The sequence below is a fragment of the Kluyvera genomosp. 2 genome, assembly GCF_036759865.1.
Lineage (GTDB): Bacteria > Pseudomonadota > Gammaproteobacteria > Enterobacterales > Enterobacteriaceae > Kluyvera > Kluyvera ascorbata_B.
On the sequence record NZ_JAPKIA010000021.1, the window covers coordinates 57,672 to 110,936 of the forward strand.

Consider the following 53,265-nt stretch of genomic DNA (forward strand, 5'->3'; position numbering starts at 1 on the left):
TTGCCGTCAGCTTCTCGGTCGATAAAGACGGCGTCACCGTTCACGTGGACGATGACGGCCCGGGCGTTAGCCCGGAAGACCGTGAGCAGATTTTCCGCCCGTTCTACCGTACCGATGAAGCACGTGACCGCGAATCCGGCGGCACGGGACTGGGGCTGGCGATTGTGGAAAGCGCTATGCAGCAGCACCGAGGCTGGGTTAAGGCTGATGACAGCCCGCTCGGCGGATTACGCCTGACGCTGTGGCTCCCGCTCTACAAGCGAACGTAAAAGACAATCGGCCTGCTTATGCAGGCCGATTTTTTTGTAAGCTGAAAGAGGCGAAGCCGTCATCGGACAATGTGCACCTGACGGCCCGATGGCGCTAGGCTTATTCGGCCTTCCCCCACAATCTTCTGCGGTTATCTTCAATTTTGCCGCTCAGCCGACGTTTTTGCATCATTCTGCTCCAGCTTGCCGACAGCCCGGCGGCGCTCAGCAGGCGGTGATACTGGTCGTCATCAAACGGCATATGCCAGGCAATAGCGGCGGCTTCATACACCGAAATATCGCTTAACCGCGATACCAGCTCCAGCGGCGCATCGCTGGAGACTTTGCCTGGTGCGATGACCCGATACAGCCACCCCACCTGACCGCTGTTCTGCATCAGGGAAGCCATGTCGCTAATCGCAAAGTGGAAATTAAGTTTGAAGCACGGCGAGCGCGGCTGAGTGACCTGAATTAACGTCTCGCCCCAGCGGTAAATATCACCGATAAACACGTTGTGCTCGGTCATTCCTTCCGTCGACAGGTTTTCACCAAATGCAGGGGGGCAAAACAGAGCGGCCTGTTCAGGAAATTCACGAATCAGCGTTTCGTAATGTTCGCGGGGGTACTGGCACAGCGCGCGATCGGGCCCACCGTGGATTTTTTTCTCGGCCTGTTCATCGCCGAGCAGTCCCCGCTCGGTCAGCTCCAGCTCACCGTCAATCTGTACTTTGGCAATCGCGCTGGGAGGGCTACCGTCATAATCACGGATTTTGCCAATAAACACGTCAACCGGATAATGCATCTGCTGCTCCTTAGGCGGATACAAAAAAAGCGAGTCATCAGACTCGCTTCTCAGGACGTGCAATGCAAATTATTTTTTAGCGGCGAAACGCGCTGATGCTTCGTCCCAGTTCACCACGTTCCAGAACTCTTTGATGTAGTCCGGGCGGCGGTTCTGGAATTTCAGGTAGTAAGCGTGTTCCCACACGTCCAGACCCACGATAGGGAAGCCGGAAGCGCCAGAAACGGCTTCACCCATCAGCGGGGAATCCTGGTTAGCGGTAGAAACCACGGCCAGTTTGTCGCCTTTCAGCACCAGCCACGCCCAGCCGGAGCCGAAACGGGTCGCTGCTGCTTTTTCAAATTCAGCTTTGAAGTTGTCAACGGAACCGAAATCGCGCTCGATAGCCGCTTTCAGATCACCCTGCAGGGTGGTGCCTTTTTTCAGGCCTTTCCAGAAGAAGCTGTGGTTCGCGTGGCCGCCAGCGTTGTTACGCAGAACGGTTTTCTTGTCGGCCGGCAGCTGATCCAGTTTGGTGATCAGCTCTTCTGCAGACAGAGAAGCGAACTCCGGCAGGCTTTCCAGCGCTGCATTAGCGTTGTTCACGTAGGCCTGGTGGTGCTTGCTGTGATGGATTTCCATCGTCTGTTTGTCGAAGTGCGGTTCCAGGGCATCGTACGCATAAGGCAGTGATGGCAGGGTATAGCTCATAATCATCTCCATTATTGTCGGGCGGCAAACCTGTAAACGCCGCGTAATCAGTTGGTTCATTATAGTTAATTAAATGATATTGAAAATGATTATCAATGCCGTAGTTTTTATATGGATATAACGAATTGTTATGTTCCTGATATTCTGTGTGCTTTCGGTTAATCATCTTGATGAATTCTGAAAATTTCACACTTTGACCTCGCCCAATATAACTACGTCGTTATTGCCACCTGAAGCCAGACGCTGGCAATAACCACAAGGTCTTTCACGTTTTTAACAGGTAATTTCGCCCCGGAACTATCAAACGTTGAGGGCAATATGAAATTACTACGGACAGTCAAAATACTTCTGTTGTGCTGCCTTTCGCTGTCTGGATTTTCGCATGCCGGGACGGTACTCCGCCTCGCTTATGCCGAGAACAGCCAGCCGGTGAAAGATGCGCTGCGATTCCTGGGTGACCAGATCGAGGAGAAAACGCACGGCGATATCAAGGTGATGTATTTCCCGGACGGCCAGTTGGGAGGTGAGCGCGAGCTGGTTGAGCTGACCCAGGTCGGCGTCGTGGACATCACCAAAGTCTCATCCGGACTGATGGAAAGCTTCTCGCCAATGTACGGCGTGTTCTCCCTTCCCTATCTCTTCGCCGACCGCGATGAATACTACAAAGTGATGGATAACCCGGACGTTATGACGCCGGTTTATCAATCAACCCAGGCACAGGGCTTTATCGGTATAGGCTGGTACGACTCGGGGGCCCGTAACTTCTACATGAGTAAAGCGCCGGTACGCAGCATTGACGATCTGAAAGGCAAAAAAATCCGCGTCATGCAGAGCGACACCGCCATCCGTACGCTGAAACTGCTGGGCGCATCGCCTATTGCCATGGGCCAGGCCGAAGTCTATACCTCGCTGCAACAAGGCATTCTGGACGGCGCTGAAAACAACGAATTTGCCCTGACCATCGCACGTCACGGTGAAGTTGCCCGTTTTTACACCTACGACATGCATACCCGCATTCCCGACATTCTGCTGATGAGTTCGCTCACGCTGGAAAAACTCACCGCCGAACAGCAGCGCATCGTCAATGAAGCGATAAAAGCCTCCATTGAATTTGAGAAAGCCGCCTGGGACGCTGAAATCGAAAAAACCAAACAGCAGGCCGTGAAGGACTTCAACGTTGAGTTTTTTGAAATTGATATCAAACCCTTCCAACAGGCCGTGCAGCCCATCTACGCCGATCTGAAAAGCCGACCGGTGCTGGATAATCTCTATCAGAAAATCCAGGCCGCGAAACACTGATACCTAAGGACTCAAAATGGAAATAATCAGAAAAGGACTCGATCGGCTACTGGAAGCCGTCTGCTGCCTGGTGCTGGCAATGATGGTTGCCGTTTCATGCTGGCAGGTCATTAGCCGCTATATCGTTGGCCAACCAAGCACCATTACCGAGGAACTGCTGCGCTTCTCTTTAGTGTGGATCTCGATGCTGGGCATGGCCTACGTTGCCGGTAAACAGCAGCATATCAGCCTGACCATTCTGGTCGATAAGGTCTCCGCGCAGGTGCGTCACGGATGGATGATCGTTCTGCAGCTGACCTTTATGGCGTTTTCTACGTGGATTTTAATCATCGGCGGCCTGAAAATTTCCGCCATCTCCATGCTGCAAATCTCACCTGCACTGGGCATTCCCATGGGCCAGGTTTACTACGCGCTGCCGATTGCCGGCGTGCTGATCATTATCTATAGCGTGCTGAACATCATTGATTCCCTGCGCGCTATGGCGCAACCGTCCCCGCAGCACGTGGAGAAATAACATGATAGATCCGATTACCGCTTCGCTAACGCTGATCGGCGTTTTTGTGGTCCTGCTGGCGATGGGTGCGCCGATTGGGATTTGTATCGTCATCGCCTCATGCAGCACGATGATGCTGGTGCTGCCGTTCGATATTTCGATGTTCGCGACCGCGCAGAAAATGTTCTCCAGCCTGGACAGCTTTGCGCTGTTAGCGGTGCCTTTCTTCGTGCTTTCCGGGGTCATCATGAACAGCGGCGGCATTGCCGCTCGATTGGTTAACTTCGCCAAACTGTTTACCGGCCGCCTGCCGGGCTCGCTGTCTTACACCAACATCGTCGGCAACATGATGTTCGGCGCCATTTCCGGTTCCGCCATCGCCGCCTCCACGTCTATCGGCGGCGTACTCGTGCCGATGAGCGCCAAAGAGGGCTATAACCGTAGTTTTGCCGCAGCGGTCAATATCGCTTCAGCGCCAACCGGTATGCTGATACCGCCAACCACCGCCTTCATTCTGTATGCCTTAGCCAGCGGCGGTACCTCCATTGCGGCGCTGTTTGCCGGCGGCATGGTCGCTGGCGTGCTGTGGGGAATTGGCTGTATGGTGGTGACCTGGGTTGTGGCTAAACGTCATAACTACCGCGTCTTTTTCACCCTGCAAAAAGGCATGGCGCTTAAGGTCACGCTGGAGGCCATACCTAGCCTGCTGCTGATTGTCATCATCGTCGGCGGTATCGTGAAGGGGATTTTTACAGCCATCGAGGCCTCCGCGATAGCGGTGGTTTATACCCTGTTTCTGACTCTGATTTGCTATAAGACATTGAAGCTCAGAGATATGCCGTCGGTGTTCATTCAAACCGTCGTCATGACCGGGGTGATTATGTTCCTGCTGGCGACCTCATCAGCGATGTCTTTCTCGATGTCGATCACCAATATTCCGACCGCGCTAAGCGAGATGATTCTCGGTATTTCAGAAAGCAAGGCAATGATTTTACTGGTCATTACCGTCTTCTTGCTGATCATCGGTGCGTTTATGGATATCGGCCCCGCCATTCTGATCTTCACCCCGATACTGCTACCGATCATGACCAAACTGGGCGTTGATCCGGTGCACTTTGGCATCATCATGATCTACAACCTGGCCATTGGCACCATCACGCCGCCGGTGGGTAGCGGCCTGTACGTCGGGGCTAGCGTAGGTAAAGTGAAGGTGGAAGAGGTGCTGAAGCCGCTGATGCCGTTCTATATCGCGATAATCAGCGTACTGCTGCTGATAACCTATCTGCCGGAGCTGACGCTGTTCCTGCCGCGTCTGTTGGGCGTGATGTAAGACAACCCTCCCGGCCGTGCAGTACGCGGCCGGGAGATAGCGTTACGCGGCTACCCGGCTACGCTGCCGCCACTGGCCCGGCGTCATACCAATCTCACGGTTGAACACCACCGAGAAATAGTTACTATCCTCAAACCCACACTGCATCGCCACTTCGCCAATCAGCAGTTCGGTATGCTGCAACAGATACTGCGCGTGGCAAATGCGCAGCTGACGCAGGTAATGATTGACGGTCATCCCGGTCTGGTTGCGGAACTGCTGGCGCAGCGCGCGCTCGCTGCACGCCTGCTGCTCGCAGAAGGCATCCAGCGCGAATGGGCGATTAAGGCTGCCCGCCAGCGCGGTCAGCAGCTTGTCGAGCAGCGCTTCACTTTGCGTGGCCGCCAGATTGTCGGTGGCGTAGCGATAACGCTTCAGGCAAACCACCAGCTGCGCAAATAGCAGCTCAGACATCTGATTCGCCAGCGCATCATCTTTACGGCTTTCGTGTTCCAGTTGGGTCATGATCTGCCGCGCCTGCGTCATGCCGGTACTGCCAATGCGCCAGTGCGGCGCCCAGTGCGTACCGTGCAGGCCGGGGATGTGGGCAACCCAATCCAGGTTCAGCTTCAGGCGCTCTGGGCAATAAATAATGTTTTGTAAAACCAGATCGTTAACTGAGGCGTAGGAGTGTTTATCCTCGGCGCGGATATAGAAAAGATCGCCGCGGGTGATCCGATAAGGGCGATCGTTGAGGATATGCAGACCATTGCCGCGCCAGACCAAAACCAGCTCGCAAAATTCGTGCGTATGCTCGGCAAACACGTTCTGCGGATAGCGATCCGCCACCGCCACGGCCTGCGTCGGGCTGGCAAAAAAATCGGCTTTTCGGAGAATGAGCTGGCCTGACACGCTAATACCTCAACGACTAACAACCGCTTATTATTCGTCGTTTTGCGGCAAAAAACGGTGACTGCCTTCGCATTACTGAAGCATTGTATCCCGCCCCTGGCGGATATCGCGCGGCGACCAGTTGAACTCCCGGCGAAACAGCGTGGAGAAATGGTTGCTGTCGCCAAAACCGCAGTGATAGGCAATATCGGTCACGCTTTCATCGCTATGGCGCAGCATATGCCGGGCTTTAATCAGACGCAGACGGTTCAGGTAACGCTGTGGCGTCAGGCCAGTGCAGTGTTTCAGCTGGCGGTGCAGCGTACGCAGCGACAGTGAGAATTGCTCCGCCAACCCTTCCCAGCACACATCGTCCGCATAGTGCTCCTCCAGCCACGCCATCAGCTGATTCAGACGGGCATCGTTATCCACGCCCCCCTGCACCTGGCTGCCTTTACGCAGCAATACCAGCAGTTGCATAAACAGAATTTCACGATTCGCCAGCGACATCATATCGGTGCTGTCGCTGACCGCTTCCATCTGGCCGACAATCGCCCGCACCTGCTGTAGCGTGCTCTGGTTGACCCGCCAGTGCGACGGATAGTGGCCGTCTTGTTCCTGCGGCAGCAGTTTGTGAAGACCTGACAAGAACTGGAAAGCATCCGGCGCGCGGTACAGCACGTTGGTCAGACACAGATTGTCGGTATGCTCATACAGATGACGATCGAAGTCGCGGACGAAGCAAACGGTGCCTCCGCAAATAGTATGCGGCTGACCATTAAACACATGAATACCCGAGCCGTGCTCTACGATAACAATCTCATTAAAATCATGATGATGCTCAGGAAATGCAGCCTGAGGAAGCCGGGGTTCGATCGCAACGGGTAACTGACCGGAAGAGAAGAAATCCACGCTGTGTAGTACGGTCATAACGACTCCCGCCAAATGAGAAATGTTATCAGGATAGTAATATCCGCTGAGACATCTGACCTTGACGTTTTGACAGCAAAGCGCGCAAACCCGGTCGTTTTTTCAAGAAACAGCCGGAAAGATCGGGAAATGCGGTCACCATCACACCCCTCGCTAACGCGCAGTATCGCAGGAAACTGTGAACTCTCTCACGTTCATCTTTGCTTTCTTGCCAGCGCCCAATTTCGCCTGTCAGTAACGAGAAGGTAGTGACAATGGGCTTTTTTTAGACTGAGCGGCAATGACTCTCAAAAGGACTCTTGCCATGACTTTTCGCCATTGTGTGGCCGTCGATTTAGGCGCCTCAAGCGGACGCGTAATGCTGGCGCGCTACGACGCCCGGCAGCGTTCGCTTTCACTGCGCGAAATCCACCGCTTCACCAACAGCCTGCACCAGCAGGACGGGTTTGATACCTGGGATATCGACGGTCTGGAAGCCGACATTCGTACCGGTCTTAATAAGGTATGTGAGGAAGGCATCCGCATCGACAGCATCGGCATCGATACCTGGGGCGTTGACTACGTCCTGATCGATAACCTTGGCCAGCGGGTTGGCCTGCCGGTCGCCTACCGCGACAAGCGTACCGACGGCATCATGGCCATGGCGATGGAACAGCTGGGCAAAGGCGATATTTACCGCCGCAGCGGTATCCAGTTTCTGCCGTTCAATACCCTCTATCAGCTGCGGGCGCTGGTTGAACAGCAGCCGGAGCTGGTATCACAGGCCGCACACGCGCTGCTGATACCGGATTATTTCAGCTATCGCCTGACCGGCAACATGAACTGGGAATACACCAACGCCACCACCACTCAGTTGGTCAACATCAACAGCGATAGCTGGGATGAAGACCTGCTCAACTGGACCGGTGCACCCGCATCCTGGTTTGGTACCCCCACGCATCCAGGTAACGTCATTGGCCACTGGATCTGCCCACAAGGCAATGCCATTCCTGTCGTTGCGGTTGCCAGCCACGATACCGCCAGCGCGGTTATCGCTTCGCCGTTGGTCAGTGATGACGCCGCCTATCTCTCCTCCGGCACCTGGTCGCTGATGGGGTTCGAGAGCAAAACGCCCTACACCAGCGAGCGGGCGCAGCGCGCCAATATCACCAACGAAGGCGGTGCCGAAGGGCGCTACCGCGTGCTGAAAAACATCATGGGCCTATGGCTGCTGCAGCGGGTGCTGAAAGAGCAAAACGTCAGCGATCTGACGGCGCTGATTGCCGACACCGCAAAACTGCCCGCCTGCCGCTGGCTGATTAACCCGAATGACGATCGCTTTATCAACCCTCAGAACATGAGCGCGGCGATCCAGGCCGCCTGCCGTGAGGCGGGACAGCCGGTTCCCGTTACCGCCGCCGAGCTGGCCCGCTGCATCTTCGACAGCCTGGCACTGCTGTATGCCGACGTGCTCAATGAACTGGCGCAGCTGCGCGGTAGACCGTTCCGCCAGCTGCACATCGTAGGCGGCGGCTGCCAGAACCAGCTGCTGAACCAGCTGTGCGCCGACGCCTGCGGTATCACCGTTGTGGCTGGCCCGATTGAGGCCTCGACGCTTGGCAATATCGGCATCCAATTAATGACGCTGGACGAACTCGCCAACGTTGACGATTTCCGCAAGGTGGTGAGCCACAACTACGGCCTCACTACGTTCACCCCACATCCTGACCATGAAATTGCCCGCTACGTTGCGCAGTTTCAGCAACAACGACAGACAAAGGAGCTTTGCGCATGACCACTCAACTTGACCAGGCCTGGGAACTCGCGAAACAGCGCTACGCCACCGTCGGTATCGACGTCGAAGAGGCCTTGCGCCAGCTGGATCGCCTACCGGTATCCATGCACTGCTGGCAGGGCGACGATGTCGCTGGTTTTGAAAACCCAGAAGGCAATTTAACGGGTGGGATTCAGGCAACCGGCAATTATCCGGGGAAAGCGCGTAACGCCAGCGAACTGCGTGCCGATCTGGAGCAGGCGTTGAGCCTGATACCAGGACCAAAGCGCCTGAACCTGCACGCTATTTATCTGGAGTCTGATACCCCAGTTGCGCGTGACGAGATTAAGCCAGAACACTTCAAAAACTGGGTTGAGTGGGCAAAAAAACATCATCTTGGCCTCGATTTTAACCCATCCTGCTTCTCGCATCCGCTGAGCGCTGACGGCTTCACGCTGTCGCACGCCGACCCGAAAATCCGCCAGTTCTGGATCGACCATTGCAAAGCCAGCCGTCGCATTTCCGCCTATTTCGGTGAGCAGTTGGGCACGCCGTCGGTCATGAACATCTGGATCCCTGACGGGATGAAAGATGTGACCGTTGACCGCCTGGCACCGCGCCAACGTCTGGCCGCCGCACTGGATGAAGTCATCAGCGAGAAGCTCGATCCGGCACACCATATTGACGCCGTTGAAAGCAAGCTGTTCGGCATTGGCGCAGAAAGCTACACCGTCGGCTCCAACGAGTTCTATATGGGCTATGCCACCAGCCGTCAGACCGCGCTATGCCTTGACGCCGGCCACTTCCACCCAACGGAAGTGATCTCCGACAAAATTTCCGCCGCCATGCTGTACGTGCCGCGTTTGCTGCTGCACGTGAGCCGTCCGGTACGTTGGGACAGCGACCACGTGGTGCTGCTGGATGACGAAACGCAGGCTATCGCCAGCGAAATCATCCGTCATGACCTCTTCGACCGCGTACATATCGGCCTCGATTTCTTCGACGCCTCCATCAACCGCATCGCCGCGTGGGTTATTGGTACCCGCAACATGAAGAAAGCCCTGCTGCGCGCGCTGCTGGAGCCAACCGCCGAGCTGCGCCAGCTGGAAGCATCCGGCGACTACACCGCCCGTCTGGCGCTGCTGGAAGAGCAGAAGTGCCTGCCGTGGCAGGCGGTGTGGGAAATGTACTGCCAGCGTAACGATACGCCAGCGGGCAGCCAGTGGCTGGAGAGCGTGCGCAGCTACGAGAAAGAGATTTTGAATCAGCGTAAATAATCGAATGCGATTGCCGGGTAGCGGCGTTGCCTTATCCGGCTTACGAAACAACGGCCATTATAGGCCCGATAAGCGCAGCGCCATCGGGCAGCAAAGTACACAGGATAACAAGACTATGCAGACCATTACCGATTCCTGGTTCGTCCAGGGCATGATTAAAGCCACCTCAGACGCGTGGTTAAAAGGTTGGGATGAACGCAACGGCGGCAACCTGACGCTGCGTCTGGACGAAGCAGATATCGCGCCGTTCGCCGCTGACTTCCACGCAAAACCGCGCTATATCGCCCTGAGCCAACCGATGCCGATGCTGGCCAACACGCCGTTTATCGTCACGGGCTCCGGCAAATTCTTCCGTAACGTACAGCTCGATCCGTCCGCCAACCTGGGCGTGGTGAAAGTCGATAGCGACGGTGCTGGCTACCATATTCTGTGGGGGCTGACTCACGAAGCCGTCCCCACATCCGAGCTGCCGGCACATTTCCTGTCGCATTGTGAACGTATCAAACTAACCAACGGCAAAGACCGCGTCATCATGCACTGTCACGCGACCAACCTGATCGCACTGACCTACGTGCTGGAAAATGACAGCGCGCTGATCACCCGCAAGCTGTGGGAAGGCAGCACCGAGTGTCTGGTGGTCTTCCCGGACGGCGTTGGCATCCTGCCGTGGATGGTACCGGGTACCGATGAAATCGGCCAGGCAACCGCCGTTGAAATGCGTCAGCATTCTCTGGTGCTGTGGCCGTTCCACGGGGTTTTCGGCAGCGGCCCTACGCTCGACGAAACGTTTGGTCTGATTGATACCGCCGAAAAATCCGCCGAAGTGCTGGTTAAGGTGTACTCAATGGGCGGCATGAAGCAAACCATCACGCAGCAAGAACTGATAGCCCTCGGCCAGCGCTTTGGCGTCACCCCGATGGCCAGCGCGTTGAATCTGTATAAATAAGCACATCGCCTGACCTCCCGCTACAGGGGTCAGGCGCCAGAGCTCATCCCATTAGAAATGGCTTTCATGCTGAGCTAATGGGATAGGTTTTCATCCCCAGTGGCATGACTCTTACTTATTTTCTCCGCCAGAAAGACAACGCCAATCATGCTGAAGGGACGCTGAATTTAACAAAATAGGTATCAAGGAGAAACACCATGAGTTTTATGTTAGCACTGCCAAAAATCAGCCTGCACGGTGCGGGCGCGATTGCCGATATGGTTAATCTGGTCGCGGGTAAACAGTGGGGCAAGGCGCTGATCGTCACGGACGGCCAGTTGGTTAAGCTGGGCCTGCTGGACAGCCTGTTTGCCGCGCTGGACGGCCATAAAATGTCTTATCACCTGTTTGACGAGGTTTTTCCAAACCCCACGGAAGAACTGGTGCAGAAAGGTTATGCAGCCTATCAGGCCGAAGGCTGTGATTACATCATCGCCTTTGGCGGCGGCAGCCCGATCGACACCGCGAAAGCGATTAAAATTCTTACCGCCAACCCGGGCCCGTCTACCGCTTACTCCGGCGTGGGCAAAGTGCTGAACGCGGGCGTACATCTGGTAGCCATCAACACCACCGCCGGTACCGCCGCCGAGATGACCAGCAATGCGGTGATCATCGACACCGTGCGCCAGGTGAAAGAAGTCATTATCGATTCCAATATCATTCCGGACATCGCCGTGGATGACGCCAGCGTGATGCTTGATATCCCCGCCTCTGTTACCGCAGCAACCGGCATGGATGCGCTGACCCACGCGGTTGAAGCGTACGTTTCCGTTGGCGCGCACCCGCTGACCGACGCCAATGCGCTGGAGGCTATCCGCCTGATTACGCTGTGGCTGCCGAAAGCCGTTGATGACGGGCATAACCTGGAAGCGCGCGAGCAAATGGCCTTTGGTCAGTACCTGGCGGGCATGGCGTTCAACAGCGCCGGTCTGGGCCTGGTGCATGCGCTGGCACACCAGCCTGGCGCGACCCACAACCTGCCGCACGGCGTGTGTAACGCCATCCTGCTGCCGATCATCGAAAACTTTAACCGCCCGAACGCGGTAGCGCGTTTTGCGCGCGTCGCGCAGGCGATGGGCGTCGATACCCGCAACATGAGCGACGAAGCGGCCAGTATGGAAGCCATTAACGCTATCCGGCAGCTCAGCGCCCGCGTAGGTATTCCGCAGGGCTTCAGCGCATTAGGCGTGACCAAAGACGACATCGAAGGATGGCTGGATAAAGCGCTGGCCGACCCGTGCGCACCATGCAACCCGCGTACCGCCAGCCGCGAAGAGGTTCGTGAGCTGTATCTGGAGGCATTATGATTCGCAAAGCCTTTGTGATGCAGGTAAACGCCAACGCACACGAAGAGTATCAGCGTCGCCATAACCCAATCTGGCCGGAACTGGAAGCCGTGTTGAAATCACACGGCGCACACCATTACGCCATTTATCTCGATGAAACGCGCAGCCTGCTGTTCGCGACTGTGGAAATCGAGTCTGAAGAGCGCTGGAATGCGGTAGCGAATACCGACGTGTGCCAGCGTTGGTGGAAATACATGACCGATGTCATGCCGTCGAACCCGGATAATAGCCCGGTCAGCGCAGAGCTGAAGGACGTGTTTTACCTGGCGTAAGTTAGCGCTATTTGTAGGCCGGATAAGGCGCTAGCCGCCCTCCGGCAATGTGCGCTAAAGAGCCTGATGGCGCCAGGCTTATCAGGCCTACCGAAGAAAAAGGCCTCTGCTTGCAGAGGCCTTTGTTTTTTAGAAGTAGTATTTGAAGCGAACGCGCGCGCCGTAGCGATCGTCGTCGGTGGAGATTTCCTGGTCACTCTGAATTTTAGAGTAATAGGTCCCCAGGTAAATGTTGAAGTTCTGCATATTCATGACGTTTTTAATCCAGTAGGAGGCATGCACGGTATGAATATCGTAAGTGCCTTCCTCCTGAATAATGCAGCTATTCTCACAAACTACGCCTGCAAAATCGCTAATCTTGTTATGTGCGTAGATATAACCCACTTCGAAGTTTTTCCACCAGATGTTGGTGGCGGCAGTAAAGTCATCTTCGTTGTTCGCGTCTAAGTAAGCGGTGTTCAGGTTAAAGATAACGCCGTTATCCGGATCGCCTTTGGTATTATCCCAGGTCATGGTTAAACCATAGCCGGTACGGTCGGACTGATCGACAAACTCACCCTTACTGTTGGTATAGCCGTAGGCGTTGTTCACAACGTTTGCTTCCATCGCCGCAGAGAAGGAAAGTTCAGACGTCGGCTTCCAGTTCACTACCGGACGCAGATAAACAACGTTTTTCTCCTGTTCCATCTTACGACCGTGGTAGGTACGACCATCGACTTTCACATTGTCGCCATCAGCAAACAGTGTGGTGCCGTCTTCAATCAGCGAGTTCAGTTCGAAGTACCAGTCGTCAACCTGCTTACTCATCAGGAAGTTACCGCCCGCATCGGAACGACCGCGGCCTTCTTTCATCATATAGATGTAACCCTGGCCATCGGTGTACAGGTCGTTGGCGGTGTTCCCGGAGTGCTCAACGAAGGTATCCTGATTAAGCGGGAACATATCGGCGGCTTCGAAGCGACCGATTTCAATTTTCCAGTCATTTTCCTGACCGAAGTTAAAGCGCGCATCATCAAGATTCATGCTGCCGTACATATCCGCCAGCGGCTGGATAGAGAAGCCCGCGAACTGGCCGTTATCCATCTTACGCTTACCGTCGAAGCCAATCAGGATACGACCGTCCATATCCCACGTTCCGATGGATTTATCTTCATTCAGCTTGGTGAGCGTGCCGCGGCGGCTTTCACCGTCCATGTTAAATTCCACGTCGCCATAGATTTTCAGATCGCCATAACCCGTTAACTGAAGGTTAGGCATTGCGGCATTTTTCTTGGTTTCATCAGCTGACGTTTGACCATTAACCGGCGTATTGCCTTGAGCGTCCTTAATTTCTTTGATTTCAGCCGCCTGCTGAACCTGCATATCCTGCACTTTCTGCTCGGCCTGGTCAGCGCGGCTCTCCGCCGCTTCCAGGCGAGATTCTAACTGCTCCAGCCGCTGTTCCAACGTCACTTTCGTTGTTTTAGCAAAACCGGTATTGGCCACTAATAATAATCCAATAGCAATTGCTAATGTTGATTTCTTCATTATTTACTTTCCTTGAAATAAAGACTCACTCCAAAACCCCAGAAGAGATTTCGTGCGCACTTGTATTACTGCGATGAATGTTTTTTATAATTTAATTACCAAAGGAAATGCTTCACAAATAAAACACATTCCATGACAAGCACGAGAACACTAGCTAATAAAGTTTAGTCCGTAAATAACGGGCATTAAAAGATCGTGAGCGAGATAACACTGAAAATGAAGAAAATAAACAAGACGGAAAGAAATATAATAGAAAATTATTTATTAAACTTAAAAATAAAAACAATGCATTATTTTCACAATGTATTTATTTAATATCTATGCAGTAACATGTATTACTGCATAGAGACGACATCAGTTCTGCTCAGCGACCAGAATAGCCATCGTATCGGGCTCCAGCGCCTTAAACAGGTGCTCTTCATCTGCGGGATAGCAAATGTAGTCCCCCGCATTCAGCTCCTCCGGCCCGGAGGTTAACCCCACCAGCGCCCTTCCCTGCGTTACGATAATATGCTCAATTGAGCCCGGAGGATGAGGATGAGAGACGCGATCGGCACCCGGCTGCGTAGTCAGCAGGTAAATATCACGCCGTGCGCCCGGCGGGCAGGTCGCCAGCAGCGTCGCCTGATAGTTAGCCTGCTCGGCAATCACTTTGGTACCCTCACCCCGCCGAATGACCTGCGTTTTATTCGGCTGCGGCTCCAGCAGCCGCGCAAACGGAATATCCAGCGCGACGCAAAGCGCCCATAGGGTCTCCAGACTTGGGTTACCGTTGCCTGCTTCAAGCTGCGAAAGCGTAGATTTGGCAATACCGGCACGGCGGGCGATTTCGGCCAACGACAGGCCGGTTCTGGCCCGCTCGCGCACCAGGCTTTTTGCAATCACGCTGATTGGCTGTGTCATACACAACTCCATCGTTTTATATATCGAACGTAACGTTCGCCTTGAACTACCACTTTGATTCGTTCATTATAATGGATATATCGTTCGATATGGTAAATTTACATGTCTGTAAAAATGTTCTCCTGCCTGAAAAGCAGCACGGTGAAAGCCATTTTTCTGGTCTGTCTGGCGGTCGGCGTCGTGGGCGTATCTTACGGCTCGCTCGCGATGGCATACGGTTTTCCGCTGTGGGTTCCACTGCTGCTCTCCGTTTCCGTACTTGCGGGCGCCTCTGAATTTATGTTCATCGGTATTGTGGCCAGCGGCGGTAACCCGCTGGCCGCGGCCGCAGCAGGGCTGTTGGTCAACGCCCGGCATATTCCATTTGGCGTCACCGTGCGCGATCTGGTTGGCCGCCGCGCCGCCGGTTTTATCGGATGCCATATTATGAACGATGAAAGCGTGGTGTTTGGGCTGTCTCAGCCCACGCCCGAACAGCGAAAAGCGGCTTTCTGGCTATGTGGAATGGGCGTTGCGCTATTCTGGCCGCTGGGTGCACTTTTCGGCGCCGCAGTAGGCAAACTGCTGCCCGCCCCGGAAACAATCGGCCTTGATGCCGTGTTCCCGGCCATTTTGCTGGCACTGGTTATTTCCGCGTTTAAGAATCGCACCACGTTGATTCGCGCCTGCAGCGGCGCGGCTATCTCGCTCGCCTGCGTTCCTTTCGCCCCGGTGGGGCTCCCGGTGCTGCTTTCACTATTCGGTCTGCTGGCGAGGAAGAAATAATGGGCAATATGACGCTGTTTATCACCGGTATCGCCGTGCTTTCCATTGGCACCTATTTGATGCGCCTGGGAGGCGCAAAGCTGGGCAGCCGCCTGGCCTTTTCCGAACGCTCGCAGGCGCTGCTTTCTGATGCTGCGACGGTGCTGCTTTTCTCGGTCGCGCTGGCCACCACCTTCTATGAAGGTGAGCATTTCGCCGGCATGGCGCGGGTTTTAGGGGTTGGGTTTGCGGTATTTCTGGCCTGGCGTAAAGCACCGTTGATCGTAGTGATTATTGCCGCAGCCGCGGCCACCGCGCTGCTACGTCTGGCAGGTATAAACTAAAAAAGCGCCCCGAGGGCGCTCTTTCGACTGTGGCAAATCGCTTATTTGGTCAGTTCTGCCGTCATGTGCACGCGATTACCGGTGTATGCCTGGGTAATTTTGTATGAGCTTGCACCTGCCTGTTCAGCCTGAGCCGCAATTTTTGCTTCAGCACCGTCGATGGTGGAGGCGGTTGCGGTAACGGTCTGGGCAGCAAAAGTACCGAAGGAAGCGGCAAGAGCCATAACTGCGACAAAAGTTTTGATGCTTTTCATGATATAAACCCTTTCACTTAGTTGTTTGGATAAGGCGTTGTGCCTTGATGTGATAATAGTAGGCCACATCTTGCCCAACTAATAGCGGAAGGATTTGCTGATATCATTCAAATTAATTGATTAAATTTTACACGCCTCACGTTCGATCCATTGGTTAACTTCTTCAATATCCAGCGGCTTTTGCTGATCGACGGTCAATACCGCCCCCAGCCTCATGGGCTCAGCGCGCGCAGCCAGTTGCGCCAGTTCCGGTAGATACTCTTCGCCAGGGTGGCCAGAAAGACGTTGCTGTAGCCGCTGCGCATAGCGCGAAACCACCTGCTCAGGAGAGATCGCGTTCCAGATTTCTAATATCTTTTCTACCCCGGCCTGCTGCGTCAGATGCTGCAAAACCTCCCTTGGCTGAAAACCAAACCAGGCATCCATCAACCAGATGCAGCTGGCGGGAGATTGCCCGACTATCGACCACATCGCTTCATAAGCCGCACAACCCAACTGGCGATTAAAAGGCCGATCGATATCGGTAAAGCGTGCCATAAAGGGTTCTTTGATACCGTCGATAGTCAGCAGCGGCAACCCAAACGTTTCTGAGAGCTGGCGAGTCAGCGTGCTTTTCCCCGAAGCGGGAACGCCATTAACCAGAATCACCGTTTTAGCATGGGGTATAAGAGCTCTTTTCATAACAGCGCAATCACCTCTTCTTTCGAATGTGCCGAACGCAGTCTCGCCATTCGCTCGTCGTTATCCAGCAGCGCCACAATTGCCCGAATCCCCTCTTCAATATGCGCATTACTGTCCTGAGCACCAAACATAATCACAATGTCGGCAGCGTCGCTGTCAGCGAAACGAATGGGTTTTTCCAGTACGACCAGGCTAAAACAGTTACGCTTCACTCCGCATTCCGGGCGGGCATGGGGAATGGCTACGCCTTCCTCAAACACATAATACGCACCATGGCTAAGAGTATTATCAATAACGGCCTGGCCATAATCAGCCGAAATATAGCCTTTTGTCTCCAGCGGGCCAGCGGCCAGGCGGATGACCTGCTGCCAGTCCGACTCCGTCACGCCAACCTGTATGGCATCCGCCTCAATTAAGAGTTCTTTGATCGTCATAGCCACTCCCTAAATATTCCGACGAATAATATTCCGTAAATTATCGATGCGAATAAAAAGTGAATCTATCTGATTACGGTGTGATTGACTTTTCGCATATATCGGTAGCGCCCGGTTATAAACTAACATAAGTGCTTTTTGTATTTCGCCATTATCAGGATGGCCCTGTAGTTCATCCTCCAGCCGGTTTATTTCTGCTGCCAGCTGGTGAGACTGTTCATCATAATCCTGCGGCGGGCTATTTTCTTTTTTCCACAACGTTTTCAAAGATTCAAACATAGCGAGCTCCCCCCTGACGAACTACAGGGCAATAAGAATAGTTAACCAAAGAATAAGGCGTTATTTAAATAAAGCGATTTTTTCCATCAATACCTGTGTAACGGCATTATTTGCCGGGATTAAAAACTTCCTCACGCTATCGTTAACCTTGCCTTTTTCGAACGTGTTCTTACATTGATCAACCCATTGAACGTTCATTTCCGTTCCTACGTTCACTTTATTGATCCCTTCAGTGACGGCGAGCCGCATATCTTCATCACTCACCCCCGTACCGCCGTGCAACACCAGGGGCACGCCGGTGGCTGCGCTTATTTCTTTCAGGCGCTGATGTTGAATCTCGGCTTTGCCCGTATAGAGGCCGTGCACCGTGCCGACGGATACCGCCAGCATATCGACGCGGGTTTCCTCGGCAAAACGTTTAGCATCTTCCACCGTGGTAAAGCAGATATCCTCCGCCGCAACGGCTTTGCCGTCTTCAGAGCCGCCTATTGCGCCCAGTTCACCCTCGACGGTGATATTTCGCGGTCGCGCCATCTCCACGACTATCCGCGTATTGCCAATATTTTCTTCAAGATCAAGGTGCGAACCGTCGTACATAACCGAAGAAAACCCCGCATCCATGGCGGTTTCAATCGCGCTGATATCCGAACAGTGATCCAGATGCAGGCAGGTAGGCACGTTTTCACTTTCCGCCAGCGAAACAACGGCATCAACCAATAAGCGGTAACCAAGATATTCTGCAGTACCGGTTGAGATTTGAATCATTAACGGGCTATGACTCTTTTGTGCCGCCTTGAAGAAGGCCGGCAGCATTTCAATACAATGCAGGTTAAAAGAGCCGATTGCTTTGAAATTTCGTTCCTGCGCAATTTTCAGGATATCGTTGAAGTTATACAGACTCATGAACATTTTCCCCTTTCGGCTTAGCTGATTTGCCGTTTACGAACCATGCCAGTGCGGCGACGAAGACAATAAACAGTGCAACAAACAACCAGTTATTCTGGAAAGCATGGCCTAGCACCAGGCCTGAACTGATCACATCAGAATCGCTGAAGGTCACGCCGGTGAAACCATAACTCTCCAGCATCGGTACCAGAATGGCGGGCAGGAAGGTGATAAACAGGCCGTGTACAACGCCGCCAATCATGGCACCACGGCGTCCCCCCAGCGCATTACCAAACACTCCCGCCGTTCCTCCGGCGAAAAAGTTGGTCAGCAGGCCGGGTAAAATCATCGCCAAGCCAAACATCGGGAAGACCAGCATGCCGATGATGGAGCCAACCGTCGTCGCCAGGAAGCCAACAATCACCGCATTAGGCGCATAAGGAAACAGCACCGGACAATCAAGTGCAGGCTTGGCATCCGGGACGATACGCATCGCAATACCGCGAAACGCAGGCACCAGCTCATTGAGAAGTAAGCGCACGCCGCTGTAGAGAACAAAGACCCCAGCAACAAACTGAATGGACTGCATAAAGGCATACATCAAATAGTTAATGCCGTTGGAAAACTGAGCGATATAGTCAGGACCCGCCGCCAGCGCAGGGATGAGGTACATCGGTACCATGACCACCGCCATGGCGAGGTAAGTATCCTGTAAAAATTTGAAGTTATCAGGCAGCTCAAGGTCTTCAGTAGAACGCGAGCCTTTCCCAACGACCTTCGCCACCGCGGCCTGGACCAGATAGCCGATAGTACAGAAATGCCCCAGCGCCACGTCGTCTGAGCCGGTAATACGCCTGACTACCGGCTGTGCCAGCGCTGGCATTAATACCGCCATCACGCCGCCAAAAATGCCGCCGGTCAGAATCAACGGTAGCCCCGTCAGGCCGGCCTTATAGCCAATCACCGCGCCGATGGTCGCCATCCACAGCAGGGCCTGGCCGGTCAGGAAGATATATTTCAGCGGCGTCAGGCGCGCAATAATGATGTTAACGGCAAAAATAACCATTAACGTCAATGCGACTTCGGACCCAAGCTCTCGATTCGCCAGACCGGCAATAGCGGCAACATCGGTAATATAGCCTTTCATGCCAAAACCCTGGGTGAAGATATCATTCAGGAACGTTAACGTGGCGACAATAATGTTTATTCCCGCCATCATAATTAAAAAACCTAACAGCGTTTTAAACGTCCCTTCCGCCGTCTTGCCCGGCGATTTTTTCTGTAAGATCAGACCCAGCATTGCAATAAAGGCGATCAGTATCGAAGCCTGGCCGAGCAAATCTTTAACGATAAACTCAACGAAACTATTCATAATCGGCTACCTGTAAATTACGCTCATTTAAAAAAGCAACAATCTTTCTCTCAACCTCATCTTTGTCAGTCAATTTATTTAATATTACGACTCGTTTGATCTCTTCCTCACTGGCGTCAGCCGTTAAAATATCAGCAAACGTTTTCTGGGTCAGGATCATGTCAGACTTAAATGCGCCAGCCTCAGAAACAGTGGTATGTTCAATATGCGCAGGAATTTCCAGTTTTTTTAAGACAGCTTTCGCCGTCATTTCAATAGCAAAGCTTGAACCGAGGCCGCAGCCACATACGCAAAGAATTTTAAGCATGTAGGGTCTCCTCAAATAATATTGAGTTGTTTGGCAAGTTTGTAATAGTGTCCTTCGGTATCAACCAGACGTTTTTTCATACTAAGAAGATCGATCGGAATAGGTTTATTGCTGGAGTTAATAATAATGGCTTTATTTTTCATCCCTGATTGAATGCAACGTACCACCTCGCTGGCCATAATCGTACCCTGATAAATTTCTTCACAGGTAGGATCGCCGTTACGCAAGCCGTAGCCGACAATCGTCTTACGAACGCGTACGCCAATACGTGGTTCAAGCTGCTTGATCATCGTATCAATGGCGCCCTGAAATCCGGGGGAGTACTCCCGCGTGTAGCCTTCGGAGCATAAAATAATGACGCTATTCTGCTCTACCAGCTTTTGCTTCACGCGCTCGGCGAGCACATCCAGCGGTATTTGTGACTCCGGAATTAGAGCGATATCAGCATTACTTTTAATTGCAGACTGTAAGGTTAATTCACCACAGTAGCCCCCTAATATTTCGACCATAAATACGCGACCAGGAAGTGCTCTTCCGGTGTTTCGCAGTCGTGAAACCTCCTTAATAATCTGCTCACAGGCAGTGGAGAAGCCGATCGTATAGTCACTACCGTAAACATCATTATCGATAGTCATACCAACGCCAAAGCAGTTAATATCAAACTCGCTTAGCGTATTGAGAAATTGCAAACTTCCATCGCCTCCAGCCATGATCAGCACATCAAGACGTAATGATTTTATTTTTCTGGCAATAACCTCATATTCACTACGCTGAAGCTTACGACTGGTTCGCCCAGAAGCAATAATTGGAATGGACGCGATAGAGAAATCAATCAGGTCGCGCAAGGCAATCTCATGATGATTTTTTTCTAGCAGACCGGGTATCCCGCCATTAAATAGCGTGATCTGCGCATTGGCGAGCCTGGCAATCTGGAAAATAAAATTATTAATACCAGAGACATCTCCACCGCTAATGACAATACCAATTTTCATCTTCTGCCCTCACGCTTTCCCGTGAAAACATTTTTCCCTGACTTCAAGGTTCTTATTTGCAATGAAGATCACAAAATAAGGATAATTTAGACCCATTCAAACATTGACGTGTGCTCAATGGAGATGATTTTTGTGATTAAAATCTCATTTTAAAAGTGAGATCTTTTTAACAGTTATTATTTTAAATCTTTAATTATCAATGAGTTGTTTTTGCAGATAATAACCATTATTTGCGCAATGATTTAGCAAACCTGAAGGGGAAGTATACGATAAAGGAAATGTGATAAATATCGCTTTTTTTTACGCAAAGGAGGAGGAGGAGGAGACAAGCGCCTGCATGACGCTAAAAAAGAAAAAAGCGCCCCCGGGGCGCTCTTTCGACTGTGGCATATCGCTTATTTGGTCAGTTCTGCCGTCATGTGCACGCGATTACCGGTGTATGCCTGGGTAATTTTGTATGAGCTTGCACCTGCCTGTTCAGCCTGAGCCGCAATTTTTGCTTCAGCACCGTCGATGGTGGAGGCGGTTGCGGTAACGGTCTGAGCAGCAAAAGTACCGAAGGAAGCGGCAAGAGCCATAACTGCGACAAAAGTTTTGATGCTTTTCATGATATAAACCCTTTCACTTAGTTGTCTGGATAAGGCGTTGTGCCTTGATGTGATAAATAATAGGTCACATCTTGATCAACAAAAAGCGGAATGATTTGCTGTTCTCATTCAAATTAATTGATTTATTTTCACACATAGAACTATTAGTTAACATCTTCACTTCCAACCCCCCTTGTCGACGGACGGCAAGCGACTGTTGGTGGCACAAGCTGGGCTTAATCATTTTCAACCGCGGGCCAAAAGCGCCCGGGTCATTTGCATAACGCCCCGTCAGAAACAAAAAAAGCGCCCCGAGGGCGCTCTTTCGACTGTGGCGTATCGCTTATTTGGTCAGTTCTGCCGTCATGTGCACGCGATTACCGGTGTATGCCTGGGTAATTTTGTATGAGCTTGCACCTGCCTGTTCAGCCTGAGCCGCAATTTTTGCTTCAGCACCGTCGATGGTGGAGGCGGTCGCGGTAACGGTCTGAGCAGCAAAAGTACCGAAGGAAGCGGCAAGAGCCATAACTGCGACAAAAGTTTTGATGCTTTTCATGATATAAACCCTTTCACTTAGTTGTTTGGATAAGGCGTTGTGCCTTGATGTGATAAATAATAGGTCACATCTTGATCAACAAAAAGCGGAAGGATTTGTTGTTCTCACTCAAAAATACTGATTAATATTTAACCACCAATTAAACGCTGCGGATGGGTATAAATCGTTGCCCTTCCCGGCTTACAGAACCCGACCAATGTCAGGTTGCAGCGCTCGGCCACTTCGACCGCCAGCGTGGTGGCGGCAGAAACGGCAAACAGAATTTCGACGCCGCACATGGCGGATTTCTGCACCATTTCATAGCTGGCGCGACTGGAAACGAGCGCCGCCCCCTTCTGCCAAAGCGCCCCTTCTTTTGCCCGGTGGCCCAGCAGTTTATCCAGCGCAACGTGGCGGCCAACATCTTCATGGCCGCCCACCAGCTCACCGGACGGCATCACCCACGCAGCCGCGTGAGTACAGCCCGTTTCACGGCCTACCGGCTGAACGTCATTTAAGTGCCTTAGCGCCCAATCGAGATGGGCCAGATCGAAAGTCTGGCTAAACGGCAGCGGCTTGATAGGTTTGCCGATATCGTTGAGCTGTTCGACGCCGCACACGCCGCAGCCTGTGCGCCCGGCCAACGCGCGGCGGCGCTCTTTTAGCCCCATAAAGCGACGGCTGGAGAGCTCGATGCGAACCTCCATACCGTTACAAGCAGGCACAACATCCATACCGAAGATTTCACGCGGATGTTCAATGATGCCTTCCGACAGCGAAAAGCCAATGGCGAACGCTTCCAGATCTTTTGGCGTCGCCATCATGACCACGTGTGAAATGCCGTTGTAGACCAGCGCAACGGGAACTTCTTCAGCAAGAATATCCATGGTGGGTTGCATAATCTGTGGCCTTCTGAAGACGGTACGCTCGGCTGCGCCAACCAGCTGCAACGAGGTGTCGACTTCTTCATTAACATTAAACACGGCAAATACTCTGAACGGCGAAAAATAAGGGACGTCTATTCCATCACAACATGAGGGAATTGAGGCTTATTATGGATCAACTTTGTGGTGCAATAACGCACAATTGCAGTTTTTGCTTACGGACCGTCGTCACAGTCACAGCAAACACCCTCTAATCACTTCTGTCTCTACTTGATCTACGGACTGACCACCATTGACCCGGTACACCTGATTACCAGTCCTGAAGGTGAAGTCAGGAAGGCGCATAGCGGGCTCAGGCAGGCAAAAAACCGTAATGGCGTGATAAAAGCGACTTGCGATTACGGCAAAATAATAACCCCATTAAAAACACGGGGTTCAAGTCTAAGCGCCCGTAGGCGCGGCTTATCGCTTATTGGTTCGCTTCTGCGGTCATGTGCACGCGGTTACTGGTATAAGCCCGAGTAATTTTGTAAGAGCGGGCACCATTAGCACTTCAGTATTCACGCTCAAGGTGATGACTGTTATAGGTACTAATGAGTTCGTTATAAGCCTTAACCACTGACTGATATGAACCATCAACGAGATCGCCGCTACCGTCGCTTAACTGACCCTGCTCAAACTGGGTATAAGCGACTTTATCTCGTACACGACGAAGGCGTTTTTTAGCTTTCCCCTGGAATTTCTCCAGCTCGGAAATAAAGCCAGGGAAGCTGCGGTGCTTATCGATATTAGCTGTTACCTGCTCATTTAACTGCTGTGTATGGTTTTCAAATTCAGCAAGCTTTTTAGCAACTAATTCGACATCAAAAGAATCATCCACAACCGCATCATTAATATTTTCAGCTTCCTGCATCGTCAGAAGCGTATAATACTTAATGGATTCCCCCTCTTCCTTCTCGGTTGCCTTAATTTCATTAACCGCATGCTGCTTACTCATCACGGTAATCTCACCAATATATTTCTGGGCAATAGAATCGAATTCATCAAACTGTTTTATAAAAGTTTTATGGAACTCTTTAGCGCCAGCAAAAGCGTCGTCCTTAAAATCATCCTGATCATAATATTTATTCATTTTATTGATCGTTTCGGCCAACGGCGCGGCTATCTTAATAAAGGCCAACGCTGCGGCGTCCAGAGATGCAAACGCAGGTTTTAATTCAGAGGCAGCTTTAATATCTTGACGACAATCTGCGATAACTGCTGGATAAACAGGTATTAATGGCGAAGGATCGGCTTCATTGCCTGTAGGGCCGGTGCGGAAGTCTTCGAACGTGTTTGCGTATCGATCAACAGCACGATAAATGCCATTCTGGAGATTATTATAACAATCGATATAAGCATTCAGTTTTTGATTAAGCACGTCATTGCTGTCTACTGCCTCAGCCGGAGTTGATGACTGGTTTTCTACAGACGGCGTCCCCTGAGGGGCAAGCTCAGTTTCAGTTTCATTATCACAAGCCGTTAATCCGGTGGTCATCAACACGGCAATAATAATTGATGATAGTAAACTCCGTTTCATTATAACATCCTATAAATTAATAATATTTACAGTAAATATTTTAACCAAAAGGAAAATTAACGATACGTATTAATCACAATAAATTCTTAATTAAACTTTCATTGTGACTAATATAAAAATAATCAATAATAACCTACCACCAATTAATCTTTATGAATGGATTTAAACCGTCAAACCGCCAGCGTGGTGGCCGCAGAAACGGCAAATAAAATCTCGACACCACAGCGCCATCTCGCCGCTAGATCGGCTGGAAACCCGCGACAATACGGGGTATCTATTCCACCACAGCTACGTGGGAACTGAGGCTTATTGTGGATTAAGTTAGTAGTGAAATAACGTACAACCTTGATTTATTTCGCCGCGCATTGCGCCAAACAGGCCAATAAAGGCAGAGGTAATCCCTTGTGGTTAAACCTGTTGATGCCGCGCTAAAGCGAAGTTTCATTTCGTCTGAATCGTGATCAACATCACAGTTCATTGTTAATGCCAGCAAAATCCATTCACCTGTCATTAACCGCATTGGAACAAGCCTACCGATATTGTGGTATTCTGATTTAAAGCCCTCCAGGAACTGAGGGCATCGCATTATTCAGCATCTTTGCCACTCGTTGGCGAAGAACAACTACAAGCAATGACAATGTCGAAACAAGGAGCTAACCATGCAGGTCAGCAGAAGGCAGTTCTTTAAGATCTGCGCTGGCGGTATGGCAGGAACCACGGCAGCAGCCCTGGGCTTTGCCCCAGGCATCGCACTCGCGGAAACACGGCAGTATAAATTGCTGCGTACCCGTGAAACCCGTAACACCTGCACTTACTGCTCTGTCGGCTGTGGGCTTTTAATGTATAGCCTCGGCGACGGCGCAAAAAACGCGAAGGCCTCAATTTTCCACATCGAAGGGGATCCGGATCACCCGGTAAACCGCGGTGCGCTGTGCCCGAAAGGCGCAGGTCTGGTGGACTTTATCCATTCAGAAAGCCGTTTAAAATATCCTGAATATCGCGCGCCAGGCTCCGACAAATGGCAGAAAATCAGCTGGGACGACGCGTTCGATCGCATCGCGAAGCTGATGAAAGCCGACCGTGACGCCAACTTTATTGAGAAAAACGATGCCGGCACCACCGTCAACCGTTGGCTGACCACCGGTATGCTGTGCGCCTCTGCATCCAGTAACGAAACCGGTTTTTTAACGCAGAAATTCACCCGCGCGCTGGGTATGCTCGCGGTCGACAACCAGGCGCGTGTCTGACACGGACCAACGGTAGCAAGTCTTGCTCCAACATTTGGTCGCGGTGCGATGACCAACCACTGGGTCGACATCAAGAACGCCAACCTCATCGTGGTGATGGGCGGTAATGCCGCAGAAGCACACCCGGTCGGGTTCCGCTGGGCGATGGAAGCCAAAATTCACAACGGCGCGAAGCTGATTGTGATCGATCCTCGTTTTACGCGAACCGCATCAGTGGCGGATTTCTACGCCCCTATTCGCTCCGGTACTGACATTACTTTCCTGTCAGGCGTCATGCTGTACCTGCTGAATAACGAAAAATTCAACCGCGAATACACCGAGGCCTATACCAACGCCAGCCTTATCGTGCGCGAAGATTTTAGCTTCGATGATGGTCTGTTCAGCGGCTATGACCCGGAAGCCCGTAAGTACGATAAAACGTCGTGGAACTACGAGCTGGACGAAAACGGTCACGCCAAACGCGATACCACCCTCACCCACCCGCGCTGCGTCTGGAACCTGCTGAAACAGCATATTTCCCGCTATACGCCTGACGTGGTTGAGCAGATTTGCGGTACGCCGAAAGCGGACTTCCTGAAAGTCTGTGAATACATCGCAGAAACCAGCGCTCACGATAAAACCGCCTCGTTCCTGTATGCATTGGGCTGGACGCAGCACTCCGTCGGCGCGCAGAACATTCGCACCATGGCGATGATTCAGCTGCTGCTCGGCAACATGGGGATGGCAGGCGGCGGCGTGAACGCCCTGCGCGGCCACTCCAACATTCAGGGCCTGACTGACCTGGGCCTGCTGTCACAAAGCCTGCCGGGCTATATGACGCTGCCAAGCGAGAAACAGGCCGACCTGCAAACCTACCTCGCCGCCAACACGCCAAAACCGCTGCTGGACGGGCAGGTGAACTACTGGGGCAACTACCCGAAATTCTTCGTCTCAATGATGAAGACCTTCTACGGTGATAAAGCAACGGCGGAAAATAGCTGGGGCTTTGACTGGCTGCCGAAGTGGGACAAAGGGTACGACGTGCTGCAGTACTTCGAGATGATGAACCAGGGCAAGGTCAACGGCTATATCTGCCAGGGCTTTAACCCGGTCGCCTCATTCCCGAACAAGAATAAGATCGTCGCGTCACTGTCGAAACTGAAGTTCCTGGTGACTATCGATCCGCTCAATACCGAGACATCAACCTTCTGGCAGAACCACGGTGAATCGAACGATGTCGATCCATCGAAAATTCAGACGGAAGTGTTCCGTCTGCCATCTACCTGCTTCGCTGAGGAGAACGGTTCTATCGTCAACTCCGGTCGCTGGCTGCAGTGGCACTGGAAAGGCGCCGATGCCCCGGGGGATGCGGTGACTGACGGTGAGATCCTGGCCGGTATTTTCTTGCGCCTGCGTAAGATGTACGCCGAAGAAGGCGGCCCGGTTCCTGAGCAGGTTCTCAACATGAGCTGGAACTACTCAACGCCGGAAGAACCTGCGTCTGAGGAAGTGGCGATGGAGAGCAACGGTAAAGCGCTGGCCGATATTATCGACCCGGCGACCGGTGCGGTTATCGTCAAAAAAGGGCAGCAACTGAGCTCGTTCGCACAGCTTCGCGATGACGGTACGACCGCTAGCGGCTGCTGGATCTTTGCCGGTAGCTGGACGCCGGAAGGTAACCAGATGGCGCGTCGCGATAACGCCGACCCGTCAGGCCTGGGTAACACGCTGGGCTGGGCCTGGGCCTGGCCGCTTAACCGCCGTATTCTCTATAACCGTGCTTCCGCTGACCCGCAGGGCAACCCGTGGGATCCAAAACGCCAGCTCCTGAAATGGGACGGTGCGAAATGGGGCGGCGTGGACATTCCGGACTACAGTACCGCGGCGCCGGGCAGCAACGTCGGGCCGTTCATCATGCAGCCGGAAGGGATGGGGCGTCTGTTCGCCCTCGATAAGATGGCCGAAGGTCCGTTCCCGGAACACTACGAGCCGTTTGAAACACCGCTGGGAACTAACCCACTGCACCCGAACGTGGTTTCTAACCCTGCCGCCCGTATCTTTAAAGGCGACAAGGAAGCGTTGGGCAAAGCGGAGAAATTCCCGTATGTCGGCACCACTTATCGTCTGACCGAGCACTTCCACTACTGGACCAAGCATGCGTTGCTTAACGCCATCGCCCAGCCGGAGCAGTTTGTGGAAATCGGTGAAAAGCTGGCAGATAAGCTCGGCATCGCCCATGGCGATACCGTGAAGGTCTCCTCTAACCGCGGCTATATTAAAGCCAAGGCGGTGGTGACCAAGCGTATCCGCACGCTGAAAGTAGACGGCAAGGATATCGATACCATCGGTATTCCAATTCACTGGGGCTACGAAGGCGTGGCGAAGAAAGGCTTTATTGCCAACACGTTAACGCCATTCGTCGGTGATGCGAACACGCAGACGCCGGAGTTTAAGTCTTTCCTTGTGAACGTGGAAAAGGTGTAACGGAGACGATCTATGGCTTATCAATCGCAAGACATTATCCGTCGTTCCGCCACTAACGGTTTCACCCCCGCGCCTCAGGCGCGGGATCACCAGGAAGAGGTGGCGAAGCTCATCGACGTCACCACCTGTATCGGCTGTAAGGCCTGTCAGGTGGCGTGTTCGGAGTGGAACGATATCCGTGATGAAATCGGCAGCAACGTCGGGGTGTACGACAACCCCGCCGATCTGACCGCCAAATCCTGGACGGTGATGCGTTTCTCGGAAGTGGAACAGAACGACAAACTGGAATGGCTCATCCGCAAAGACGGCTGTATGCACTGTGCCGATCCGGGCTGCCTGAAGGCGTGCCCGTCGGAAGGTGCAATCATTCAGTACGCCAACGGCATCGTCGACTTCCAGTCTGAACAGTGCATTGGCTGCGGCTACTGCATCGCCGGCTGTCCGTTCAACGTGCCGCGACTGAACCCGGAAGACAACCGCGTCTACAAGTGTACGCTATGCGTCGATCGCGTAACCGTCGGGCAAGAGCCGGCCTGCGTGAAAACGTGCCCAACCGGCGCTATCCACTTTGGCTCCAAAGAGGATATGAAAACGCTGGCGGGCGAGCGCGTCGCCGAGCTGAAAACCCGTGGCTATGATAACGCAGGTCTGTACGATCCGGCGGGCGTTGGCGGAACACACGTAATGTACGTTCTGCACCATGCCGACAAGCCGAACCTGTACCACGGCCTGCCGGAAAACCCGGAAATCAGCGCCACCGTGAAGTTCTGGAAAGGCGTCTGGAAACCGCTGGCCGCTATCGGCTTTGCTGCTACGTTCGCCGCGAGCATCTTCCACTACGTCGGGGTCGGTCCGAACCGTGCGGAAGAGGAAGAAGACAATCTGCATGAAAAAGACGACGAGGTGCGCAAATGAAAAGACGTGACACCATCGTGCGCTATACGGCGCCGGAACGCATCAACCACTGGGTCACCGCCTTCTGCTTCATGCTGGCGGCGATAAGCGGGCTGGGATTTTTCTTCCCATCCTTCAACTGGTTAATGCAAATCATGGGCACACCACAGCTGGCGCGTATTCTGCACCCGTTTGTCGGCGTTATCATGTTTGCGTCGTTTATCATCATGTTTTTCCGCTATTGGCACCACAATCTAATCAATCGGGATGATATCTTTTGGGCGAAGAATATTCGTAAGATCGTCGTCAACGAGGAAGTAGGTGACACCGGGCGTTATAACTTCGGCCAGAAATGCGTATTCTGGGCGGCGATTATCTTCCTGGTGCTGCTGCTGGTGAGCGGCGTGATTATCTGGCGTCCGTACTTTGCGCCTGCTTTCTCAATCCCGGTGATCCGATTTGCGCTCATGCTGCATTCATTTGCCGCAGTGGCGTTAATTGTGGTTATCATGGTGCATATCTACGCCGCCCTTTGGGTGAAAGGCACCATTACCGCGATGGTGGAGGGATGGGTTACCAAAACGTGGGCGAAGAAACATCACCCGCGCTGGTACCGTGAAGTCCGCCAGAAACAGGAAAAGTCATCTGAATGAGTATTCGCATAATCCCGCAAGATGAGCTGGGTTCGAGCGAGAAACGTACGGCGGAAGTCATTCCGCCGTTATTGTTCCCCAGACTCAAAAACCTCTACAACCGCCGCGCAGAGCGTCTGCGCGAGCTGGCAGAGAACAACCCGCTGGGTGATTACCTGCGCTTTGCCGCGCTGATTGCCCACGCTCAGGAAGTGGTGCTGTACGACCACCCGCTGAAAATGGATCTCACCGCGCGCCTCAAAGAAGCGATTGACCAGGGCAAGCCGCCGCTGGATATTCACGTTCTGCCGCGCGACAAGCACTGGCACACGCTGCTGCAGTCCATGATTGCCGAACTGAAGCCGGAAATGAGCGGCCCGGCGCTGGCGGTTATCGAGAACCTGGAAAAAGCCTCCGAACAGGAGCTGGAGCAAATGGCCAGCGCGCTGTTTGCCTCTGACTTCTCTTCCGTCAGCAGCGATAAAGCGCCGTTTATCTGGGCTGCGCTGTCGCTGTACTGGGCGCAGATGGCCAGCCTCATTCCGGGTAAAGCCCGTGCGGAATACGGCGAACAACGCCAGTACTGCCCGGTATGCGGTTCGATGCCGGTTTCCAGCATGGTGCAAATCGGCACCACCCAGGGGCTGCGCTACCTGCACTGCAACCTGTGTGAAACCGAGTGGCACGTGGTGCGCGTGAAGTGCAGCAACTGCGAGCAGAGCCGTGACCTCCACTATTGGTCGCTGGATAACGAGCAGGCGGCCATTAAAGCCGAAAGCTGCGGCGACTGCGGGACTTACCTGAAGATTCTGTATCAGGAAAAAGACCCGAAAGTGGAAGCCGTAGCCGACGACCTCGCCTCACTGGTGCTGGACGCGCGGATGGAACAAGAAGGGTTCGCCCGTAGTTCTATCAACCCGTTCCTGTTCCCGGGTGAAGGGGAGTAATTTCCCGCGTTAAACCGGGCTGTTTTTGGCCCGGTTTACAGCGCGTAGGGTAAAATCACGCCCGGAAGCCTCGCAAAATCCTTTGTATTACGCGTCACCAGTTCCCGGCGATGAACATGCGCAGTGGCCAGAATAATCGCATCGGGCAGCTTCATGCCGTACTCCTGCCGTAGATTCACACTCTGCTCAGCAATTTCTTCTGTCACACCAATAATTTCGAATGCGCTCAAGGCTATTCGCGTTCGCTGCTCCTGATGAAAGCGCTTTGCCCCTATCATGACCTCCATCCAGGTGATCAGGCTTATCGCATGTTGCGGAGGGTAGGAATCCATCGCCCGCTTCGCCTCCATCCGCCCGCTGAAGAGATCGATTAAAATATTGGTATCAAAAAGAACGGGTCTTTTCATCGCTGCCACTCTTCCCGAAGTTTTCTTTCATACTCAACGCCATCTTCTTCACACCCTTGCCAGATGCCAAGCGCACCAGAAATAGTGAGCTCAGCCTGACTCTGCTTTTCAAGATATTGCTCAACGGCTTCACGCAGCAGTTCCGCACGAGGCAGATTTCGCTGCTGTTTAAGTATGTCGAGGCGCTTAATCACCTCGTCCGACAAATCGAGAAGTATTCTGCCCATGTCCCTTTCCACCATCATGCTCATATATGCATCAAGTATATCATCCATGCTCAATAAGCGAACAAGATACACGCACTTTAAATATGGTTATAGACTAAAATTAAGAAATCGTTCGTTTTTGCGAGCCGCTATCCACAATCACTACCCCACCCAATTTCCCGTTTCCATTCGCGATAAACCAGGCTATAAAGCTGTATGTTTATACAGCAAAAAGGACATCATCATGGCATTGGAAAACGGCATTGCGCAGTTAGTTGCTGAGTTTATTGCGGCGGGTCGCCCTTCTTCACGCGAGCAGAATATTGATGACCGGAGGAAGGGGTATATTGCTAGCACGGCGCTGGCAGGGGAGAAAGAGATTCGCGTCAAATCAGAAGATATCGTGCTGGAAGGGATGACATTTCGCGTCATTTCGCCGCTAAATTCAACATCATCACTCCCCTGCATTCTCTACTTTCATGGCGGCTGTTTTGTCAGCGGTGGGTTTATCACGCACGACAATCAGCTACGTCAGCTTGCCTGGCACAGTGGATGCCGGGTGATTGCGGTGCAGTATCGTCTGGCACCAGAACACACTTTCCCCGCCGCTCACGATGACGCCGAGCGTGGCGCGAACCTGGTTTATAAATATGCTCAGCAGCTTGGTATCGACCGCCAGCATATCACGCTCGCTGGCGATAGCGCTGGCGGCCATCTGGCACTGGTCACCGCGCTACGCCTAAAAGCCAACGCGGCATGGACGCCGTCAAAGCTTATGCTGATTTACCCGATGCTCGACGCTACCGCCAGCTTTGCCAGCTACATCAGCAATGGCCAGGACTACATTATTACTCGCGATACGCTACTTTCAGGTTTTGAGATGTATCTGCAGGGAAACGATCCACTGGACCAGGAAGCTAGCCCACTCTGGCGCGACGATTTTAACGGCCTTCCGCCGGTGCATATCATTACCGCCGAATACGATCCGCTCCGCGATGAAGGTGAGGCGCTGTATGAACGGCTAACCCGACAGGGTGTGACCTGCACCTGCCTGCGCTATCATGGCGTTATTCACGGATTTTTCCAGCTTGGCGGCGTGAGCCAGGCGGCGCGGGATGCAATGGAGGATGTGGCCCGCAGGGTGTCAGGCCACTGAAGATAGCGAGGCTGGGAGATACCCTACTCCTCTTCGTTACCGCCTTCTTCGTACGACCCGAATGGCTTCGCAGGCAGCACGATATAGGTCCCCTCGAACACCACACCGGGGGTGTCATCGCCGAACAGCTCAACCTGCATCTGCACACGCGCTTTGCGTCCTCGAGCCAGTCGGTCCAGGTCGCCGCTAAGCGAGCCGAGATCGGCAATGGCGGTCGGTTTACCGGCGATAGGTTTTCGATAGCGGATATGAGCATCGGCCAGAATAATAGTGCCGCCCAGGTGGCGCTCACGCAGCATCAGCCAGATAAGCCCCCAGCCGGTGAGTGTTGCCAGCGAAAAGAGGCTGCCAGCAAACAGCGTATGGTGCGGGTTCTGGTTGCCAGTTTCCGGCATGGTGGTAATGAATTTCTGCCCGGTGTACTGCTGGATGCGCACGCCCATCTTCTCGCTGAGCGGAATATGATCGTACCAGGCCTGCTGTAGCTGTGCACACCAGTCGCCGCGGTGCAGAATATCGTCCAGCGAGGCAACGGGTTTAATCATCAGGAAATGGCGAACGGGGGTGGTCTGCGGGGTAGTAATCTCCCCTTCGTTCTTGAATCCTAGCTTGGAAAAGAACGGCACGGCATCCTCACGTGCGCTACAGGTGACGCGTTTAACCCCTTCCTGACGCGCAACGGACTCCAGGGTCATGGCAATCAGCGTTCCCAGCCCTTTATCCTGCACGTCGGGATGTACGGCCATAAAGCGGATTGACGCTTCGTTATCCGCGTTAATGTATAACCGCCCGACGGCGACCAGCTTTCCCTGTTCATCGACCACCATCTGATGGTGCGCCATGGCATCCCAGGCGTCGCGTTCGGAGCCTTTTGGCTGGTGCAGCGGTTTACGCAGCATTTCCCAGCGAAACTGATAGTACTCGTCTAACTCTTCTGCCGTTTGCGGTACTCGGAGATGGTACATAATCGCGCTCTCTTTTGCCCCCCGCGCTCTACAGGGAAGTGGGTTCATACCTGTAACCAGAATGTCACGGGGCCATCATTGACCAGCGACACCTGCATATCCGCAGCAAATCGTCCCGTTTGCGTGTGCATCTCCTGCTGGCGACAGCGCTGCACAAAGTACTCATAGAGCGCTTCGGCGCGGTCCGGCGCAGCGCCTTTAGAAAAGCTCGGCCGCATACCGCGTTCAGTATCGGCCGCCAGCGTAAACTGTGACACCACCAGCACGCTGCCTCCTGCCTGCTGAACGTTCAGATTCATTTTACCTTCGGCATCGCTGAAGATACGGTAGCCAAGCACTCGCTCGCACAGACGATTGGCTTTCTGTTCATCGTCATCTTTCTCTACGCCGAGGAGCACCAGTAGCCCTGGACCTATTTCCCCCGTGACCTCATCCGCCACGCTCACGCTGGCGCGGGTAACGCGCTGAATTAATGCAATCATGGTTCGTCTGCTTCTTGTTGTTCTGTTTTCAGTTTTCGGTATTCACCGAGAGTGACAGTTATTTCTGCGCCAAGCAAGACGATACACCACGTCCAGTAGACCCAGACAAACAAAATGGGGATCACCGCCAGCACGCCATAAATCAGCTGGTACGAGGGGAACGCGGTGATGTACAGGGAGAAGGCCTTCTTACCCAGTTCGTGCAACAGCGCGGCGACCAGTGCCCCAATAACCGCATCGCGGTTCGGTACCTGGGTCGTTGGCACGATGCTGTAAAGCAGCCAGAAAGAGAGCCAGGACAGCAGCAGCGGAAATACGCGCAGCACATTATCGATAACGCCGTGCAGTTCGCTGGCCCAGCGCAGCGACAGTAAATAAGAGCTGATTGCCAGACTGACCCCGGCCAACAGCGGCCCGAGCGTAAGGATCATCCAGTAAACGGCAAAAGAATATACTTTTGGCCGTACGCGCTTGCTGCGCCAGATGGTATTCAGCGCGCTGTCGATGGAATACATCAGCAGCAGCGCGGTAACAATCAGCCCGCAGGCGCCCACGGCGGTCATGCGATTCGAGTTGGCGACGAACTGCTCGATATAGCGCTGAATGACGTCGCCCGTCGCGGGAAGAAAGTTAGCAAACACGAAGTGACGAATCTGCAAACTCACTTCAGAAAACATCGGGAACGCCGCAAACAGGGCAAAAATGACCGCCACCAGCGGCACAAGCGAAAGCAACGACACGTAGGCCAGATTGCCCGCCAGCGTCGTCATATTATCTTCTTCGATACGCCGCCAGAGGAATTTACTCCACGCCACCAGCGGCCGGGTATGATGAATACATTTTTGATGAACGGTTTTTAACATAACGACTTCATAAAATAGTCGGGCAGGGTTTCTCTCCCTGTGACCAGCACGCTGGTAATACCCAACTGGTTAGCACCCTCTATATTATCGGCGTTATCGTCAAAAAAGACCGCATCGGCGGCAGAAAAACCTTCCAGCTCAAGTACCCGTTGATAAATACGCGCTTCCGGTTTACGCATGCCCATCTCCTGAGAAAGATAAACATGGTCGGCAGCGGCATAGATTTGCGGATATTCATCCGGCCAGAACGTGGTGTGCAGCGCGTTAGTATTGGAGAGTACGACCACACGATGCCCTTGTTCGCGCAGCGTTTTCATGATATCGATGACTTCAGGACGGAGTTCAACAAATACCGCCTGCCAGCCGTGAGCAAACTGTTCATAGCTGAGCGGCAAATCCATGTCATGGCACATTGCCTTTGCGAAAGCTTCATCTGATATTTCACCGCGTTCGTGCTGGTGAAATGCTTCCCCCATGGTGAAGTTCTGCTTCAGCCGGGCCAGCGGTACGCGGGCAAGATCGCTCCACGTGCCCAAAACACGGTTGAAATCAATGTCGACAATCACATTACCTAAATCAAAGATATAGAGCATTTTTGCCTCCGTTCGCGCCGTGGAAATTTCACTCTAGCGGGAAAGTCGGGCTTTGACTATGAACAAACGCTCTCTATTTCAAAAAGAAAAACCCCGCCATAAGGCGGGGTTTCAGGTCGTGACAAAAGCGAGATTACTCTTCTTTTGCACCGCGCATTGCGCGACGACGATCGTTTTCCGTCAGGTGACGTTTACGGATACGAATAGACTGCGGCGTCACTTCAACCAGTTCGTCATCATCGATGAATTCCAGAGCTTGTTCCAGAGTCATACGAATTGGCGGAACCAGAACAACAGCTTCATCCGTACCGGATGCGCGCATGTTGGTCAGTTTCTTACCGGTCAGGCAGTTTACAGTCAGGTCGTTAGAACGGCTGTGAATACCGATGATCTGGCCTTCATAAACTTCAGCACCGTGACCCAGGAACAGCTTACCGCGGTCCTGCAGGCTGAACAGTGCGAACGCAACTGCTTTACCCTGGCCGTTGGAGATCAGTACGCCATTCTGACGCTGGCCCACTTCACCCTGACGAATATCGTCGTAGTGGCTGAAGGTGGAGTACAGCAGACCGGTACCGGAAGTCATGGTCATAAACTCTGAACGGAAGCCGATCAGACCACGGCTCGGGATCACGTAGTCGAGACGTACGCGACCTTTACCGTCTGGATTCATGTTTTTCAGGTCGCCTTTACGCTCGCCCAGTGCCTGCATGACAGAACCCTGGTGCTGCTCTTCGACGTCCAGCGTGACGTTTTCGTACGGCTCTTGTTTGCGGCCGTCGATTTCACGGAAGATAACTTTCGGACGGGAAACCGCCAGTTCGAAACCTTCACGACGCATGTTTTCAATCAGAACGGACAGGTGCAGTTCACCACGGCCAGAAACGCGGAACGCATCAGCGTCTTCGGTTTCGTCAACGCGCAGCGCTACGTTGTGCACCAGCTCTTTGTTCAGGCGGTCAAGGATCTGACGAGAGGTAACGAATTTACCTTCTTTACCACAGAACGGAGAGGTGTTAACGCAGAAGAACATAGAAACGGTCGGCTCATCGACGGACAGTGCCGGCAGCGCTTCGACGTTCTGCGGATCGCAGATGGTGTCGGAGATGTTCAGCTCACCCAGACCGGTGATCGCGATGATATCGCCCGCTTCCGCGAGGGTGCTGTCAATACGTTCCAGACCCAGGTGGGTCAGGACTTTACCGACTTTACCGTTACGGGTTTTGCCTTCGCTATCGATGATAGTGATCTGCTGGTTCGGTTTCACTTTACCGCGTTTGATGCGGCCGATACCGATGACGCCAACGTAGTTGTTGTAGTCCAGCTGGGAGATCTGCATCTGGAACGGACCGTCAAGGTCAACGTCCGGAGCCGGTACATGGTCAACAATCGCCTGATACAGCGGGGTCATGTCTTCAGCCATGTCTTCGTGATCCAGACCGGCAATACCGTTCAGCGCCGAAGCGTAGATGATCGGGAAGTCCAGCTGTTCGTCGGTCGCGTCGAGGTTAACGAACAGGTCGAAGACCTGATCAACAACCCAGTCAGGACGCGCGCCCGGACGGTCAACCTTGTTGATAACAACAATCGGTTTCAGGCCGTGGGCAAATGCTTTTTTGGTCACGAAGCGCGTTTGCGGCATCGGGCCATCGAAGGCATCAACTACCAGCAGCACGGAGTCAACCATGGACATAACGCGCTCAACTTCACCACCGAAGTCGGCGTGCCCCGGGGTATCAACGATGTTGATACGGTAGTCATTCCATTTGATAGCGGTGTTTTTTGCGAGGATGGTAATCCCACGCTCTTTCTCCAAATCGTTGGAGTCCATCACACGCTCTTGAGTTTCAGCACGTTCGTCGAACGTACCGGATTGCTGCAGCAGCTTGTCAACCAGGGTCGTTTTACCATGGTCAACGTGAGCAATGATGGCGATGTTACGCAAATTTTCGATCACAACTTTGCCTCGGGCATTAGAAATAGCGCGTTATTGTACACGGATTAATCGCACTACAAAACAGGATCACAGAGATCCTCCGCAAACAAGTATCGCAGAGTTTCTTTGTGATCGCTTTCACGGAGCATAAAAAGGGCACCTAATCACAATTTGCACCAATATGGTGCTCAACGCTCGCGTGTAAGCACTATAATGGTGCAAAAAGACTATCATGGTGCAGCCATTTTGCACTATGGTGCGCATGATAACGCCTTTTGGGGGTGATTTAAAAGTTGGCACAGATTTCGCTTTATATTTTTCACGGCAACACCGCCACTTTTAAGCAGTGATTGAAGACCTCGTTACCACGACGACAATGACAAATCCGGGAGATGTAAAGTATGTCCGCTGAACACGTTTTGACGATGCTGAATGAGCATGAAGTGAAGTTTGTCGATCTGCGCTTTACCGATACCAAAGGTAAAGAACAGCACGTCACTATTCCTGCCCATCAGGTTAATGCCGAATTCTTCGAAGAAGGCAAAATGTTTGACGGCTCCTCCATCGGCGGCTGGAAAGGCATTAACGAATCAGACATGGTTCTGATGCCGGACGCATCTACCGCTCTCATCGACCCGTTCTTTGAAGAGTCTACCCTGATTATTCGTTGTGACATCCTGGAACCAGGCACCCTGCAGGGCTACGACCGCGACCCGCGCTCTATCGCGAAACGCGCTGAAGAGTACCTGCGCGCTACCGGCATCGCAGACACCGTTCTGTTCGGGCCAGAGCCAGAATTCTTCCTGTTTGATGACATCCGCTTCGGCGCATCTATCTCCGGTTCCCACGTGGCTATCGACGATATCGAAGGCGCATGGAACTCCTCCACCAAATACGAAGGCGGTAACAAAGGTCACCGTCCTGGCGTGAAAGGCGGTTACTTCCCGGTTCCTCCGGTTGATTCCTCACAGGACATCCGTTCTACCATGTGTCTGATCATGGAAGAGATGGGCCTGGTGGTTGAAGCGCATCACCACGAAGTGGCAACCGCTGGCCAGAACGAAATCGCGACCCGCTTCAACACCATGACCAAGAAAGCGGACGAAATTCAGATCTACAAATACGTTGTGCACAACGTTGCGCACCGTTTCGGTAAAACCGCGACCTTTATGCCAAAACCAATGTTTGGCGATAACGGTTCCGGCATGCACTGCCACATGTCCCTGTCCAAGAACGGCGTAAACCTGTTCTCCGGTGACAAATATGCGGGTCTGTCTGAGCAGGCGCTGTACTACATCGGCGGCGTCATCAAACACGCGAAAGCGATCAACGCCCTGGCGAACCCGACCACCAACTCCTACAAGCGTCTGGTCCCGGGTTACGAAGCGCCGGTTATGCTGGCTTACTCTGCGCGTAACCGTTCTGCTTCCATCCGTATTCCGGTGGTTGCATCTCCGAAAGCGCGTCGTATCGAAGTGCGCTTCCCGGACCCGGCGGCTAACCCGTACCTGTGCTTCGCCGCGCTGCTGATGGCTGGCCTTGACGGTATCAAGAACAAAATCCATCCGGGCGAAGCCATGGATAAAAACCTGTACGACCTGCCGCCGGAAGAAGCGAAAGAGATCCCACAGGTTGCAGGCTCTCTGGAAGAAGCGCTGCAGGCACTGGACGCAGATCGCGAGTTCCTGACGGCTGGCGGCGTATTCACTGATGAAGCTATCGACGCTTACATCACGCTGCGCACGGAAGAAAACGACCGCGTACGCATGACTCCGCACCCGGTTGAGTTCGAACTGTACTACAGCGTCTAAGACGTTTTGAGTTGTACTGTCTGGATGAGGTCGCGTCATTGCCGATGGGCGCTGGCGCGACAATCTGGAATTGAGTTGCCGTGGAAACTTTCAGCCCATCTCAGGATGGGCTTTTTTCTCCACCAACAACCTGATCTTCCGCGCTTTTTATCCGTAAAAAGCTATACTGCACTAAAACAGTGCAAGCCTTTTCAGGAGACTGCTAAATGGCAACAGGCGCACTGCCCGATGCTGGGCAGATCCTTAACTCGTTAATCAACAGCATTTTGTTGGTCGATGACGACCTCGCCGTTCACTACGCCAATCCGGCGGCGCAGCAGCTGCTGGCGCAGAGCGCGCGTAAACTTTTCGGTACACCGCTTCCCGAACTGTTGAGCTATTTCTCGCTTAACGTCGGTTTAATGCAGGAGAGCCTGCAAACCGGCCAGGGGTTCACCGATAACGAAGTGACACTGGTCATCGACGGTCGTTCGCACATTCTTTCGCTCACCGCCCAGCGGCTGCCTGACGGCTTTATTTTGCTGGAGATGGCACCCATGGATAATCAGCGTCGCCTGAGCCAGGAACAGCTCCAGCACGCCCAGCAGATTGCCGCACGCGATCTGGTCCGCGGGCTGGCACACGAGATTAAAAACCCGCTTGGCGGCCTGCGCGGCGCAGCGCAGCTGCTCAGCAAAGCGCTACCCGATCCAGCGCTCACCGAATACACCAACGTGATTATCGAACAGGCCGACCGCCTGCGTAATCTGGTCGATCGCCTGCTTGGCCCCCAGCATCCCGGTACGCATGTGACCGAGAGCATTCATAAAGTGGCCGAACGGGTAGTGAAGCTGGTGTCGATGGAGCTGCCGGAAAACGTCAAGCTGGTGCGCGACTACGATCCAAGCTTGCCGGAATTACCGCACGATCCCGACCAGATTGAGCAAGTTTTGCTTAATATCGTGCGTAATGCCCTTCAGGCATTGGGGCCAGAAGGCGGCGAAATTGTCCTGCGCACCCGTACTGCTTTTCAGTTAACGCTGCACGGCGTTCGCTACCGCCTGGCCGCCCGCATTGATGTCGAAGATAACGGCCCCGGCATTCCATCACATTTGCAGGATACGCTGTTTTATCCGATGGTCAGCGGGCGCGAAGGTGGCACCGGGCTGGGTCTGTCGATCGCGCGCAGCCTGATCGACCAGCACTCCGGCAAAATTGAATTTACCAGTTGGCCAGGCCATACCGAGTTTTCGGTTTTCCTGCCAATTAAAAAATAAGGTGTGTTTATGCAACGAGGGATAGTCTGGGTTGTTGATGACGATAGCTCCATCCGTTGGGTGCTTGAACGCGCGCTCACCGGCGCAGGGCTAACCTGCACGACATTTGAAGGCGGGAAAGAGGTGCTGGACGCGCTGGCCAGCAAAACCCCCGACGTACTGATGTCCGATATTCGTATGCCCGGCATGGACGGCCTGGCGCTGTTGACGCAAATCAAGCAGCGCCATCCGATGCTTCCGGTCATCATAATGACGGCACACTCCGATCTGGACGCCGCCGTCAGCGCCTATCAGCAAGGTGCCTTCGACTACCTGCCAAAACCGTTCGATATTGATGAGGCGGTGGCGCTGGTTGAACGCGCCATCAGCCACTATCAGGAACAGCAGCAGCCACGCAACGTTCAGGTTGACGGCCCGACCACCGATATCATCGGCGAAGCCCCGGCGATGCAGGACGTATTCCGCATCATTGGTCGCCTTTCACGCTCTTCCATCAGCGTGTTGATTAACGGCGAATCGGGTACCGGTAAAGAGCTGGTCGCTCATGCCCTGCACCGCCATAGCCCCCGCGTTAAGGCACCATTTATCGCGCTGAACATGGCGGCCATTCCAAAAGATCTGATAGAGTCCGAGCTCTTTGGTCACGAAAAAGGGGCCTTCACCGGCGCCAATACCGTGCGCCAGGGCCGCTTTGAGCAGGCCGACGGCGGCACGCTGTTTCTCGATGAAATTGGCGATATGCCAATGGACGTCCAGACCCGTCTGCTGCGCGTGCTGGCAGACGGCCAGTTCTATCGCGTCGGCGGCTACGCCCCGGTGAAGGTCGACGTGCGTATTATTGCCGCCACCCACCAGAACCTTGAGCAACGCGTGCAGGAAGGCAAGTTCCGCGAGGATTTGTTCCACCGTCTGAACGTTATTCGCGTCCATCTGCCGCCGCTGCGCGAGCGTCGGGAAGATATTCCGCGCCTGGCGCACCATTTCCTGCAGGTCGCCGCCCGTGAGCTGGGCGTGGAAGCTAAACTGCTGCATCCGGAAACCGAAGCGGCCTTAACGCGTCTGGCCTGGCCTGGCAACGTACGCCAGTTGGAAAACACCTGCCGCTGGCTGACGGTGATGGCCGCCGGGCAAGAGGTGCTGATTCAGGATCTGCCGGGCGAGCTGTTTGAAGCGAGCCTGCCCGACAGCACTAACGCCTCCTCGTTGCCGGATAGCTGGGCGACGCTGCTGGCGCAGTGGGCCGATCGCGCGCTGCGCTCCGGTCATCAAAACCTGCTTTCAGAAGCTCAGCCTGAAATGGAACGCACGTTGCTGACCACCGCGTTACGCCATACGCAGGGGCATAAACAGGAAGCCGCACGCCTGCTCGGCTGGGGGCGTAATACCCTGACGCGTAAGCTGAAAGAGCTCGGAATGGAGTAAGAACAGGGTGAAGTGTAAATATTGTGCGATTGGCGCAAGTTGCTGCAATTTTATACTTTACTGTTCCGATGAGTTAAGTATTATGCTGCCCGGCAATCCACGGGGGGACGAAAATGCTTGAGTCATTGATTAATCTGGTATCGAGCGGTGCGGCCAGCCACTCACCGCAAACGGCGATGGCCGCCGTGCTGTGCGCGGCGCTGGTAGGGCTGTTCAGCTAAGCCGGATGGCGCTAGCGCTTATCCGGCCTGTAGGCCCGGTAAGCGTAGCGCCACCGGGCGATATCAACACTAAATCACCCGCGAGAACTGCTGCATACGCGCCTTCTGGCGCAGATAAGCGTCAAAGCACATGCAGATGTTGCGAATCAACAGCCGGCCTTTAGCGGTTACCTGAATGCCCTTTTCATCGATATCCACCAGCCCATCTTTCGCCAGCGGAGCCAGCAGCGCCAGATCCTCGGCGAAGTAGTCGCCGAAATTCAGATCCCATCGTGTTTCTACTGCCGCGAAATCAAGGCTGAAATTGCAGATTAGTGCCTTAATCACGTCACGACGGATACAGTCATCGCGGGTTAAAGCAATACCGCGCCACAGGGCATTCCCCTGCTCAGCCACCTGCTGATAATACAGCTTCAGCTCTTTCTGGTTCTGCGCGTAGCAGTCGCCAATCATGCTGATGGCAGAAACACCCATGCCCAGCAGGTCGGTATCGCCCTGGGTGGTATAGCCCTGGAAGTTGCGGTGCAGTACGCCTTCCCGCTGTGCCACGGCCAGCTCGTTGTCCGGGCGCGCAAAGTGATCCATGCCAATGAACTGATAGCCTGCCTGCGTCAGCGAGGCGATGGTCTCTTGCAGGATATCCAGCTTCTGCTGCGCCGACGGCAGATCGGCATCTTTAATCTTGCGTTGGGCGGCAAACAGCGTCGGCAGATGCGCGTAGTTAAACACGCTCAGCCGATCCGGGTTCAGCTCAGCCACGCGCTTGAGGGTAAAGGCAAAGCTCTCCGGCGTCTGCTTCGGCAGGCCGTAAATCAGGTCAATGTTGGTCGAGGTAAAGCCGATATCACGGGCGTGATTGAGCAGCGCAAAGATGAAATCTTCATCTTGCTCGCGATTCACTAGCCGCTGTACCTCTTTATTGAAGTCCTGGACGCCCATGCTCAGGCGGTTAAAACCTTCAGCACGCAGATGGTCAATCACATCGAGTTCAATTTCTCGCGGGTCGACTTCAATGGAGATCTCGGCGTCAGCATCAAAGTGAAAATGCGCGCGCAGTAACGTCATCAGGCGGCTGATTTGCGCCTTATTCAGATAGGTTGGCGTGCCGCCGCCCCAGTGCAGCTGGCTGACGTGGCGGCCGGTAAACAGCGGCGCACGCTGGCGAATCTCCTGCTCCAGAACGTCGAGATACTGGTCAGCTTTATGCTGCTGGCGGGTGACGATTTTATTACAGCCGCAGAAGTAGCAGAGCTTATGGCAGAACGGGATATGTACGTACAGCGACAGCGGCCGCTCTGGGTAACGCGCAACGGCGTCCTGAAACTCCGCTTCGCCAAAGGCGTCTGAGAATTCCAGCGCCGTCGGGTACGAGGTATAGCGTGGCCCGGAATAGTTATATTTCTGGATCAGGGCCAGATCCCAGTCGATTAACTGCACAGACATGCTCACTCCTTGCGATGGTGTCGAGAACGACGACGGCTTGCCGGCCTGGCCGCATGACGCAGCGTTAGCCGGTTGCGCAGCCAGTTTTGACGCCGCGACAACCGTCGTAGTTTAACGAATAACCACCCCAGATAACATATAACCAAAAGGGTTATAAGCAGGACGGGCAGGCCAATCGGGTGCAAACGTTACTTTCCGCCTCGCAGCAGACGCATCATGTCTTCTTTCTCTTCCTCTTCTTCCTCTTCTTCTTCGTCATCATCATAAGAGAGGCCGAGTTGCTGCATCAGTTCATCAATGCGGTCCAGCTTCGCGTCAACCCAGGTTTGCTCTTCAGCAGTCAGGGTTTCGCCTTCTTCCAGACGTTCCAGCAGCGCGTCCAGGCGCTCATCGGTCTCCAGCATATCCAGCTCAGCCTGCGGTGAAAGCATAGGTTTCTCGCTCTTCGGTTTGTGCTGCTTAACGACCGGCGCGTCGGTGACGCCCAGTGCGATCGGTTTTTTACTACCAATACGAGGATCTTTTTGCTGCTTCTGTTTATTGGAGCCCGATGCACCGTCACTGCCGCTGGCGCGGCTGCCCGGCGCATGGCCACGGTGCTTTTTGTCACGTTTACGGTCGCGAGCTTCCTGGTTCAGCTCTTCACGCGTTTTGCGACGCTGTTTGCCTGGCGCTTTACTGCGCGGCGCAGAGGTTGGTTTTTTCATGATGTCTGATCTTTTAAGCCGTTTTATTCAGTATAGAATTGAGGCGGAATCTAGCAGAAAGCAAACAAAGAAAAAAGGCGACAGAGTAATCTGTCGCCTTTTTTCCTGACTCACAACCCATTACGGGTTCTACATTCCGTGTTTGCTTTCAACGCACCCTGTTTATCCGTTAGCTCTATAACAGTCCCTGTTATTGTTCCCTTTCCTTGCGTAACGTCTCCAGACGTTGGTCATCCTGACAGATTCCGTAGGTCTTCGCCTCCTGGCGTTCCTGACCCCTCATCCTGAGTCTAAATCCTTCTGGCACCCTTGCCGATGGGTGCTACTTTACCGCGTTGAGTTAAACTAACAAGCAACAAATGAGTGAAAGTCTTACAAATGAGATTATTGCTCGCATGTAATATTATGATTTTAAATAACTTGAACATAATATAAGCAATATTTTCTCCTCAATGTCCCATAGCGAATAGAGCAAATGTCTTACAAACGTAAGGGCATTGGCTTACAGTTGAGGGGAGTGGAGGAAATCCAGCCTTTTTTTGCCGATCGGGTATAATCGCCCCCATTGCCTGATTTAACGGAGACGACCGTTTTGACTAACTGGAACTATCAACTGACGCACTTTGTCACCAGCGCGCCAGATATCCGCCACTTGCCTTCCGATACCGGAATCGAAGTGGCCTTCGCCGGACGCTCCAACGCGGGGAAATCCAGCGCCCTGAATACGCTGACCAACCAGAAAAGCCTGGCCCGCACCTCAAAGACGCCGGGTCGTACGCAGCTGATTAACCTGTTTGAAGTCGCCGACGGCAAACGCCTTGTCGACCTGCCGGGTTATGGCTACGCTCAGGTACCGGAAGAGATGAAAATCAAGTGGCAGCGTGCGCTGGGTGAATACCTGGAAAAACGTCTGTGCCTGAAAGGATTAGTGGTGCTGATGGATATCCGCCATCCGCTGAAGGACCTCGACCAGCAGATGATCGAGTGGGCCGTCGCCAGCGAAATCCCGGTTCTGGTGCTGTTAACCAAGGCAGACAAGCTGGCCAGCGGCGCGCGTAAAGCGCAGCTGAATCTGGTGCGCGAGGCGGCAATTGCCTTTAACGGCGATGTGCAGGTCGAAGCATTTTCTTCACTGAAAAAGCAGGGCGTGGATAAACTGCGTCAGAAACTGGACAGCTGGTTTAACGACATTCCTCCGCAGGAAGAAACGGAAGCAGCCGCAGAGTAACCCGCTCTATGTCCCGGATAGCGGCGCCTGGCGCCCTGTTCCGGGCACGTTCTCTTTCGTCCCTACCCGTCTTTTTCACGCCAGGCCGACTGTGGCAAAACATTTCTTTCGCCCAATAAAAAACGCCCCAGTCATTACTGACTGGGGCGGCTAAAATATTCAGCCAAATCCGATTACGTGAAGTAAAAGGTCTGAAAGATAGAACATCTTACCTCTGTACCCTACGCGATTAACTCTACTCTTTTTTACGGCCGACAGAAAGCACTTTTTGTAGTTTTTTTTCAGTTGTTACATAACAAATTCTAATGTTCATCACAAAATTAGATAAGTTATGTTGCTTACTTACATAAAGCGCCGTTATTCATTGAACACTTAATGAGCTTGATCCCAGTTTTCACCGCTGCCCACTTCCACCAGCAACGGTACGTCCAGCGTGGTGCTGTTTTCCATGAGCTCATGCACCTTCTTCGACACCGCCTCAACATCGTCTTTATGCACTTCAAAGACCAGTTCATCGTGCACCTGCATAATCATTCGCACGCGCGGTTTCTCAGCTTCCAGCCAGCCGTCAACGGCAATCATCGCCCGCTTAATGATATCCGCAGCGGTCCCCTGCATTGGGGCATTTATCGCCGCGCGCTCTGCACCAGCACGACGTGCGGCATTGCTGGCTTGAATATCCGGCAAGTAAAGACGACGGCCATCAAGCGTAGCGACATAGCCCTGCTCTTTCGCCTGCGCACGCGTACGCTCCATATAGTCCAGCACGCCAGGATAACGTTCGAAGTAGAGATCCATATACTTCTGCGCTTCTTTACGCGGAATGTTCAGCTGGCGAGCAAGGCCAAAGGCACTCATACCATAGATCAGACCAAAGTTGATCGCCTTGGCGCTACGGCGCTGTTCGCCGGTCACGCTCTCCAGCGGCAGGCCGAAGACTTCTGCTGCGGTGGCGCGGTGAATGTCTTTCCCTTCGGCAAAGGCCTTCAGCAGGCCTGCGTCGCGCGACAGGTGCGCCATAATACGCAGCTCAATCTGCGAGTAGTCGGCGGAGACAATGACGTAATCTTCCGGCGCAATAAACGCCTGGCGAATACGGCGCCCTTCGTCGTTACGTACCGGAATGTTTTGCAGGTTCGGATCGGTTGATGACAAGCGCCCGGTAGCGGTAACCGCCTGGTGATAAGAGGTGTGCACGCGGCCGGTTTTCGGGTTGATCATCAGCGGCAGCTTATCGGTATAGGTTGATTTCAGCTTCGCTAGCCCGCGGTATTCAAGGATCACCTTCGGCAGCGGGTAGTCCAGCGCCAGCTCTTCCAGCACCTCTTCCGACGTGGACGGCGCGCCGCCCGGCGTTTTTTTCAGTGGCTTAATGCCTTGTTTTTCAAACAGAATAGTTTGCAGCTGTTTCGGTGAGGAGAGATTAAACTCTTCGCCAGCAATCTCGTAGGCTTTCTGCTCCAGCTCAACCAGACGTTTGGCAATCTCCTGCGAATGCGCGTGCAGCACGGCGGGATCGATCTTCACGCCGTTACGCTCGATGCGGGAGAGAACCGGCACCAGCGGCATTTCAATTTCGTTAAAGATACGCAGAGGGCCTTCGTTCTTTTGCAGCTTCGGCCACATCTTCAGGTGTAGCTGTAGCGTTACGTCAGCATCTTCCGCCGCATAGCGCCCGGCTTCTTCCAGCGCAATCTGGTTGAAGGTGAGCTGGTTCTTACCTTTGCCGGCAATCTCTTCAAAGGTGATCGTCTTGTGCTTCAGCCAGCGGTCGGAGAGGCTGTCCATATCGTGACGCCCGGCGACGCTATCCAGCGTGTAAGATTCCAGCATCGTGTCATAAGCAATACCGCGCAGTTCAATGCCGTAATTGGCCAGAATACCGCGGTCGTACTTCAGGTTTTGCCCCACCTTCAGCAGCGAGTCATCTTCCAGCAGCGGCTTGAGCAGCTCAAGTACTCGCTCCCGCGAGATTTGCTCTGGCGCATCCAGATAGTCATGGGCCACAGGTACATAAGCCGCTACCCCTGGCTCGATGGCGAACGACAGGCCCACCATATTGGCGGAAATATTGTCGAGGCTGTCGGTTTCCGTATCAAAAGCAAACAGCGGCGCTTTCTTCAGCTTTTCAATCCAGCTCACCAGCATCGCTTCATCGAGGATAGTGACGTAGTTCTCCGCCGAGAGCGTTGCCGCCGTTTCTTCAACCTCAACCTCAACGTCCGCAACGACCGCTTTACCTGCGGGTTTCGATGCCGGTTTAGCGCCTTTAGCCTGCATCCAGGTGCCGGACTCAACGTCGGTGATCCAGCGTTTAAACTCGTATTTCTTAAACAGCGCCAGCAGCTCATCCGCCGCCGGCTGCGCAACGGTCAGCTGTTCACAGCCAAGCTCCAGCTCAACGTCAGTTTTAATGGTCGCCAGTTTGTAAGAGAGATAAGCCAGATCTTTATTTTGCTCGAGCTTCGCCGCCATCGTTTTTGCGCCGCGGAAAGTAAGCCCGGCAATTTTTTCCGGTTCACCGTACAGCGTGTCCAGGCCACCAAGCCCTTGTAGCAGCGCCTGCGCGGTTTTCTCACCCACGCCAGGTACGCCAGGGATGTTATCCGAGGAGTCGCCCATCAGCGCGAGGAAGTCGATAATCAGCTCCGGCGGCACACCGTATTTGGTAACCACTTCGTCTGGGCCAAGGATCGTGTTGGTCATGGTGTTGATAAGCGTAATACCCGGCGTGACGAGCTGCGCCATATCTTTATCACCGGTGCTGATAAGCACCGGACGGCCTGCTTTTTCAGCTTCGCGCGCCAGCGTACCGATGACGTCGTCCGCTTCCACGCCGGAAACGGCCAGCAGCGGCAGACCCATCGCTTTCACCATGGTATGCAGCGGTTCAATCTGCGCGCGCAGATCGTCCGGCATCGGCGGCCGGTGGGATTTGTAGTCCTCAAACAGTTCATCACGGAAGGTTTTCCCCTTCGCATCAAACACCACCGCGGCATGCGTCGGCTGGTATTGCAGGATCAAGCTGCGCAGCATGTTCAGCACCCCGTACATAGCGCCTGTCGGCTCGCCCGCCCGGTTAGTCAGCGGTGGGAACGCGTGGTATGCCCGGTAGAGATAAGAGGATCCATCAACGAGGATAAGGGGGTTTTCTGGGATCTGAACCATAATTTCCGTGCCTGTTTATCAGATTATGGGTAAAGGATGCCACAGACGGCATGAAAACATGAATTTTTCGCCAAAATAACGCGAAAAGATTTAGAGATCTTCACGATCGCACGCAAATAAAATTGTGGATAACTTTGTGAATAGTTTTATTTTACTGATAACAAATGATATATAACCGTCGGTTAAATAAAAATTAATTATTAATTTTCAATGTATTATGAAAAGATCGCAGGCTAAGAGTGCGATCTGGTGATAATTCACACTGTGTGGATAGAGATGCCGGTGATTTTTCTGTTTCAGTAAGACCCGTCATTTGGTGCGTTTTCTGATAAAATCAGCCCCTTGTGCCCTTTTATGCGTGCACGTTAAACAACTAACTATCTGAATAGAAACACTATGTCGAGATTGCTCGCGGCGATAACGCTACCCATCAGTATCGCACTCACCATTTTAGTGACGATTTTATGCTCCGTGCCGATTATTATCGCCGGGCTCATAAAACTCATTTTACCCATCCCGGTTATCTGGCGCTCGGTCTCGGTGTTCTGCAATTTCATGATGTACTGCTGGTGTGAAGGGTTAGCCGCGCTTCTGCATCTCAACCCCTGGCTAAAGTGGGATATTCAGGGGCTTGAATCGCTCAGCAAGAAAAACTGGTATCTGCTGATCTGCAATCATCATAGCTGGGCCGATATCGTTGTCCTGTGCGTGCTCTTCCGTAAGCACATCCCAATGAACAAATACTTTCTCAAACAGCAGCTGGCCTGGGTGCCGTTTATGGGCCTGGCATGTTGGGCGCTGGATATGCCGTTTATGCGCCGCTACTCGCGCAGCTACCTGATTCGCCACCCCGAGCGTCGCGGTAAAGACGTGGAAACAACCCGTCGTTCATGTGAGAAATTCCGCGCGCACCCGACGACTATCGTTAACTTTGTTGAAGGTTCACGCTTCACACCGGAGAAACGCCGTCAGACGCGCTCACCGTATCAGCATTTGCTGCCGCCGAAGGCCGCAGGGATTGCGATGGCCTTGAACGTGTTGGGGTCGCAGTTTGATAAGATGCTGGATGTCACGCTGTGCTATCCGGAAAACGACAAGACGCCGTTTTACGATATGTTGAGCGGCAGGCTGACGCGTATCGTGGTGCGCGTTAATCTGCGCCCTATCGATTCAGAACTGCACGGTGACTACGTTGGGGATAAGAACTTTAAACGTCACTTCCAGCTTTGGCTGAACGGCATATGGGAAGAGAAAGACCAGCAGATAAAAACAATCAAAGCAGAATATAAAAACGCCGGTCACTGACCGGCGTTTTTATTTTTACTTCTTCTCAACCAGCTGTTTCACGGTATCCGCGTACTGCGCCACAAAGACATCCATATTGCTGGTGTCCATGCCCTGCGGGTTCAGCTGATATTTACCGTTAACAAACATCGCCGGCACGCCCTGCAGCTGCAGGTCGGACGCGGCTTTTTCCTGCTGTGCGACCAGCGATTTCACCACGAAGCTGTTCCAGGCGGCGTCATAATCTTCGCCCTTCACGCCCGCATCGGTGAACACTTTGCGGATATCCGCCACGGTCTGCACGGTCTGGTTTTTCTGCACGGCTTCAAACATTGGCGCGGTGATCTGATCTTCAACGCCCAGTGCCATCGCCACTGCCCACGCCTGCGTCAGGTCTTTGCCCAGCGGGCCCAGGAACTCAACGTGGTATTTGGTCATTTTGGTGCCTTCCGGCAGCTTTTTCTTCACGTTGTCAGAAACGTGCAGAACCTCTTCAAACTGATAGCAATGCGGGCAGTAGAAGGAGAAGAACTCCAGCACCTGCGGCTCGCCTGCAACCGGCTTATCGATCGTAATATACTGTTTGCCGTCGGTAATCTGTGCAGCGGATGCGCTGAATGCCAGAATCATACCTGCCAGCGCAAGCCAAACCTTTTTCATAACTCACTCTCTCCTGACTGTGTTGAATTAATACATTGGCGTTAACTGAAGCGGCGGTTCCTGGAGGACTTTCACCTGCTCCACAAAAGTAGCGATCTGCCGATGCCAGAAATCTTCCCCGGTTAACCAGGGAAAATTTTTCGGAAATGCAGGGTCATCCCACCGCCTGATTATCCAGGCAAGATAATAAACCAACCGCATTGCACGTAAAGGCTCGATCAGCGGCAATTCGTCTGAATTAAAGCGGCTGAACTCTTCATAAGCCTCAACAATTGTCTCTAGCTGCATACGTCTCTCGGCAAGGGAGCCGTTAAGCAGCATCCATAAATCCTGTACCGCCGGGCCGTTGCGCGCATCGTCGAGATCGACAAACAGCGGGCCATCGCGCCAGAGGATATTTCCGGCATGACAATCACCGTGCAGGCGCAGCGCATCGAACCGGCCGTGCCAGAGGCCCATAACGGCATCAATAAGATCGTCGGTAGCCTTCAGGAAACGGTCTTTTAAACCAGCAGGGATCAACGCCGACTGCTCAAACACCGCGCGCGGCTCAATCAGGTACTCTTTCACGCTAATCGACGGACGAGCGGTAAAGCGGGATTTGCGCCCGGTTTGATGCAGACGCCCGAGGTAACGCCCCACCCATTCCATTTGATCCAGATTATCTGACTCAAACTGACGCCCTCCCAGGCTTGGGAAAACGGCAAAGTAGAAGCCTTCGTGGGTCAGTAAGGTTTGGTCATTAAAGATGAGCGGGGCTGCAACGGGCACCTCATCCTGAACCAGCTCCAGCGCAAACTGGTGCTCTTCAAGAATCTGCGCGGCCGACCAGCGTTCCGGGCGATAAAACTTGACCACCATCCGGCGGCGGTCTTCGTCCTGGAACTGATAAACCCGATTCTCGTAGCTGTTAAGTGGGGTGAGACCAGAGTCCACCCGGATGCCCTGTTCAAAAAGGGCATCGATAATGGTATCCGGGTGGAGGGTCTGGAAAGTGAAAGCCTTGTCGTTCATCCTGGCATCCGATAACGATACGAATGGTTCAGGATATCATTTCATGCGGATTTCAGCGGCTCTGCTTACAACCTTTTACTCTTTAATCACGCCGCGCGCGCGCAGCAGCGCCGTTTTAAAGTCTTCTTCGTAATCTTTCTGAATACCCGGAATGACCGCATCTTTCGCCGAGTCGCGCATTTTCAGATGGTAGATCAGAATATCATCCGTTAAATCGGCCAATTCGCCGTCATAGCCTGACTCCTTCGCCAGTTTCTGCAAAAATTGCAGTAAATTCAGCTCTGGCTCTTTCTGCCAGGCCGGCTGGAGGAGTTCAATAACTTCATTCAGACGTTTACATTTCATGGTCGTGCTCCTTACGCTTGATAGAGACACGTTAGCAGGGTAATCCCCACAATAAAAGAGGCGATATTGGTGAATGCAGAGAGCCAGATAACCGGCGTTGTGCTGGCAGGGGGTAAGGCCTCCAGAATGGGCGGGCAGGATAAAGGCTTAATGCTGCTTAACGGGAAGCCACTGTGGCAACATGTGGCTGATTGTCTGCGCCCACAGGTGAACAACATGATCATCAGTGCGAATCGTAATCTGGATATCTATCGTCAGAGCGGTTTGACCGTCATAACTGATACGCTATCAGACTTCCCGGGTCCACTGGCTGGGCTGTTATCGGCTATGCAGCAAACTTCCGCTGAATGGTTTTTATTTTGCCCCTGTGATACGCCCTTTATTCCTGCTCGGCTCGTCGAACGGCTGGTCACACAGCGTCACCATGCCCCCGTAGTTTGGGTTCATGATGGCGATCGCGATCACCCTGCCGTGGCGCTGGCTCATCGCAGCCTGGCCCCGTTGATTGAGGATTATCTTGCCCGCGGAGAACGTCGCGTAATGGTGTTTATGCGCCAGGTTGGCGGGCATTCCGTCGATTTTAGCGACATGAAAGCCGCATTCCGCAATATTAATACGCTGGAAGATCTGCAGACCCATCAGGAAAGAACATGATCCCATTGTTAGCAATTGCCGCATGGAGCGGTACGGGAAAAACAACGCTGTTGAAAAAGCTCATACCGGAGCTTTGTCTACGCGGTATTCGTCCAGGTCTTATTAAGCATACCCATCACAATATGGATGTTGATAAACCCGGTAAGGATAGTTATGAGCTCCGTAAGGCAGGTGCTGCACAGACGTTGGTTGCGAGCAGGCAACGCTGGGCGCTAATGACCGAAACCCCTGAAGAAACGGAGCTGGACCTGGCTTTTCTGGTCAGCAGGATGGACGCATCAACGCTGGATCTGGTGCTGGTGGAGGGGTTTAAGCACGAAGCCGTCGCTAAGATTTTACTGTTTCGCCAGGATGCTGGACATGCAGTAAGCGAGTTGACGATCGATGAACATACGATTGCAGTGGCCAGCGATATTCCGCTGAACGTTGGTGTGCCGGTACTGAATTTGAATAATGTGCCGGAAATAGTCGCGTTTATTGTGGCGTGGCTGGAAGCAAAATCGTAGGCCGGATAAGGCGTTCACGCCGCCATCCGGCGATATGCGCCAGGTGTGCCTGAGGGCGCTGCGCTTATCAGCGCCTGCAGCATGATTATCCGGAAATACAGACGCAAAAAAGCCCATCCGTCAGGATGGGCTTCTTCACTTAATTGATGCCTG

General features: G+C 53.3%; 55 protein-coding genes (1 of these 55 cut by a window edge). 24 read left to right on the forward strand and 31 right to left on the reverse strand.

Annotated features, from left to right (window positions below; translation table 11 throughout):
• Window positions 1–269 carry the final stretch of an envelope stress sensor histidine kinase CpxA gene (gene cpxA / locus V6942_RS20255; RefSeq protein WP_106929339.1) on the forward strand. Its footprint begins 1,105 nt before the window's first position, so only the last 269 of its 1,374 coding nucleotides appear in the window; the start codon falls outside the window, past its left edge; its stop codon occupies window positions 267–269.
• 100 nt (window positions 270–369) lie between these two features.
• Here cpxA and yiiM read toward each other — a convergent pair whose 3' ends face one another.
• Both yiiM and sodA read right to left on the reverse strand, forming a co-directional pair.
• A complete protein-coding gene (yiiM, locus tag V6942_RS20260; RefSeq protein WP_333501744.1) occupies window positions 370–1,113 on the reverse strand; it encodes a 6-hydroxyaminopurine reductase in 744 nt (247 codons plus the stop codon).
• Between the two features lie 6 nt (window positions 1,114–1,119).
• A complete protein-coding gene (sodA, locus tag V6942_RS20265; RefSeq protein WP_333501745.1) occupies window positions 1,120–1,740 on the reverse strand; it encodes a superoxide dismutase [Mn] in 621 nt (206 codons plus the stop codon).
• Window positions 1,741–2,058: 318 nt separating this feature from the next.
• On the opposite strand from sodA, the gene V6942_RS20270 reads away from it, so the two are divergent.
• From V6942_RS20270 to V6942_RS20280, 3 genes are read left to right on the forward strand one after another with little or no spacing between them, the layout of a single operon-like run.
• Window positions 2,059–3,039 (forward strand): TRAP transporter substrate-binding protein, encoded by a 981-nt coding sequence (locus V6942_RS20270; protein ID WP_182929727.1) that lies wholly within the window; start codon window positions 2,059–2,061, stop codon window positions 3,037–3,039.
• Between the two features lie 16 nt (window positions 3,040–3,055).
• Complete coding sequence (locus tag V6942_RS20275; RefSeq protein WP_106929331.1) at window positions 3,056–3,553, forward strand: TRAP transporter small permease; 498 nt, start codon at window positions 3,056–3,058, stop codon at window positions 3,551–3,553.
• Between the two features lies 1 nt (window position 3,554).
• A complete protein-coding gene (locus tag V6942_RS20280) occupies window positions 3,555–4,862 on the forward strand; it encodes a TRAP transporter large permease (protein ID WP_106929329.1) in 1,308 nt (435 codons plus the stop codon).
• 42 nt (window positions 4,863–4,904) lie between these two features.
• Here the strand turns inward: V6942_RS20280 and rhaR are convergent, their stop codons facing one another.
• Both rhaR and rhaS read right to left on the reverse strand, forming a co-directional pair.
• Window positions 4,905–5,753, reverse strand: a complete 849-nt coding sequence (gene rhaR, locus V6942_RS20285) for an HTH-type transcriptional activator RhaR (protein ID WP_106929328.1) — start codon at window positions 5,751–5,753, stop codon at window positions 4,905–4,907.
• 72 nt (window positions 5,754–5,825) lie between these two features.
• A complete protein-coding gene (rhaS, locus tag V6942_RS20290) occupies window positions 5,826–6,662 on the reverse strand; it encodes an HTH-type transcriptional activator RhaS (protein WP_182966605.1) in 837 nt (278 codons plus the stop codon).
• Between the two features lie 304 nt (window positions 6,663–6,966).
• Here rhaS and rhaB point away from each other — a divergent pair, with 304 nt between their 5' ends.
• The 5 genes from rhaB to rhaM all read left to right on the forward strand — a co-directional run bounded on the left by rhaB (window position 6,967) and on the right by rhaM (window position 12,295).
• Entirely contained in the window at window positions 6,967–8,436 is a 1,470-nt protein-coding gene (gene rhaB / locus V6942_RS20295) for a rhamnulokinase (protein WP_106929323.1), read from the forward strand.
• Window positions 8,433–9,692: an L-rhamnose isomerase gene (rhaA, locus tag V6942_RS20300; protein ID WP_333501746.1), complete on the forward strand. Its 1,260-nt coding sequence runs from the start codon at window positions 8,433–8,435 to the stop codon at window positions 9,690–9,692. The genes rhaB and rhaA overlap by 4 nt, the downstream gene beginning before the upstream one ends.
• Window positions 9,693–9,807: 115 nt before the next feature.
• Window positions 9,808–10,638 carry a rhamnulose-1-phosphate aldolase gene (gene rhaD / locus V6942_RS20305; RefSeq protein WP_106929319.1) on the forward strand — a complete coding sequence of 277 codons (831 nt, stop codon included), beginning with the start codon at window positions 9,808–9,810 and terminating at the stop codon, window positions 10,636–10,638.
• 197 nt (window positions 10,639–10,835) lie between these two features.
• Window positions 10,836–11,984 carry a lactaldehyde reductase gene (gene fucO, locus V6942_RS20310; RefSeq protein WP_182929731.1) on the forward strand — a complete coding sequence of 383 codons (1,149 nt, stop codon included), beginning with the start codon at window positions 10,836–10,838 and terminating at the stop codon, window positions 11,982–11,984.
• Entirely contained in the window at window positions 11,981–12,295 is a 315-nt protein-coding gene (rhaM, locus tag V6942_RS20315) for an L-rhamnose mutarotase (protein ID WP_333501747.1), read from the forward strand. The genes fucO and rhaM overlap by 4 nt, the downstream gene beginning before the upstream one ends.
• Window positions 12,296–12,424: 129 nt before the next feature.
• Here rhaM and V6942_RS20320 read toward each other — a convergent pair whose 3' ends face one another.
• Both V6942_RS20320 and V6942_RS20325 read right to left on the reverse strand, forming a co-directional pair.
• Window positions 12,425–13,822: a carbohydrate porin gene (locus V6942_RS20320; RefSeq protein ID WP_333501748.1), complete on the reverse strand. Its 1,398-nt coding sequence runs from the start codon at window positions 13,820–13,822 to the stop codon at window positions 12,425–12,427.
• A 354-nt stretch (window positions 13,823–14,176) separates the two neighbouring features.
• Window positions 14,177–14,725 (reverse strand): helix-turn-helix domain-containing protein, encoded by a 549-nt coding sequence (locus tag V6942_RS20325; protein ID WP_106929309.1) that lies wholly within the window; start codon window positions 14,723–14,725, stop codon window positions 14,177–14,179.
• 114 nt (window positions 14,726–14,839) lie between these two features.
• Between V6942_RS20325 and V6942_RS20330 the strand changes: the two genes are divergently transcribed.
• Entirely contained in the window at window positions 14,840–15,490 is a 651-nt protein-coding gene (locus V6942_RS20330; protein ID WP_413774323.1) for an AzlC family ABC transporter permease, read from the forward strand.
• Window positions 15,490–15,813 (forward strand): AzlD domain-containing protein, encoded by a 324-nt coding sequence (locus V6942_RS20335; RefSeq protein WP_182934537.1) that lies wholly within the window; start codon window positions 15,490–15,492, stop codon window positions 15,811–15,813. The genes V6942_RS20330 and V6942_RS20335 overlap by 1 nt, the downstream gene beginning before the upstream one ends.
• A gap of 41 nt (window positions 15,814–15,854) precedes the next feature.
• On the opposite strand, the gene V6942_RS20340 is transcribed toward V6942_RS20335, so the two are convergent.
• The 12 genes from V6942_RS20340 to V6942_RS20395 all read right to left on the reverse strand — a co-directional run bounded on the left by V6942_RS20340 (window position 15,855) and on the right by V6942_RS20395 (window position 24,602).
• Window positions 15,855–16,067 carry a DUF1471 domain-containing protein gene (locus tag V6942_RS20340; RefSeq protein ID WP_106929291.1) on the reverse strand — a complete coding sequence of 71 codons (213 nt, stop codon included), beginning with the start codon at window positions 16,065–16,067 and terminating at the stop codon, window positions 15,855–15,857.
• A gap of 120 nt (window positions 16,068–16,187) precedes the next feature.
• A complete protein-coding gene (locus V6942_RS20345) occupies window positions 16,188–16,748 on the reverse strand; it encodes an AAA family ATPase (RefSeq protein ID WP_106929304.1) in 561 nt (186 codons plus the stop codon).
• Entirely contained in the window at window positions 16,745–17,182 is a 438-nt protein-coding gene (locus tag V6942_RS20350; RefSeq protein ID WP_182934539.1) for a PTS sugar transporter subunit IIA, read from the reverse strand. The genes V6942_RS20345 and V6942_RS20350 overlap by 4 nt, the downstream gene beginning before the upstream one ends.
• A gap of 9 nt (window positions 17,183–17,191) precedes the next feature.
• Window positions 17,192–17,461: a hypothetical protein gene (locus V6942_RS20355; protein WP_106929300.1), complete on the reverse strand. Its 270-nt coding sequence runs from the start codon at window positions 17,459–17,461 to the stop codon at window positions 17,192–17,194.
• A 60-nt stretch (window positions 17,462–17,521) separates the two neighbouring features.
• Window positions 17,522–18,364 carry a class II fructose-bisphosphate aldolase gene (locus tag V6942_RS20360; RefSeq protein ID WP_106929298.1) on the reverse strand — a complete coding sequence of 281 codons (843 nt, stop codon included), beginning with the start codon at window positions 18,362–18,364 and terminating at the stop codon, window positions 17,522–17,524.
• On the reverse strand, window positions 18,351–19,718 hold the full coding sequence (locus tag V6942_RS20365; protein WP_106929296.1) for a PTS sugar transporter subunit IIC: 1,368 nt from the start codon (window positions 19,716–19,718) through the stop codon (window positions 18,351–18,353). The genes V6942_RS20360 and V6942_RS20365 overlap by 14 nt, the downstream gene beginning before the upstream one ends.
• A complete protein-coding gene (locus V6942_RS20370) occupies window positions 19,711–20,025 on the reverse strand; it encodes a PTS sugar transporter subunit IIB (RefSeq protein WP_106929294.1) in 315 nt (104 codons plus the stop codon). The genes V6942_RS20365 and V6942_RS20370 overlap by 8 nt, the downstream gene beginning before the upstream one ends.
• Before the next feature lie 11 nt (window positions 20,026–20,036).
• Complete coding sequence (locus V6942_RS20375) at window positions 20,037–21,017, reverse strand: 6-phosphofructokinase (protein WP_106929292.1); 981 nt, start codon at window positions 21,015–21,017, stop codon at window positions 20,037–20,039.
• 395 nt (window positions 21,018–21,412) lie between these two features.
• Window positions 21,413–21,625, reverse strand: coding sequence for a DUF1471 domain-containing protein (locus V6942_RS20380; RefSeq protein ID WP_106929291.1), 213 nt, complete (start codon window positions 21,623–21,625; stop codon window positions 21,413–21,415).
• 322 nt (window positions 21,626–21,947) lie between these two features.
• Window positions 21,948–22,160: a DUF1471 domain-containing protein gene (locus V6942_RS20385; protein WP_106929291.1), complete on the reverse strand. Its 213-nt coding sequence runs from the start codon at window positions 22,158–22,160 to the stop codon at window positions 21,948–21,950.
• 128 nt (window positions 22,161–22,288) lie between these two features.
• On the reverse strand, window positions 22,289–23,083 hold the full coding sequence (fdhD, locus tag V6942_RS20390; RefSeq protein WP_374956754.1) for a formate dehydrogenase accessory sulfurtransferase FdhD: 795 nt from the start codon (window positions 23,081–23,083) through the stop codon (window positions 22,289–22,291).
• A 493-nt stretch (window positions 23,084–23,576) separates the two neighbouring features.
• Window positions 23,577–24,602 (reverse strand): YiiG family protein, encoded by a 1,026-nt coding sequence (locus V6942_RS20395; protein WP_333501749.1) that lies wholly within the window; start codon window positions 24,600–24,602, stop codon window positions 23,577–23,579.
• 659 nt (window positions 24,603–25,261) lie between these two features.
• On the opposite strand from V6942_RS20395, the gene fdnG reads away from it, so the two are divergent.
• The 4 genes from fdnG to fdhE are packed head-to-tail and all read left to right on the forward strand — an operon-like array spanning window position 25,262 to window position 30,785.
• Complete coding sequence (gene fdnG / locus V6942_RS20400) at window positions 25,262–28,312, forward strand: formate dehydrogenase-N subunit alpha (RefSeq protein WP_182929733.1); 3,051 nt, start codon at window positions 25,262–25,264, stop codon at window positions 28,310–28,312.
• A gap of 12 nt (window positions 28,313–28,324) precedes the next feature.
• Window positions 28,325–29,227, forward strand: a complete 903-nt coding sequence (gene fdxH, locus V6942_RS20405) for a formate dehydrogenase subunit beta (protein ID WP_106929286.1) — start codon at window positions 28,325–28,327, stop codon at window positions 29,225–29,227.
• On the forward strand, window positions 29,224–29,859 hold the full coding sequence (gene fdoI, locus V6942_RS20410) for a formate dehydrogenase cytochrome b556 subunit (protein WP_006179126.1): 636 nt from the start codon (window positions 29,224–29,226) through the stop codon (window positions 29,857–29,859). Before fdxH ends, fdoI begins: the two co-directional genes overlap by 4 nt.
• Complete coding sequence (gene fdhE / locus V6942_RS20415; protein ID WP_333501750.1) at window positions 29,856–30,785, forward strand: formate dehydrogenase accessory protein FdhE; 930 nt, start codon at window positions 29,856–29,858, stop codon at window positions 30,783–30,785. The genes fdoI and fdhE overlap by 4 nt, the downstream gene beginning before the upstream one ends.
• A 35-nt stretch (window positions 30,786–30,820) precedes the next feature.
• Here the strand turns inward: fdhE and V6942_RS20420 are convergent, their stop codons facing one another.
• The gene (locus V6942_RS20420; protein WP_106929282.1) at window positions 30,821–31,192 is read right to left on the reverse strand and encodes a type II toxin-antitoxin system VapC family toxin; all 372 of its coding nucleotides are present in this window, start codon (window positions 31,190–31,192) and stop codon (window positions 30,821–30,823) included.
• Entirely contained in the window at window positions 31,189–31,437 is a 249-nt protein-coding gene (locus tag V6942_RS20425) for a CopG family transcriptional regulator (protein WP_181358031.1), read from the reverse strand. The genes V6942_RS20420 and V6942_RS20425 overlap by 4 nt, the downstream gene beginning before the upstream one ends.
• 205 nt (window positions 31,438–31,642) lie before the next feature.
• Between V6942_RS20425 and V6942_RS20430 the strand changes: the two genes are divergently transcribed.
• Window positions 31,643–32,554 (forward strand): alpha/beta hydrolase, encoded by a 912-nt coding sequence (locus V6942_RS20430; protein ID WP_333501751.1) that lies wholly within the window; start codon window positions 31,643–31,645, stop codon window positions 32,552–32,554.
• Window positions 32,555–32,577: 23 nt separating this feature from the next.
• Here V6942_RS20430 and fabY read toward each other — a convergent pair whose 3' ends face one another.
• The 5 genes from fabY to typA all read right to left on the reverse strand — a co-directional run bounded on the left by fabY (window position 32,578) and on the right by typA (window position 37,414).
• The gene (gene fabY / locus V6942_RS20435; RefSeq protein WP_181358030.1) at window positions 32,578–33,519 is read right to left on the reverse strand and encodes a fatty acid biosynthesis protein FabY; all 942 of its coding nucleotides are present in this window, start codon (window positions 33,517–33,519) and stop codon (window positions 32,578–32,580) included.
• A gap of 44 nt (window positions 33,520–33,563) precedes the next feature.
• Window positions 33,564–34,001 carry a D-aminoacyl-tRNA deacylase gene (dtd, locus tag V6942_RS20440; protein WP_106929276.1) on the reverse strand — a complete coding sequence of 146 codons (438 nt, stop codon included), beginning with the start codon at window positions 33,999–34,001 and terminating at the stop codon, window positions 33,564–33,566.
• Entirely contained in the window at window positions 33,998–34,864 is an 867-nt protein-coding gene (locus V6942_RS20445; protein WP_106929274.1) for a virulence factor BrkB family protein, read from the reverse strand. The genes dtd and V6942_RS20445 overlap by 4 nt, the downstream gene beginning before the upstream one ends.
• Window positions 34,858–35,457, reverse strand: coding sequence for a glucose-1-phosphatase (gene yihX / locus V6942_RS20450; protein WP_106929272.1), 600 nt, complete (start codon window positions 35,455–35,457; stop codon window positions 34,858–34,860). The genes V6942_RS20445 and yihX overlap by 7 nt, the downstream gene beginning before the upstream one ends.
• Window positions 35,458–35,590: 133 nt before the next feature.
• Window positions 35,591–37,414: a ribosome-dependent GTPase TypA gene (gene typA, locus V6942_RS20455; protein ID WP_106929270.1), complete on the reverse strand. Its 1,824-nt coding sequence runs from the start codon at window positions 37,412–37,414 to the stop codon at window positions 35,591–35,593.
• Between the two features lie 380 nt (window positions 37,415–37,794).
• Between typA and glnA the strand changes: the two genes are divergently transcribed.
• The 4 genes from glnA to V6942_RS20475 all read left to right on the forward strand — a co-directional run bounded on the left by glnA (window position 37,795) and on the right by V6942_RS20475 (window position 42,103).
• On the forward strand, window positions 37,795–39,204 hold the full coding sequence (gene glnA / locus V6942_RS20460) for a glutamate--ammonia ligase (protein WP_064540489.1): 1,410 nt from the start codon (window positions 37,795–37,797) through the stop codon (window positions 39,202–39,204).
• Between the two features lie 206 nt (window positions 39,205–39,410).
• Window positions 39,411–40,460, forward strand: coding sequence for a nitrogen regulation protein NR(II) (glnL, locus tag V6942_RS20465; RefSeq protein WP_106929266.1), 1,050 nt, complete (start codon window positions 39,411–39,413; stop codon window positions 40,458–40,460).
• Between the two features lie 9 nt (window positions 40,461–40,469).
• The gene (gene glnG, locus V6942_RS20470) at window positions 40,470–41,882 is read left to right on the forward strand and encodes a nitrogen regulation protein NR(I) (RefSeq protein ID WP_106929264.1); all 1,413 of its coding nucleotides are present in this window, start codon (window positions 40,470–40,472) and stop codon (window positions 41,880–41,882) included.
• Window positions 41,883–41,995: 113 nt separating this feature from the next.
• On the forward strand, window positions 41,996–42,103 hold the full coding sequence (locus tag V6942_RS20475) for a YshB family small membrane protein (protein WP_106929262.1): 108 nt from the start codon (window positions 41,996–41,998) through the stop codon (window positions 42,101–42,103).
• Between the two features lie 69 nt (window positions 42,104–42,172).
• Here V6942_RS20475 and hemN read toward each other — a convergent pair whose 3' ends face one another.
• Together hemN and yihI are read right to left on the reverse strand one after the other, a co-directional pair.
• Window positions 42,173–43,546 carry an oxygen-independent coproporphyrinogen III oxidase gene (hemN, locus tag V6942_RS20480; RefSeq protein WP_106929260.1) on the reverse strand — a complete coding sequence of 458 codons (1,374 nt, stop codon included), beginning with the start codon at window positions 43,544–43,546 and terminating at the stop codon, window positions 42,173–42,175.
• A gap of 188 nt (window positions 43,547–43,734) precedes the next feature.
• Entirely contained in the window at window positions 43,735–44,253 is a 519-nt protein-coding gene (yihI, locus tag V6942_RS20485) for a Der GTPase-activating protein YihI (RefSeq protein WP_106929256.1), read from the reverse strand.
• Window positions 44,254–44,845: 592 nt separating this feature from the next.
• Between yihI and yihA the strand changes: the two genes are divergently transcribed.
• A complete protein-coding gene (yihA, locus tag V6942_RS20490) occupies window positions 44,846–45,481 on the forward strand; it encodes a ribosome biogenesis GTP-binding protein YihA/YsxC (protein WP_106929254.1) in 636 nt (211 codons plus the stop codon).
• A gap of 372 nt (window positions 45,482–45,853) precedes the next feature.
• Here the strand turns inward: yihA and polA are convergent, their stop codons facing one another.
• Entirely contained in the window at window positions 45,854–48,649 is a 2,796-nt protein-coding gene (gene polA, locus V6942_RS20495; protein ID WP_106929252.1) for a DNA polymerase I, read from the reverse strand.
• Window positions 48,650–49,045: 396 nt separating this feature from the next.
• On the opposite strand from polA, the gene V6942_RS20500 reads away from it, so the two are divergent.
• Window positions 49,046–49,954, forward strand: a complete 909-nt coding sequence (locus V6942_RS20500; protein WP_333501752.1) for an acyltransferase — start codon at window positions 49,046–49,048, stop codon at window positions 49,952–49,954.
• A 15-nt stretch (window positions 49,955–49,969) separates the two neighbouring features.
• On the opposite strand, the gene dsbA is transcribed toward V6942_RS20500, so the two are convergent.
• The 3 genes from dsbA to V6942_RS20515 form a co-directional block, all read right to left on the reverse strand.
• Window positions 49,970–50,593, reverse strand: coding sequence for a thiol:disulfide interchange protein DsbA (gene dsbA, locus V6942_RS20505; RefSeq protein ID WP_106929248.1), 624 nt, complete (start codon window positions 50,591–50,593; stop codon window positions 49,970–49,972).
• A 27-nt stretch (window positions 50,594–50,620) separates the two neighbouring features.
• Entirely contained in the window at window positions 50,621–51,607 is a 987-nt protein-coding gene (locus V6942_RS20510) for a serine/threonine protein kinase (protein WP_333501753.1), read from the reverse strand.
• A 75-nt stretch (window positions 51,608–51,682) separates the two neighbouring features.
• On the reverse strand, window positions 51,683–51,952 hold the full coding sequence (locus tag V6942_RS20515; RefSeq protein WP_035892297.1) for a YihD family protein: 270 nt from the start codon (window positions 51,950–51,952) through the stop codon (window positions 51,683–51,685).
• Between the two features lie 126 nt (window positions 51,953–52,078).
• On the opposite strand from V6942_RS20515, the gene mobA reads away from it, so the two are divergent.
• Together mobA and mobB are read left to right on the forward strand one after the other, a co-directional pair.
• Window positions 52,079–52,606, forward strand: coding sequence for a molybdenum cofactor guanylyltransferase MobA (gene mobA, locus V6942_RS20520; protein ID WP_420107859.1), 528 nt, complete (start codon window positions 52,079–52,081; stop codon window positions 52,604–52,606).
• Entirely contained in the window at window positions 52,603–53,112 is a 510-nt protein-coding gene (gene mobB, locus V6942_RS20525; RefSeq protein ID WP_106929242.1) for a molybdopterin-guanine dinucleotide biosynthesis protein MobB, read from the forward strand. Before mobA ends, mobB begins: the two co-directional genes overlap by 4 nt.
• The last annotated feature ends 153 nt before the right edge of the window (window positions 53,113–53,265 follow it).

Excerpts from the sequence above, each read along its gene's own strand:
- sodA (WP_333501745.1), bottom strand. The coding sequence starts at position 1,740 with ATGAGCTATACCCTGCCATCACTGCCTTATGCGTACGATGCCCTGGAA.
- V6942_RS20270 (WP_182929727.1), top strand. The coding sequence starts at position 2,059 with ATGAAATTACTACGGACAGTCAAAATACTTCTGTTGTGCTGCCTTTCG.
- V6942_RS20275 (WP_106929331.1), top strand. The coding sequence starts at position 3,056 with ATGGAAATAATCAGAAAAGGACTCGATCGGCTACTGGAAGCCGTCTGC.
- V6942_RS20280 (WP_106929329.1), top strand. The coding sequence starts at position 3,555 with ATGATAGATCCGATTACCGCTTCGCTAACGCTGATCGGCGTTTTTGTG.
- rhaS (WP_182966605.1), bottom strand. The coding sequence starts at position 6,662 with ATGACCGTACTACACAGCGTGGATTTCTTCTCTTCCGGTCAGTTACCC.
- rhaB (WP_106929323.1), top strand. The coding sequence starts at position 6,967 with ATGACTTTTCGCCATTGTGTGGCCGTCGATTTAGGCGCCTCAAGCGGA.
- rhaA (WP_333501746.1), top strand. The coding sequence starts at position 8,433 with ATGACCACTCAACTTGACCAGGCCTGGGAACTCGCGAAACAGCGCTAC.
- rhaD (WP_106929319.1), top strand. The coding sequence starts at position 9,808 with ATGCAGACCATTACCGATTCCTGGTTCGTCCAGGGCATGATTAAAGCC.
- fucO (WP_182929731.1), top strand. The coding sequence starts at position 10,836 with ATGAGTTTTATGTTAGCACTGCCAAAAATCAGCCTGCACGGTGCGGGC.
- rhaM (WP_333501747.1), top strand. The coding sequence starts at position 11,981 with ATGATTCGCAAAGCCTTTGTGATGCAGGTAAACGCCAACGCACACGAA.
- V6942_RS20320 (WP_333501748.1), bottom strand. The coding sequence starts at position 13,822 with ATGAAGAAATCAACATTAGCAATTGCTATTGGATTATTATTAGTGGCC.
- V6942_RS20325 (WP_106929309.1), bottom strand. The coding sequence starts at position 14,725 with ATGACACAGCCAATCAGCGTGATTGCAAAAAGCCTGGTGCGCGAGCGG.
- V6942_RS20330 (WP_413774323.1), top strand. The coding sequence starts at position 14,840 with ATGTTCTCCTGCCTGAAAAGCAGCACGGTGAAAGCCATTTTTCTGGTC.
- V6942_RS20335 (WP_182934537.1), top strand. The coding sequence starts at position 15,490 with ATGGGCAATATGACGCTGTTTATCACCGGTATCGCCGTGCTTTCCATT.
- V6942_RS20340 (WP_106929291.1), bottom strand. The coding sequence starts at position 16,067 with ATGAAAAGCATCAAAACTTTTGTCGCAGTTATGGCTCTTGCCGCTTCC.
- V6942_RS20345 (WP_106929304.1), bottom strand. The coding sequence starts at position 16,748 with ATGAAAAGAGCTCTTATACCCCATGCTAAAACGGTGATTCTGGTTAAT.
- V6942_RS20350 (WP_182934539.1), bottom strand. The coding sequence starts at position 17,182 with ATGACGATCAAAGAACTCTTAATTGAGGCGGATGCCATACAGGTTGGC.
- V6942_RS20355 (WP_106929300.1), bottom strand. The coding sequence starts at position 17,461 with ATGTTTGAATCTTTGAAAACGTTGTGGAAAAAAGAAAATAGCCCGCCG.
- V6942_RS20360 (WP_106929298.1), bottom strand. The coding sequence starts at position 18,364 with ATGAGTCTGTATAACTTCAACGATATCCTGAAAATTGCGCAGGAACGA.
- V6942_RS20365 (WP_106929296.1), bottom strand. The coding sequence starts at position 19,718 with ATGAATAGTTTCGTTGAGTTTATCGTTAAAGATTTGCTCGGCCAGGCT.
- V6942_RS20370 (WP_106929294.1), bottom strand. The coding sequence starts at position 20,025 with ATGCTTAAAATTCTTTGCGTATGTGGCTGCGGCCTCGGTTCAAGCTTT.
- V6942_RS20375 (WP_106929292.1), bottom strand. The coding sequence starts at position 21,017 with ATGAAAATTGGTATTGTCATTAGCGGTGGAGATGTCTCTGGTATTAAT.
- V6942_RS20380 (WP_106929291.1), bottom strand. The coding sequence starts at position 21,625 with ATGAAAAGCATCAAAACTTTTGTCGCAGTTATGGCTCTTGCCGCTTCC.
- V6942_RS20385 (WP_106929291.1), bottom strand. The coding sequence starts at position 22,160 with ATGAAAAGCATCAAAACTTTTGTCGCAGTTATGGCTCTTGCCGCTTCC.
- V6942_RS20395 (WP_333501749.1), bottom strand. The coding sequence starts at position 24,602 with ATGAAACGGAGTTTACTATCATCAATTATTATTGCCGTGTTGATGACC.
- fdxH (WP_106929286.1), top strand. The coding sequence starts at position 28,325 with ATGGCTTATCAATCGCAAGACATTATCCGTCGTTCCGCCACTAACGGT.
- fdoI (WP_006179126.1), top strand. The coding sequence starts at position 29,224 with ATGAAAAGACGTGACACCATCGTGCGCTATACGGCGCCGGAACGCATC.
- fdhE (WP_333501750.1), top strand. The coding sequence starts at position 29,856 with ATGAGTATTCGCATAATCCCGCAAGATGAGCTGGGTTCGAGCGAGAAA.
- V6942_RS20420 (WP_106929282.1), bottom strand. The coding sequence starts at position 31,192 with ATGAAAAGACCCGTTCTTTTTGATACCAATATTTTAATCGATCTCTTC.
- V6942_RS20425 (WP_181358031.1), bottom strand. The coding sequence starts at position 31,437 with ATGATGGTGGAAAGGGACATGGGCAGAATACTTCTCGATTTGTCGGAC.
- V6942_RS20430 (WP_333501751.1), top strand. The coding sequence starts at position 31,643 with ATGGCATTGGAAAACGGCATTGCGCAGTTAGTTGCTGAGTTTATTGCG.
- fabY (WP_181358030.1), bottom strand. The coding sequence starts at position 33,519 with ATGTACCATCTCCGAGTACCGCAAACGGCAGAAGAGTTAGACGAGTAC.
- dtd (WP_106929276.1), bottom strand. The coding sequence starts at position 34,001 with ATGATTGCATTAATTCAGCGCGTTACCCGCGCCAGCGTGAGCGTGGCG.
- V6942_RS20445 (WP_106929274.1), bottom strand. The coding sequence starts at position 34,864 with ATGTTAAAAACCGTTCATCAAAAATGTATTCATCATACCCGGCCGCTG.
- yihX (WP_106929272.1), bottom strand. The coding sequence starts at position 35,457 with ATGCTCTATATCTTTGATTTAGGTAATGTGATTGTCGACATTGATTTC.
- glnA (WP_064540489.1), top strand. The coding sequence starts at position 37,795 with ATGTCCGCTGAACACGTTTTGACGATGCTGAATGAGCATGAAGTGAAG.
- glnL (WP_106929266.1), top strand. The coding sequence starts at position 39,411 with ATGGCAACAGGCGCACTGCCCGATGCTGGGCAGATCCTTAACTCGTTA.
- glnG (WP_106929264.1), top strand. The coding sequence starts at position 40,470 with ATGCAACGAGGGATAGTCTGGGTTGTTGATGACGATAGCTCCATCCGT.
- V6942_RS20475 (WP_106929262.1), top strand. The coding sequence starts at position 41,996 with ATGCTTGAGTCATTGATTAATCTGGTATCGAGCGGTGCGGCCAGCCAC.
- hemN (WP_106929260.1), bottom strand. The coding sequence starts at position 43,546 with ATGTCTGTGCAGTTAATCGACTGGGATCTGGCCCTGATCCAGAAATAT.
- yihI (WP_106929256.1), bottom strand. The coding sequence starts at position 44,253 with ATGAAAAAACCAACCTCTGCGCCGCGCAGTAAAGCGCCAGGCAAACAG.
- polA (WP_106929252.1), bottom strand. The coding sequence starts at position 48,649 with ATGGTTCAGATCCCAGAAAACCCCCTTATCCTCGTTGATGGATCCTCT.
- V6942_RS20500 (WP_333501752.1), top strand. The coding sequence starts at position 49,046 with ATGTCGAGATTGCTCGCGGCGATAACGCTACCCATCAGTATCGCACTC.
- dsbA (WP_106929248.1), bottom strand. The coding sequence starts at position 50,593 with ATGAAAAAGGTTTGGCTTGCGCTGGCAGGTATGATTCTGGCATTCAGC.
- V6942_RS20510 (WP_333501753.1), bottom strand. The coding sequence starts at position 51,607 with ATGAACGACAAGGCTTTCACTTTCCAGACCCTCCACCCGGATACCATT.
- V6942_RS20515 (WP_035892297.1), bottom strand. The coding sequence starts at position 51,952 with ATGAAATGTAAACGTCTGAATGAAGTTATTGAACTCCTCCAGCCGGCC.
- mobA (WP_420107859.1), top strand. The coding sequence starts at position 52,079 with ATGGGCGGGCAGGATAAAGGCTTAATGCTGCTTAACGGGAAGCCACTG.
- mobB (WP_106929242.1), top strand. The coding sequence starts at position 52,603 with ATGATCCCATTGTTAGCAATTGCCGCATGGAGCGGTACGGGAAAAACA.